The sequence below is a fragment of the Mesorhizobium sp. WSM4822 genome, assembly GCF_055811155.1.
Map to the genome: position 1 here is coordinate 91,744 of NZ_JBVVQM010000016.1, position 49,609 is coordinate 141,352.

42 protein-coding genes (1 of these 42 cut by a window edge) are annotated in these 49,609 nt (G+C 62.6%); 16 read left to right on the forward strand and 26 right to left on the reverse strand.

Translation table 11 applies throughout. The annotated features are described in order from the left end of the window. Positions 1-109: the 5' end (the start) of a diacylglycerol kinase gene (locus tag AC0L3E_RS29795; RefSeq protein WP_023810560.1), read on the reverse strand. 251 nt of this gene lie to the left of the window's left edge; the window shows 109 of its 360 coding nt (coding positions 1-109); its start codon is at positions 107-109; its stop codon lies off the left edge, out of view. A gap of 81 nt (positions 110-190) precedes the next feature. Beyond that, positions 191-607: a GFA family protein gene (locus AC0L3E_RS29800; protein ID WP_027036778.1), complete on the reverse strand. Its 417-nt coding sequence runs from the start codon at positions 605-607 to the stop codon at positions 191-193. Between the two features lie 405 nt (positions 608-1,012). Here AC0L3E_RS29800 and AC0L3E_RS29805 point away from each other — a divergent pair, with 405 nt between their 5' ends. Further along, complete coding sequence (locus AC0L3E_RS29805) at positions 1,013-2,083, forward strand: diguanylate cyclase (RefSeq protein ID WP_127271420.1); 1,071 nt, start codon at positions 1,013-1,015, stop codon at positions 2,081-2,083. Between the two features lie 104 nt (positions 2,084-2,187). On the opposite strand, the gene AC0L3E_RS29810 is transcribed toward AC0L3E_RS29805, so the two are convergent. The 3 genes from AC0L3E_RS29810 to AC0L3E_RS29820 all read right to left on the reverse strand — a co-directional run bounded on the left by AC0L3E_RS29810 (position 2,188) and on the right by AC0L3E_RS29820 (position 7,569). After that, positions 2,188-3,561 carry a class II 3-deoxy-7-phosphoheptulonate synthase gene (locus tag AC0L3E_RS29810; RefSeq protein ID WP_127272015.1) on the reverse strand — a complete coding sequence of 458 codons (1,374 nt, stop codon included), beginning with the start codon at positions 3,559-3,561 and terminating at the stop codon, positions 2,188-2,190. Positions 3,562-3,696: 135 nt separating this feature from the next. After that, complete coding sequence (gene mfd, locus AC0L3E_RS29815) at positions 3,697-7,194, reverse strand: transcription-repair coupling factor (protein ID WP_473606337.1); 3,498 nt, start codon at positions 7,192-7,194, stop codon at positions 3,697-3,699. Positions 7,195-7,281: 87 nt separating this feature from the next. Further along, positions 7,282-7,569, reverse strand: a complete 288-nt coding sequence (locus tag AC0L3E_RS29820) for a succinate dehydrogenase assembly factor 2 (RefSeq protein ID WP_127810537.1) — start codon at positions 7,567-7,569, stop codon at positions 7,282-7,284. 92 nt (positions 7,570-7,661) lie between these two features. Between AC0L3E_RS29820 and recG the strand changes: the two genes are divergently transcribed. Then, positions 7,662-9,770 (forward strand): ATP-dependent DNA helicase RecG, encoded by a 2,109-nt coding sequence (recG, locus tag AC0L3E_RS29825; protein ID WP_473606338.1) that lies wholly within the window; start codon positions 7,662-7,664, stop codon positions 9,768-9,770. Here the strand turns inward: recG and AC0L3E_RS29830 are convergent. The 6 genes from AC0L3E_RS29830 to AC0L3E_RS29855 all read right to left on the reverse strand — a co-directional run bounded on the left by AC0L3E_RS29830 (position 9,722) and on the right by AC0L3E_RS29855 (position 15,566). Further along, positions 9,722-10,477, reverse strand: coding sequence for a DUF502 domain-containing protein (locus tag AC0L3E_RS29830; RefSeq protein WP_027036784.1), 756 nt, complete (start codon positions 10,475-10,477; stop codon positions 9,722-9,724). The two genes, recG and AC0L3E_RS29830, sit on opposite strands and share 49 nt — an antisense overlap. 81 nt (positions 10,478-10,558) lie before the next feature. Further along, positions 10,559-10,858, reverse strand: coding sequence for a HigA family addiction module antitoxin (locus AC0L3E_RS29835; RefSeq protein WP_013531910.1), 300 nt, complete (start codon positions 10,856-10,858; stop codon positions 10,559-10,561). 37 nt (positions 10,859-10,895) lie between these two features. Beyond that, positions 10,896-11,177, reverse strand: a complete 282-nt coding sequence (locus AC0L3E_RS29840; protein ID WP_127327274.1) for a type II toxin-antitoxin system RelE/ParE family toxin — start codon at positions 11,175-11,177, stop codon at positions 10,896-10,898. Positions 11,178-11,290: 113 nt separating this feature from the next. After that, positions 11,291-13,114: a glutamine--fructose-6-phosphate transaminase (isomerizing) gene (gene glmS / locus AC0L3E_RS29845; RefSeq protein ID WP_127327273.1), complete on the reverse strand. Its 1,824-nt coding sequence runs from the start codon at positions 13,112-13,114 to the stop codon at positions 11,291-11,293. 177 nt (positions 13,115-13,291) lie between these two features. Continuing rightward, positions 13,292-14,650: a bifunctional UDP-N-acetylglucosamine diphosphorylase/glucosamine-1-phosphate N-acetyltransferase GlmU gene (gene glmU / locus AC0L3E_RS29850; protein ID WP_128309056.1), complete on the reverse strand. Its 1,359-nt coding sequence runs from the start codon at positions 14,648-14,650 to the stop codon at positions 13,292-13,294. Positions 14,651-14,819: 169 nt separating this feature from the next. Beyond that, positions 14,820-15,566 (reverse strand): cytochrome c biogenesis CcdA family protein, encoded by a 747-nt coding sequence (locus AC0L3E_RS29855; RefSeq protein ID WP_128309055.1) that lies wholly within the window; start codon positions 15,564-15,566, stop codon positions 14,820-14,822. Between the two features lie 173 nt (positions 15,567-15,739). Here AC0L3E_RS29855 and AC0L3E_RS29860 point away from each other — a divergent pair, with 173 nt between their 5' ends. The 9 genes from AC0L3E_RS29860 (at position 15,740) to AC0L3E_RS29900 (ending at position 25,669) form a co-directional block, all read left to right on the forward strand. After that, positions 15,740-16,117, forward strand: coding sequence for a COG4315 family predicted lipoprotein (locus AC0L3E_RS29860; protein ID WP_128309054.1), 378 nt, complete (start codon positions 15,740-15,742; stop codon positions 16,115-16,117). 361 nt (positions 16,118-16,478) lie between these two features. Continuing rightward, positions 16,479-19,115, forward strand: a complete 2,637-nt coding sequence (topA, locus tag AC0L3E_RS29865) for a type I DNA topoisomerase (RefSeq protein WP_128309053.1) — start codon at positions 16,479-16,481, stop codon at positions 19,113-19,115. 6 nt (positions 19,116-19,121) lie between these two features. After that, positions 19,122-21,440 (forward strand): ribonuclease R, encoded by a 2,319-nt coding sequence (gene rnr, locus AC0L3E_RS29870; protein ID WP_473606340.1) that lies wholly within the window; start codon positions 19,122-19,124, stop codon positions 21,438-21,440. Between the two features lie 11 nt (positions 21,441-21,451). After that, entirely contained in the window at positions 21,452-21,886 is a 435-nt protein-coding gene (locus AC0L3E_RS29875; protein WP_174800363.1) for a DUF983 domain-containing protein, read from the forward strand. Between the two features lie 86 nt (positions 21,887-21,972). Beyond that, positions 21,973-22,713: an NUDIX hydrolase gene (locus AC0L3E_RS29880; RefSeq protein WP_127398794.1), complete on the forward strand. Its 741-nt coding sequence runs from the start codon at positions 21,973-21,975 to the stop codon at positions 22,711-22,713. Between the two features lie 89 nt (positions 22,714-22,802). Then, positions 22,803-23,981, forward strand: coding sequence for an MFS transporter (locus AC0L3E_RS29885; RefSeq protein WP_023810543.1), 1,179 nt, complete (start codon positions 22,803-22,805; stop codon positions 23,979-23,981). Positions 23,982-24,091: 110 nt separating this feature from the next. Next, positions 24,092-24,550, forward strand: coding sequence for a YqfO family protein (locus AC0L3E_RS29890; RefSeq protein ID WP_127271458.1), 459 nt, complete (start codon positions 24,092-24,094; stop codon positions 24,548-24,550). A 153-nt stretch (positions 24,551-24,703) separates the two neighbouring features. Then, positions 24,704-24,871 carry a 50S ribosomal protein L33 gene (gene rpmG, locus AC0L3E_RS29895; protein ID WP_006201775.1) on the forward strand — a complete coding sequence of 56 codons (168 nt, stop codon included), beginning with the start codon at positions 24,704-24,706 and terminating at the stop codon, positions 24,869-24,871. Positions 24,872-25,459: 588 nt separating this feature from the next. Continuing rightward, a complete protein-coding gene (locus AC0L3E_RS29900; protein WP_127271560.1) occupies positions 25,460-25,669 on the forward strand; it encodes a hypothetical protein in 210 nt (69 codons plus the stop codon). Between the two features lie 311 nt (positions 25,670-25,980). Here the strand turns inward: AC0L3E_RS29900 and AC0L3E_RS29905 are convergent, their stop codons facing one another. The 9 genes from AC0L3E_RS29905 to AC0L3E_RS29945 form a co-directional block, all read right to left on the reverse strand. Further along, entirely contained in the window at positions 25,981-27,048 is a 1,068-nt protein-coding gene (locus AC0L3E_RS29905; RefSeq protein WP_473603048.1) for an ABC transporter ATP-binding protein, read from the reverse strand. A gap of 4 nt (positions 27,049-27,052) precedes the next feature. Continuing rightward, positions 27,053-27,901, reverse strand: coding sequence for a carbohydrate ABC transporter permease (locus tag AC0L3E_RS29910; protein ID WP_127320353.1), 849 nt, complete (start codon positions 27,899-27,901; stop codon positions 27,053-27,055). After that, positions 27,901-28,824: a carbohydrate ABC transporter permease gene (locus AC0L3E_RS29915; RefSeq protein ID WP_292693003.1), complete on the reverse strand. Its 924-nt coding sequence runs from the start codon at positions 28,822-28,824 to the stop codon at positions 27,901-27,903. Before AC0L3E_RS29915 ends, AC0L3E_RS29910 begins: the two co-directional genes overlap by 1 nt. Before the next feature lie 183 nt (positions 28,825-29,007). Continuing rightward, positions 29,008-30,285, reverse strand: coding sequence for an ABC transporter substrate-binding protein (locus AC0L3E_RS29920; RefSeq protein ID WP_128308006.1), 1,278 nt, complete (start codon positions 30,283-30,285; stop codon positions 29,008-29,010). A gap of 29 nt (positions 30,286-30,314) precedes the next feature. Beyond that, positions 30,315-31,502: a PLP-dependent transferase gene (locus AC0L3E_RS29925; RefSeq protein ID WP_128308005.1), complete on the reverse strand. Its 1,188-nt coding sequence runs from the start codon at positions 31,500-31,502 to the stop codon at positions 30,315-30,317. Further along, a complete protein-coding gene (locus AC0L3E_RS29930) occupies positions 31,499-32,233 on the reverse strand; it encodes a FadR/GntR family transcriptional regulator (RefSeq protein WP_027036801.1) in 735 nt (244 codons plus the stop codon). The genes AC0L3E_RS29925 and AC0L3E_RS29930 overlap by 4 nt, the downstream gene beginning before the upstream one ends. Before the next feature lie 139 nt (positions 32,234-32,372). Beyond that, entirely contained in the window at positions 32,373-33,845 is a 1,473-nt protein-coding gene (locus AC0L3E_RS29935) for an FAD-dependent monooxygenase (RefSeq protein WP_473606341.1), read from the reverse strand. Between the two features lie 521 nt (positions 33,846-34,366). Beyond that, positions 34,367-35,740 carry a PleD family two-component system response regulator gene (locus AC0L3E_RS29940; protein WP_023810534.1) on the reverse strand — a complete coding sequence of 458 codons (1,374 nt, stop codon included), beginning with the start codon at positions 35,738-35,740 and terminating at the stop codon, positions 34,367-34,369. Positions 35,741-35,773: 33 nt separating this feature from the next. Continuing rightward, complete coding sequence (locus AC0L3E_RS29945) at positions 35,774-36,145, reverse strand: response regulator (RefSeq protein WP_013531932.1); 372 nt, start codon at positions 36,143-36,145, stop codon at positions 35,774-35,776. A 246-nt stretch (positions 36,146-36,391) separates the two neighbouring features. Between AC0L3E_RS29945 and AC0L3E_RS29950 the strand changes: the two genes are divergently transcribed. Together AC0L3E_RS29950 and AC0L3E_RS29955 are read left to right on the forward strand one after the other, a co-directional pair. Then, entirely contained in the window at positions 36,392-36,691 is a 300-nt protein-coding gene (locus tag AC0L3E_RS29950; protein WP_024503583.1) for a DUF3572 domain-containing protein, read from the forward strand. Continuing rightward, positions 36,688-37,341 (forward strand): hypothetical protein, encoded by a 654-nt coding sequence (locus AC0L3E_RS29955; RefSeq protein WP_128308003.1) that lies wholly within the window; start codon positions 36,688-36,690, stop codon positions 37,339-37,341. The genes AC0L3E_RS29950 and AC0L3E_RS29955 overlap by 4 nt, the downstream gene beginning before the upstream one ends. A 16-nt stretch (positions 37,342-37,357) precedes the next feature. Here AC0L3E_RS29955 and AC0L3E_RS29960 read toward each other — a convergent pair whose 3' ends face one another. After that, the gene (locus AC0L3E_RS29960; RefSeq protein ID WP_128308002.1) at positions 37,358-38,881 is read right to left on the reverse strand and encodes a hypothetical protein; all 1,524 of its coding nucleotides are present in this window, start codon (positions 38,879-38,881) and stop codon (positions 37,358-37,360) included. Between the two features lie 171 nt (positions 38,882-39,052). Further along, entirely contained in the window at positions 39,053-39,628 is a 576-nt protein-coding gene (locus tag AC0L3E_RS29965) for a GNAT family N-acetyltransferase (protein ID WP_473606342.1), read from the reverse strand. 65 nt (positions 39,629-39,693) lie between these two features. On the opposite strand from AC0L3E_RS29965, the gene AC0L3E_RS29970 reads away from it, so the two are divergent. Beyond that, a complete protein-coding gene (locus AC0L3E_RS29970; RefSeq protein ID WP_128308000.1) occupies positions 39,694-41,022 on the forward strand; it encodes a DNA polymerase IV in 1,329 nt (442 codons plus the stop codon). Here AC0L3E_RS29970 and AC0L3E_RS29975 read toward each other — a convergent pair. Continuing rightward, positions 41,019-41,525, reverse strand: coding sequence for a hypothetical protein (locus tag AC0L3E_RS29975; protein WP_128307999.1), 507 nt, complete (start codon positions 41,523-41,525; stop codon positions 41,019-41,021). The two genes, AC0L3E_RS29970 and AC0L3E_RS29975, sit on opposite strands and share 4 nt — an antisense overlap. Positions 41,526-41,722: 197 nt before the next feature. Between AC0L3E_RS29975 and AC0L3E_RS29980 the strand changes: the two genes are divergently transcribed. Further along, entirely contained in the window at positions 41,723-42,604 is an 882-nt protein-coding gene (locus AC0L3E_RS29980; protein WP_127269138.1) for a DMT family transporter, read from the forward strand. An 11-nt stretch (positions 42,605-42,615) separates the two neighbouring features. On the opposite strand, the gene AC0L3E_RS29985 is transcribed toward AC0L3E_RS29980, so the two are convergent. The 3 genes from AC0L3E_RS29985 to AC0L3E_RS29995 all read right to left on the reverse strand — a co-directional run bounded on the left by AC0L3E_RS29985 (position 42,616) and on the right by AC0L3E_RS29995 (position 49,134). Continuing rightward, positions 42,616-43,419 (reverse strand): potassium channel family protein, encoded by an 804-nt coding sequence (locus AC0L3E_RS29985; protein ID WP_128307998.1) that lies wholly within the window; start codon positions 43,417-43,419, stop codon positions 42,616-42,618. A 67-nt stretch (positions 43,420-43,486) separates the two neighbouring features. Continuing rightward, positions 43,487-47,014 (reverse strand): DNA polymerase III subunit alpha, encoded by a 3,528-nt coding sequence (gene dnaE / locus AC0L3E_RS29990; protein WP_473606343.1) that lies wholly within the window; start codon positions 47,012-47,014, stop codon positions 43,487-43,489. A 107-nt stretch (positions 47,015-47,121) separates the two neighbouring features. Continuing rightward, on the reverse strand, positions 47,122-49,134 hold the full coding sequence (locus AC0L3E_RS29995; RefSeq protein ID WP_128308432.1) for an acetyl-CoA carboxylase biotin carboxylase subunit: 2,013 nt from the start codon (positions 49,132-49,134) through the stop codon (positions 47,122-47,124). Between the two features lie 197 nt (positions 49,135-49,331). Here AC0L3E_RS29995 and AC0L3E_RS30000 point away from each other — a divergent pair. Further along, positions 49,332-49,609, forward strand: a 278-nt coding sequence (locus AC0L3E_RS30000) for an alcohol dehydrogenase catalytic domain-containing protein (RefSeq protein WP_473606345.1), incomplete at its 3' end; no start/stop codon positions are given.

The following is a 49,609-nucleotide window of genomic DNA, read 5'->3' on the forward strand; positions in this document are numbered from 1 at the left end:
GCAAGGCAAGCGCCAGCAGCATCAGCTCCTGCTGGAAAGCCTTCTCGCTGGTGGCCAGCTTGCGAAACGCCCGCACCGAATTGAAATAAGCATCGATCAGCCGCTGCATGCCAAACCCCTTTGCGAATCACCGGCACGGGATAATGCAATGGCTGGCCAGATCAATGGAATAAGGTGACTTGTCCAAGATTCATTCAGCAACCGGTATGGACGGTGTCGACTTTTCAAACTGTGGCAGCCCGTCGTCGATCGAATAATAGTCGCCCTTGTCACCGACGAAGATATGGCATTCCCCCTCAAGACCTGTCGGCTTGTCGAACGATCCCGCCATGACCGAAACGTAGTCCTGGTCTCGCGGCTTCCAGAACAGCACCGACCCGCATGCCTTGCAAAACCCACGCCTGGCGAAGGTGGAGGCTTCGTACCAGGTGATACTTTCCGTGCCCTCGATCACAATGTCGGCGTTGGCAACATTGGTCGCGGCATAGAAATGTCCGCTCTGCTTGCGGCATTGCGAGCAATGGCAATAGACGACGCCACGCAGCGCCCCGTTCGTTCTGAAGCGGACGGCTCCGCACAGACACGATCCCTGGTGACCATCACTCACGTCGATCCTCCTTGAAGAAAAGTGCCGGGCATGGCTTAGGATTCCAGCTTTGCCGCGCAAGCACGCAAGCAAATGCGACATGTGCTGGCGTGGAGAATCCGAAATTCGGTTTCATTTTCAAGAGTGCGATGCGCGAATCGCGAATTCAAGCCGCCGCACCGGCGTTGTTTCCAACTGTTGGACGCACGGACTAAGGCTTTTACAGCCCGCAGACAGAGAAAACCCGCTGAACCTCTGCCAGTTAAGGAAACTTTAGCGACGGCGCATTTATGGTCACCTGCAAGCGAAGGCCGTGGGTGGGGACGCATCCCTTCGCAAGTTGTTCGAAGCGTCGGTCGCATTCCCCAGGGCTCGGCGACAAAGGAAACCGCGAATTCCGCGGAGGATCCGAGGGGAAGAACCAAGATGCAGCCGGCAGCTGTCCCGACCGAACGAAGCACCGACATCGCAGCCACTGTTGTCGCGACAATGCGCCAATTGGGCGTGCTCGGCCTGCCGCGCAATTACGAGATCTTCTATGAGGCCCTGAGCGGCACCAATCGCGAACTCAGCCTGGCCGTCGTTTCGCTGGCCAGCCGGCCGACACAGGATGAACTGGACCAGATCGGGCGCACTTTCTTTGCCCACAACCATGGCCCTGGCATCGTCGAGCATGCCAGAGACGTCATTGCCAGGGAGCTCGAGGAGGTTGCTTCGCTGCTGCGGAGCGAGCGCAGCCACATCGAGAAATACGGCAGGATCCTCGATGAGACATCGAGCGGCCTCAGCGGACGCAGCCTTCTCTCTCAGGATCTCCTGCAGAAGATCGCCAACGCCATGGCGGTTGCCACCAATTCGACGATCGATCACGGCCGGCAGGTGGCCTCGACGCTCAGCGACAAGACGGCCGAACTCGAAAGCGTCAAGTCGAAGCTTGAGGAGTACAAGCGGCTGGCCGACACCGATCCGTTGACGCATATCTGGAATCGGCGCGCCTTCGACAAGGAGATCACCAGGATCTACAACAGCAACAGGGGTATCCTGTTCAACGCCCTGGTTCTTGTCGACATCGACCGCTTCAAGGATATCAACGACCGCTATGGCCACCCGGTCGGCGACAAGATCATCCAGAGCATCGCCGATATTTTCCAGACCAGCATTCGCGGCGACATGTTCGTCGCCCGCACCGGCGGCGAGGAGTTCGCGCTGATCATCGAGGGCGCCAGCGAGGACGCCACCTATGACGTTGCGGAGCGCATTCGCGCCCTGATCGAGCAGACGCCGTTCACCAGCAGCCAGACCGGCACGAATTACGGCACCGTCACCGTCTCGATGGGTATCTGCATGGCTTCCGAAGCCGAAGGACCCGAAGATCTCTACACCAAGGCCGACCGGGCGCTCTATCGCTCCAAGGTCAGCGGCCGCAACCGGGTCACCAAGCACTCGACGATGGCAGGCCGGGCCGGCAAGAGCTGGCTGCTCTACAAGAAGGACTGACAGTCCCTGCCCGCTGGTGCCGGGAACACTGGACTAGCGCAGACATGAAAGGCGCCCGATTTCTCGGACGCCCTTTCGTGGATCTTATTCGGACTGCGCGAAAATCAGCCGTTGACCGCCTGCTTGTGCTGCACCGGGTGGCTCTTCTTCAACAGATCCGAGACCAGGAAGGCCAGTTCGATCGCCTGGTCGGCGTTAAGGCGCGGATCGCAATGGGTGTGGTAGCGGTCCTGCAATTCCTCGGCGGTGATGGCGCGCGCGCCACCGGTGCATTCGGTGACGTTCTTGCCGGTCATTTCGACATGGATGCCGCCCGGATGCGTGCCTTCGGCGCGGTGCACCTCGAAGAAGGTCTGGACCTCCTTGAGAATGCGGTCGAACGGCCGCGTCTTGTAGCCGGCGGCCTCGATCGTGTTGCCGTGCATCGGGTCCGACGACCACACCACGGAGCGGCCTTCCTTCTGCACCGCGCGAACCAGCTTCGGCAGATGGTCGGCGACCTTGTCGGAACCGAAGCGGGCGATCAGCGTCAGCCGGCCGGGCTCGTTCTCGGGATTGAGCAGGTCGATCAGCTCCAGCAAGCCGTCCGGCGTCAGCGACGGACCGCATTTCAGGCCGAGCGGGTTCTTGATGCCACGGCAATATTCGACATGCGCATGGTCGGGCTGGCGGGTGCGGTCGCCGATCCAGATCATATGACCCGAGGTGGCGTACCAGTCGCCGGAGGTCGAGTCGACGCGCGTCAGTGCCTCCTCGTAGCCGAGCAGCAGCGCCTCGTGGCTGGTGTAGAAATCGGTTTCGCGCAGCGCGTAGTTGGTTTCCGAGGTGATGCCGACGGCTTTCATGAAGTCCATCGTCTCGGTGATGCGGTTGGCAAGAGACTCGTATTTCTCGCCCTGCGGACTGTCGGACACGAAGCCGAGCATCCAGCGGTGCACATTCTCCAGGCTGGCATAGCCGCCTTGCGCGAAGGCGCGCAAAAGGTTGAGCGTCGCCGCCGACTGGCGGTACGCCATTTCCTGGCGAGCGGGATCCGGAATGCGCGACTTCGGGTCGAATTCGATGCCGTTGATGATGTCGCCGCGATAGCTGGGCAGCGTCACCTCGCCCTTGGTCTCGTTGTCGGACGAACGCGGCTTGGCGAACTGGCCGGCAACGCGGCCAACCTTCACCACCGGCTGCGCGCCGGCGAAGGTGAGCACCACGGACATCTGCAGGAAGACGCGGAAGAAGTCGCGGATGTTGTCCGCGCCATGCTCGGCGAAGCTCTCGGCGCAATCGCCGCCCTGCAGGAGGAATGCGTCACCGGCGGCGACAGAAGCGAGCTGCTTCTTCAGCTTGCGCGCCTCACCGGCAAAAACCAGCGGCGGAAAGGTTGCGAGCTGGGCCTCCGTGTTCTTCAGCGCGGCAAGGTCCGGATAGGCAGGAACCTGCTTGATCGGCTTTGCTCTCCACGAATTCGGCGACCATTTCGTCATCGCTGCACCCAACGCTCTTTCCGGCAAGCACCCTCGCCTGCCATTCCCGCCCCTATATGGGATGGCGGCTCCATACACGAAGCCGATTTCCTATTCTAGACCGGAATTCAAGCGCTGGCGAATGGCCTGGGCCGGCTACGCCGCCTTCTCCACCAGCCGCGCCAACTGGGTCATGACGACCGCCGAGCCCGCCAATCGCTTCTCGGGGGTTGGCCAATCGCGCACGAAGACGACGCTGTGGTCCGGCCGGATCTTGGCCAGCGAGCCCTGCTCGCCGATGAACCGGACGAGCCCGACCGGGTTGGAGAATTCGCGCTTGCGGAAATGGATGACGACGCCCTTCGGCCCGGCGTCGAGCTTCTCGACATTGGCCTTGCGGCAGAGCGCCTTGATGAAGACGATCTTGAGCAGATGCTTGACCTCGTCCGGCAGCGGGCCGAAGCGGTCGATCAGCTCGGCGCCGAAAGCGTCGATTTCCTCGGTGTTTTCGAGATCGCCAAGCCTGCGGTAGAGCGCCAGCCGGAGCTGCAAATCCGGAACATAGCTTTCCGGGATCATCACCGCCGTGCCGACGGCAATCTGCGGCGACCAGCCGCCATCCTGCACTTCGCCGGAATCCTTCACCTCGGCGACGGCCTCTTCCAGCATCTGCTGGTAGAGCTCGAAGCCGACCTCCTTGATGTGGCCGGACTGCTCTTCGCCAAGAAGATTGCCGGCGCCCCTGATATCGAGGTCGTGGCTGGCGAGCTGGAAGCCGGCGCCCAACGTATCCAGCGATTGCAGCACCTTCAGCCGGCGCTCGGCGGTGTCGGTCAGCTTGCGGTTGGCCGGCAGCGTGAACAGCGCATAGGCGCGCACCTTGGAACGCCCGACGCGGCCGCGCAGCTGATAAAGCTGCGACAGGCCGAACATGTCGGCGCGATGGATGATCAGCGTGTTGGCGGTCGGGATGTCGAGACCTGATTCGACGATGGTCGTCGATAACAGCACGTCGTACTGGCCGTCATAGAAGGCATTCATGATATCGTCGAGTTCGCCCGGCGGCATCTGGCCATGTGCCACCGCCACCTTCAACTCCGGCACGGATTCCTTCAGGAAATCATGGATTTCCGAGAGATCGCTGATGCGCGGCACCACATAGAAGGAATGGCCGCCGCGATAGCGCTCGCGCAGCAGCGTCTCGCGGATGACCAGGGGATCGAACGGCGAGATGAAGGTGCGCACCGCCATTCGGTCGACCGGCGGCGTGGCGATCAGCGACAGCTCGCGCACCCCGGTCAACGCCAGTTGCAGCGTGCGCGGGATCGGTGTCGCCGAGAGCGTCAGCACGTGCACGTCGGTCTTCAAATCCTTCAGCCGCTCCTTGTGCTTGACGCCAAAGTGCTGCTCCTCGTCGATGATCAGCAGGCCAAGGTTCTTGAACGAGATCGCGGAACCAAGCAGCGCGTGCGTGCCGATGACGATGTCGACCTGGCCCTCGGCGATGCCTTTCTTGGTCTCGGCCAGTTCCTTGGCGCCGACCAGCCGCGATGCTTGGCCGACACGGATCGGCAGGCCGGAGAAACGCTGCGAAAAGGTCTTGAAATGCTGGCGCGACAACAATGTCGTCGGCACCACAACTGCCACCTGAAAGCCTTCCATCGCCGCGATGAAGGCGGCACGCAGCGCCACTTCGGTCTTGCCGAAGCCGACATCGCCGCAAATCAGCCGGTCCATCGGCTTGCCGGCAGCAAGATCGTCGCGCACCGAATCGATGGCCGTCTGCTGGTCGTCGGTCTCTTCATAGGGGAAGCGGGCCGCGAACTCGCCATAGAGGCCTTCTGCCGGCACCAGTGGCGGTGCGGAGCGCATCTGCCGTTCGGCGGCGATGCGGATCAGCTGCCCGGCCATGTCGAGCAGGCGCTTCTTCAGTCGCGCCTTGCGCGACTGCCAGGCGCCGCCGCCAAGCTTGTCCAGCGTCGCCTCGGCTGTGTCAGAACCGTAGCGCGACAGAAGCTCGATGTTTTCCACCGGCAGGAACAGCCGGTCGTCACCCGCATAGTGGATTTCAAGGCAGTCATGCGGTGCGCCGACCGCTTCGATGGTACGCAGGCCGATGAAACGGCCAATGCCATGATCGGCATGGACGACAATGTCGCCGGCCGACAGCGCCGAGGCCTCGGCAATGAAGTCCGAGGGACGCTTCTTGCGTTTCGAACGCCGGATCAGCCGGTCGCCCAAAATGTCCTGTTCGGCGACGACGACCAGTTTTTCGGTCTCGAAGCCGGATTCGAGCGGCAGCACGGCCAGGGCCGCCTGACCGGGTTCGAGCTTTTCGGCTTCCGCCAGCGTCGCCACCTGCTTGAGTTTGCCGAGATGGTGTTCGGCTAGGATCTGGCCAAGCCGGTCGAGCGAGCCTTCGGTCCAGCCGGCGATGACGACGCGGCGGCGCGCCGCGCGCTCATCGGCGATGTGTTTGACGACGACATCGAACACATTGGCGTTCGGATCGGCGCGCTCCTCGACGAAGCTGCGGCCGTGGCGTGAGCCGGCGTGATAGACCTTCTTGGCGCCAACTTCGGGCGCGTCGAATGGCGTGAAGTCGATCGCTTCACGCGGCCCGAGCGAGGCAATCAGGTTTTCCGGGGAGAGATAGAGCAGGTCCGGTGCGACCGGCTTGTAGGGCACGGCGTCCTTCAAGGCACCGTCCGCCTGCTTCTTGCGCGCCTCGTAATGGTCGAGGATCAGCGTGTGGCGTTCGGCCAACGCCTCATGCGCCAGATGGTCGAAGATGACAGGCGTGTCAGGCAGATAGTCGAACACCGTCTCCAGCCGCTCATAGAAAAACGGCAGCCAGTGTTCCATTCCGGCAAACCGCCTGCCTTCGCTGACTGCTGCATAGAGCCCGTCATCGCGCTGTGGAGCGCCAAAGGCTTCGATATAGGAGCGGCGGAAACGGCTGATGGTTTCGGGCGTCAGCGCCACTTCGCTCATCGCCTGCAGCGCCATCGACTTGCGCTGGCCGGTGGTGCGCTGCGTGGCGGCGTCGAACACACGGATCGATTCCAGCGTGTCGCCGAAGAAGTCGAGCCTGAGCGCTTCGGTCCACCCAGGCGCGAACAGGTCGAGAATGCCGCCGCGCACTGCGAACTCACCGATGCCGCGCACTGTCGGCACGCGCTCGAAACCGGACGTTTCCAGCCGCGACACCAGTACATTCATGTCGATCTGGTTGCCGGGTCTGGCATGAAAGGTCTGTGCCTCGACGAGATCCGCCGGCGGAATGCGTTGCAGCAGCGCATTGGCGGTGGTGAGGATGACGGCGCGGTGCGGCTTCTTCGCCAGAGCGATCATGGCGGTCAGCGCATCGAGGCGCTTGGCGGCAGCATCCGAACCGGGCGAGACGCGGTCGTAGGGCAGACAATCCCACGCCGGTAGTTGCAGCACCGGCAGGCCGGGGGCAGAAAAAGACAGCGCCTCAACGATCGCCGGCAGGCGCTGACCGTCGCGCGCGACGAACAGAACCGGCTTGTCGGGCGCGATCTCAAGTGCCGCCTGCACCAGCGCAAAGGCTTCATAGCCATCGGCGACGCCGTCGACGATGAACTGGCCGGCGCGGCCTTTCGGCAAACCGATGGTGGGAATGAGGCTCATGAAATCACGGTCTTGTTCTATCGCAACTCCGAACGGAAAACCGCTTCGCACTTTTCCTGGAATTGCTTGTGTTCAGGATGTCGTTGTTCAAAATGTCATGGAGTGGCGGAAAGCCAGGATCTTTTGCAGGACGGCACAATCGATATCGGCCGGAACCGGGCGTTCGCCGGTGACCATGGGCAGGAATTCGGTATCGGGAATGTCGAGGAGCCTCTCATATTGGTCGATTTCCTCGGCCGTCAAGGCGCCGATCTCAGCGTCGGCGAAAGTGCCGAGGATCAGGTCCATCTCGCGCATGCCGCGATGCCAGGAGCGAAACAGAAGCTTGCGGCGGTGCACGTCCAGCCCCTCGCTTGATCTCGTCGTTCCGGTCATCGTGCCGCATCCTTGCTTGCTGCGGCGCATATAGCGTGGATAGAAGGGGCTGTCAGCCTTGCGCTGCCGCCATCGCAACATAAGCTGACATCATGCGCCCGACCATCCTCGATCCCTTGTTTGTCCCGATCACGTCGCTTGCAGGCGTCGGACCGAAAGTCGGCGCGCTGATCGAGAAGGTTGTCCCGGCCGATCTGGGTGACCGCCCCGCCCGCGCGGGCGACCTTCTGTTCATGCTGCCGCACACCGTCATCGACCGGCGCAGCCGCCCGGGCATCGCAGGATCCGCGGAAGGCCAAATCGTGACGCTGGAGGTGCGCATCGACCGCCACCAGCCGCCGCCGCGCGGCAACAGGTCGGTGCCTTACCGCGTCTTCGCCCATGACGACACCGGCGAGATCGCGCTGACCTTCTTCCATGCTCACGCTTCCTATCTCGAAAAGGCGATGCCCGAGGGCGAGCATGTCGTGGTCTCAGGCCGCATGGAATGGTTCAATGGCCGCCCGAGCATGGTCCACCCCGACCATATTGCGCTGGCCAGCGAGGCGGAAAACCTGCCGCTGGTCGAACCGGTCTATCCCCTGACAGCCGGGCTCTCGGGCAAGGTGCTGCGCCGGGCGATCGGCCAGGCGCTGGCGCGTGTGCCTGAATTTCCCGAATGGCAGGACGGCGCCTTCATGCGCCGCCACACGTCTCCCTCCTTTGCCGACGCGCTTGCCCGCATCCACAATCCGGCCGACCCGATCGATGTCTCCATCGATGGCGCTGCCTGGCGGCGCCTGGCCTATGACGAGCTGCTGGCGGGCCAGGTCTCGCTGGCGCTGGTGCGGGCAAAAGTCCGCCGCCTGTCCGGCCGTCCCCTGGTCGGCGACGGCCGCATCGTCGAAAAGCTGCGAGCCGCACTGCCCTATTCGCTGACATCGAGCCAGGAATTTGCGCTGGCCGAAATCAATACCGACCTCGCCGATCCCGAGCGCATGCTGCGGCTTCTGCAGGGCGATGTCGGCTCCGGCAAGACGGTCGTAGCGCTGCTGGCCATGGCACGCGCCGTCGAGGCCGGCGGCCAGGCAGCCTTGATGGCACCGACCGAGATCCTGGCGCGTCAGCATCTGGCGACCATCACGCCGCTTGCCGCCAAGGTTGGGCTGGGCATCGCCATCCTCACCGGCCGCGAGAAGGGCCGCGAACGCGCTGATACGCTGGCCGGCCTGGCAAGCGGCGAGATCGACATCGTCGTCGGTACCCACGCGCTGTTCCAGGAGACGGTCATGTTCCACGATCTGGTCTTCGCCGTGATCGACGAGCAGCACCGTTTCGGCGTCCATCAGCGGCTTGCCATCACCGCCAAGGGCGACGCGCCCGACATGCTGGTGATGACGGCCACTCCCATCCCCCGCACGCTGGTGCTGACCGCTTTCGGCGACATGGACGTGTCGAAACTGACGGAAAAACCGGCCGGCCGCCAGCCGATCCGTACCGTTACACTGCCGCTCGAGCGGCTCGACGAACTGGTCGACCGCATGGTGGACGCCGTCGCCGGCGGCCAGAAGATCTACTGGATCTGTCCGCTGGTCGAGGAATCCGAAGAAATCAAGCTGATGTCGGCCGAGGACCGCTTCGCGTCGCTGAAACCATTGTTCGGCGACCGTATCGGGCTCGTTCACGGCCGCATGAAGGGTGCCGAGAAGGACGAGGCGATGCGTGCGTTCAAGCAGGGCGAGACACGCATCCTGATCGCCACCACCGTCATCGAGGTCGGCGTCGACGTGCCGGACGCCACCGTCATGGTCATCGAGCACGCCGAGCGCTTCGGCCTGGCCCAGCTGCACCAACTGCGCGGCCGGGTCGGGCGTGGCGACAAGCCCTCCTCCTGCGTGCTGCTCTACAAGGACCCGCTCGGCGAGACCGCAAAACGCCGGCTGTCGGTAATGCGCGAGACCGAGGACGGGTTCCTGATCGCCGAGGAAGACCTGAAGCTGCGCGGCGAAGGCGAATTGCTGGGCACCCGCCAGTCCGGCACGCCGGGTTTCCAGGTGGCGCGCATCGAGGCGCATGCCGACCTTCTGGAGGCCGCCCGCGACGATGCCAGGCTGATCCTGTCGCGCGACCCGGAGCTGCAATCGCAGCGTGGCGAGGCGTTGCGCCTGCTGCTTTATTTGTTCGGTCGCGACGAGGCCGTGCGGCTCCTGCGCGCCGGCTGAGCCAGGGCGGCAACCGACGGGTTGGCGAGCATCCCTTCGATCGGCTCGCCATTCACGACAACCATTTGCTTGACCTCGGGCGCCACCAGCCCGGCCGACACAATCAGCTTGGCGCCGTCCTCAATCGTCATGTCGAGCAGCACGATGTCCGACTTCGGCACATACATCAGGAATCCGGTGGTCGGGTTTGGCGTGCACGGCATGAACACGGCAATCAGCGGATCGCCTTCCTGGTCGAGCTTCTGGTTGATCTCGGTTTCCTTCTCGCTGGCGACGAACACCAGCGACCACACACCCTTGCGCGGATATTCGACCAGTCCGACCTGGCGGAACATGTCGCCCTTGTTGGACAGCACGGTCTCGAAAATCTGTTTCAGCGAGCCATAGATGCCGCGCACCAACGGCATGCGGCCAAGCAGGCGCTCGCCGAAATTGACGATGGCGCGGCCGACGATGTTGGCCGTCAGGAAGCCGATCAGCGTGATCAGGATGAGCGCCACGATCAGCCCGAACCCCGGCACAGGAAACGACAAATAGGTGTCAGGGCTGTAGCGGGCCGGAATATAGGGTTTCACCCAGGAATCGACCCAACCGATGAATGACCAGGCGATGTAGGCGGTGATCGCCAGCGGCGCGCAGACGATGAAGCCCGTGAGGAAATAGTTCCTCAGCCGGGTCACGCCGGAAGTCTTGGGAGCGTCGGACATGATTCACCGGAGGCCGCTATTGCGACGCGACATTAGTGAACCGCCGTCCAGTTTGGAACTGCGAAGCTTTTAAAGAGCCGATTATGCCGCTACTTCCAGCGGCTCAATCTTCTCGAGTTCCGGCGCCAGCTTTCTGGCTTCGGTTTCAAGCTCATAGGCCTGTTGAAAATTCATCCAGAATTCGGGCGTGGTGTTGAAAAATCTGGCGAGGCGAAGAGCCGTATCGGGAGTCAGGCCGATCTCTTCCTTGGCAATGCGTTCGATACGGGTGCGCGGAAGGTTGAGCTTTTTCGCCAGCGCGCCTGCACTCATGCCGAGCGGGACGAGATATTCTTCACGCAGGAATTCTCCAGGATGAACTGGACGTGCGAACTTGAGCATAGTTCAGGGTCCTCAAGGGTTCAGGGCAAGTGCCCGCTCAATGGTAATCGACGATCTCCACGTCTTCAGCGCCAGCAGCGGTCCATTTGAAGCAGATGCGCCACTGGTCGTTGATGCGAATTGAATGCTGTCCGGCTCGGCTCCCTTTCAGGGCTTCAAGATGATTTCCGGGCGGCGATCGAAGGTCATTCAGTTGGGCAGCGTTGGCAATTGCGCGAAGGCGGCGTTCGCCACGGGCAACCAAATCCGGCGGAAAGCCCTTTGGCGCCTTCCCTTCGGCAACCGCTTCGACCGCCTTGCCTCTGAACGAAACGATCAATAACGCGCCCTCTAGATTGTATCATACACTGATACATGTCGACGCGCAAGCAAATGTATCATCGGCCGATACAAATTTGCTATCGGTTGATCGGCGGCAAGATTTGACGATACCTATTCCACGGTCACCGATTTCGCCAGATTGCGCGGCTGGTCGACGTCGGTGCCCATGAACACGGCGGTGAAATAGGCGAGCATCTGGATCGGCAGCGCGTAGATGATCGGCGAGATGATTTCCGGCACGTCCGGCAGCACGATCGTCTCCATCGTCTTGACGCTCGTCAGCGCCGCACCCTTGCTGTCGGTGATCAGGATGATCTTGCCGCCGCGCGCCGCCACTTCCTGCATGTTCGAAACGGTCTTTTCGAAAATGTGGTCGTGCGGCGCAATGACGATGACCGGCATGTTCTCGTCGATCAGCGCGATCGGTCCATGCTTCAGCTCGCCGGCGGCATAGCCCTCGGCGTGGATATAGGAGATTTCCTTGAGTTTCAGCGCGCCTTCCATGGCCAGCGGAAAGTTGGTGTCGCGGCCGAGATAGAGCACGTCCTTGTAGCGTGAGAGTTCACGCGCGATCCGTTCGATCTGCTCTTCAAGCTTGAGCACCTGATTGGCATAGCGCGGCGCTTCCGAAAGCGCGCGCACCAGGGTCTTCTCTTGTTCTTTCGAGATTGTCCCGCGCGCCACGCCGGCCCGCACGGCAAGCGATGCCAGCACCGAAAGCTGGCAGGTGAACGCCTTGGTCGAGGCAACGCCGATCTCCGGCCCGGCGAGCGTCGGCAGCACGACATCGGATTCGCGCGCCATGGTCGATTCGCGCACATTGACGATCGCGCCGATCTTCATGCCGGCCTTGCGGCAATAACGCAGCGAGGCCAGCGTGTCGGCAGTCTCACCGGACTGCGAAATGAAGAACGCCGCGTCGTTCTTCGACAATGGCATTTCGCGGTAACGGAATTCGGAGGCGACATCGATGTCGACGGGCAGGCGCGCGTAGCGCTCGAACCAGTATTTGCCGATCAGGCCGGCAAGATAGGCGGTACCGCAGGCCGAAATCGCCAGCCGGTTGATCTCTGCGAAATTGAACGGCAGATCCAGCGGCTTGGAGACGCCGCCGACAAAATCGAGATAATTCGCCAAGGTATGCGAGATCACTTCGGGCTGCTCATGGATCTCCTTCTCCATGAAATGGCGGCGATTGCCCTTATCGACCATGAAGCTGGTCGACAGCGACTGCTGGCGCTTGCGGTCGACCTTTGTGCCGTCGATGTCGAAGATGGTAACGCCGTCGCGGCGCACCACCGCCCAGTCGCCATCTTCGAGATAGGTGATCGAATTGGTGAACGGTGCGAGCGCGATGGCGTCGGAGCCCAAAAACATCTCGCCATCGCCATGGCCGACAGCCAAAGGCGGACCATTGCGCGCGCCGACGATCAGGTCCTCGTCGCCCTTGAACATGATGGCCAGCGCGAAAGCGCCTTCCAGCCGCTTCAGCGCCTGGTGCGCGGCCTCGACCGGCTTCAGCCCTTTGGCGAGTTCGCGCGCCACCAGATGGGCGACGACCTCGGTGTCGGTCTGCGAGGAGAAAGAATAGCCATCGCGGATCAGTTCTTCGCGCAATTCGGCGAAATTCTCGATGATGCCGTTGTGGACGATGGCGACGCCGTCGGAAAAATGCGGATGCGCATTGGTCTCGTTGGGCACGCCGTGTGTCGCCCAGCGCGTGTGACCGATGCCGATCGTACCATCGAGCGGCTCGTCCTTGAGCCGGCGCTCGAGGTTGATCAGCTTGCCTTCGGCGCGGCGGCGAGCAAGCTGGCCGTGCTCGATGGTGGCGACGCCGGCCGAGTCATAGCCGCGATATTCCAACCGCTTCAGCGCATCGACAATGAGCGGCGCAACCTGCGAGTGGCCGACGATTCCAACGATACCGCACATGCAGACAGCCCCCGATTCCCCGTGGAAAACCAGCGCTATTTAGGGATGGCCGGCCTGCCGCGAAAGTCACATTGCATTTCGTCCCGTGTAACGGAACGCTCATTCTTGTCGATGCACCATGACAGACCGCTCTTGCAATCCGGTTACTGCAATCGTTCGGTTTTTTGCGGGCTGGTCTTACTTTTTCTTCGCAGCCGCGGCCGAGGCAAAGCGTTCGCGCAATTCCTTGCCCTTGCCCGGGATCGTCTTCTGGCGAGCACGGCCGAAGGCCAGCGCATCGTCGGGCACGCTTTCCGTGATCACGCTGCCCGAGGCAATGTAGCCGCCCTTGCCGATGGTGACAGGCGCCACCAGCGACGAATTGGAGCCAATGAACGCGCCCTCGCCGATGTCCGTGAAGAATTTCGAATAGCCGTCATAATTGCAGGTGATGGTGCCAGCGCCGATATTGGCGCCCGCGCCGACGCGGGCATCGCCGATATAGGTCAAATGGTTGACCTTGGCGCCCTCTTCGATAACCGCCTGCTTGACCTCGCAGAAATTGCCGACCTTGGCCTTTTGCCGGAGATCCGCACCCGGCCGCAGCCGCGCGTACGGCCCGACATCGCAATTGGACGCAATGGTGGCGCCTTCGATGTGGCTGAAGGCATGTATCTTGGCGCCCGTCGCAATCTTCACGCCCGGACCGAACCAGACATTGGGCTCGACGATCGTGTCAGTGCCGATCTCGGTGTCGTGCGAGAAATACACCGTCTCCGGCGCGATCAGCGTCACGCCCGACAGCATCGCTTCATGCCGCCGGCGCGCCTGCCAGATGCCCTCGGCTTGCGCCAGTTCGGCGCGGTTGTTGATGCCGAGCGCGCTTTCGAAGCTGGCTTCGGTGGCGACGACATCGAGGCCTCGCGCGCCGGCGATCTCGACGATGTCGGTGAGGTAATACTCGCCCTTGGCGTTCTTGTTGCCGACCTGATCGAGCAGTTTCAGCGCGTGGGCACCGGCAACCGCCATCATCCCGGCATTGCAGAAGCCGATCTTCCTCTCCTCCTCGGAGCAATCCTTCTCCTCGCGAATGGCAATCAGCTTGCCGTCCTTCTCGATCAACCGGCCATAGCCGGCCGGACTGGGCGGACGGAAGCCGATCACCACGACGCCAGCACCTTCCGCCAGTTTCAGCCGCGCCACGGTGAGCGCATCCGCGTCGATCAACGGCGTATCGCCAAACATCACCAGGATATCGTCATAACCCTTTGATATCGCATCGCGCGCGGCCAACACGGCGTGCGCGGTGCCAAGGCGCTTTTCCTGCACGAATGTCTCGGCCTTCGGCGCGAATTTTGCCGCTGCCTTGCGCATCTCGTCCGCCCCGTGGCCGATGACCAGCGCCTGACTGCCGGCGCCGGCGGCTTCGGCTGCCTTCACCACATGGGCGACCATCGGCAACCCAGCGATCTGGTGCAGCACCTTCGGCAACACGCTCTTCATGCGCGTGCCTTCGCCGGCGGCGAGGATGACGGACAGGCAGGATCTCTGGCTCATGGAAGGGCAACCATATGAAAAGGGTTGGGAATCAAAGCATGCTAGCAGTGGCGCCATGCTGCACCAATGCGGTTAAATTCCGGTGAGGTGGGACGAGCAACTTACTTTTAATCAGTAGTTCAAACAGCCATTCGAACGCGGAAAATATGTTCGGCATCGGACGAAAAAGTTACCCCAGCCGTCCCAGCACCGGAAAATTCTCCAGCAACCAATACGATACCGCCTGCACGCCGCCGGTGAGGAAAAACACGCCGGCGACGACCAGCAGCGCACCGATCGCCTTTTCGACCCGGCCGAGATGGACGCGGAATCTGCCGAGGAAGCGCATGAAGGCGCCTGAAAACAGCGCTGCGATCAGGAACGGGATGCCCAGCCCGAGCGAATAGGCGGCGAGCAGCAGAGCGCCCTCGCCCACCGTTTCGCGGCCGCCGGCCAGCGTCAGGATCGGACCGAGCACCGGGCCGATGCAGGGCGTCCAGCCGAAGGCGAAGGCCAGCCCCATGACATAGGCCGCGACCGCACTTGCCGGCTTGCCCTGCGACTGGAAGCGCGCCTCGCGCGACAGCAGTGGGATGCGCAGGATGCCGAGGAAATTCAGGCCCATCAGGATGATCAGCACGCCGGCGCCCATCGCCAGCTGCTCCTGCCAGACCCGCAGAAGCCGGCCGATGGTCGAGGCGCCGGCGCCAAGCGCCACGAACACGGTCGAGAAACCGAGCACGAAGGCAATCGAGGAATAGAGCAGCGCACCGCGCGCGCCTTCCCTCGCCGTAGTTCCCGCATTGCCACGGAAATCGTCGACCGAAACGCCTGCCATATAGCAGAGATAGGGCGGCACCAGCGGCAGCACGCAAGGCGACAGGAACGAGATCGCTCCCGCTCCGACCGCGCTGACATAGCCGACGTCCAATGCCATTTCCAAGAACTCCAATGCCGTGCCGCCGATATAGCGATGCGGAGCCTTGTCCACCAATCACCATTGTGTTGGCAAGATCATGCTTGCCGGGGAAGAAACGGCAGCCCACGGGCGTTGATACAGCGAGGCCGCGATTTCCCGCGCGTCTCCGGATATCAGTCAGGGAGATTTCCATGAAAACCATAACCGCAGGGCTGGCAGCGCTTTTGCTCAGCACCGCCGCCTCCTTCGCCGCCGATGCGTGGAAGGAAGCCGAGGTCAATGGCACCAAGATCTACACCGACGCCAACGGCATGACGCTTTATACCTATGACAAGGACGAGATGGGCAAGACCAATTGCTACGACAAATGCGCCACCAACTGGCCGCCGCTGAAGGCCGAGGCCGACGCCAAGGCGGACGGCGAATGGAGCGTTGTCGACCGTACCGACGGCACCAAGATGTGGGCCTATGACGGCAAGCCGGTCTACACCTTCATCAAGGACAAGAAGCCCGGCGATGTGACCGGCGACGGCGTCGGCGAGGTCTGGCACATCGTCAAGGCCGACTAAGCACGCCAATCCCGCCTGCTGGCGGAACAAGGGCCGGTCGCCGAGCATCTCTATGCAGCCGGCGACCGGCATCAACCAGCCTGTTGTAATGTCGCCCGTCACAGTTCGGGGCTGCATTTCCTCGACTCGGTGGAAAAGTGAATCGGGTCGTTTCCGCTGACTCGGAACCGCCATCTCCCTTTCCCAAAATTCTGTGATTTTCTCCATACACTCTTAGAGTGTATTGCGGCGGACAGCCCTGCAATTTGGGCGCTTCCCCTTGACCGGATGCAAAAGCGCGGCCATGTGAGCGACAAAGTGAACGAGATTTCGTCGCGCGCAGCGGAATTCTTCTGCCGCACCACAGCTGATATGAGACCTCATGGACGTCGTCGTCGTCGAATCGCCGGCCAAGGCAAAGACAATCAACAAATACCTCGGCAAGAACTACAAGGTTCTGGCCTCGTTCGGCCATATCCGGGATTTGCCGGCCAAGGATGGCTCGGTGCGTCCGGATGAGGATTTCGCCATGTCCTGGGCGGTCGACACGGCCTCGGGCAAGCGGCTTGCCGACATCGCCAAGGCGGTCAAGGATGCCGACGGCCTGATCCTCGCCACCGATCCGGATCGCGAAGGCGAAGCCATTTCCTGGCACGTTCTTGAAGTGCTGAAGCAGAAGCGCGCGCTGAAGGACAAGCCGGTCAGCCGCGTCGTCTTCAACGCCATCACCAAATCGTCGGTGCTGGAGGCGATGGCCAATCCGCGCCAGATCGATGCGCCGCTGGTCGATGCCTATCTCGCCCGCCGGGCGCTGGATTATCTCGTCGGCTTCACGCTGTCGCCGGTGCTGTGGCGCAAGCTGCCGGGCGCCCGCTCGGCCGGCCGCGTCCAGTCGGTTGCGCTGCGCCTGGTCTGCGATCGCGAATCCGAGATCGAGCGCTTCATCCGCGAGGAATACTGGCAGATCGCTGCACTGCTGGGCACGCCGCGCAACGAGAATTTCGAAGCGCGGCTGACCGCCTTCGATCGCAAGAAGCTGCAAAAGCTCGACATTTCAAACAAGGCACAGGCCGACGACATCAAATCGATGCTTGATGGCGCAACCTTCAAGGCGGTGTCGGTGGAAGCCAAGCCGACCAAGCGCAATCCCGGCCCGCCCTTCACCACGTCGACGCTGCAGCAGGCCGCCTCATCGGGTCTCGGCTTCTCGGCCAGCCGCACCATGCAGGTGGCGCAACGCCTCTATGAAGGCATGGAGATCGGCGGCGAGACCACAGGTCTCATCACCTATATGCGAACCGACGGCGTGCAGATGGCACCCGAGGCGATCGACGCCGCACGCGACGCCATTGCCAAGGAATTCGGCGCAAAATACCTGCCGGAAAAGCCGCGCCAGTATACCGCCAAGGCCAAGAACGCCCAGGAAGCGCACGAAGCGATCCGCCCGACGGATTTCATGCGCACCCCGGCATCCGTCAGGCAATATCTCGATTCCGACCAGATGCGGCTCTATGAGCTGATCTGGAAGCGCGCCATCGCCAGCCAGATGCAGTCGGCCGAGATCGAGCGCACCACCGCCGAGATCGAAGCGGTCAACGGATCGCGCACCGCAGAGCTGCGTGCCATCGGTTCGGTCGTTCGGTTCGACGGTTTCATCGCCGCCTACACCGACCAGAAGGACGACGATGCGGAAGACGAGGAAAACCGCCGCCTGCCTGAAATCCGCGCCGGCGAGCAGCTAGCCCGCCAGGCGATCAATGCCACCCAGCACACCACCGAGCCGCCGCCGCGCTATTCCGAAGCTTCGCTGATCAAGAAGCTGGAAGAACTCGGCATCGGCCGGCCTTCTACCTATACGGCGATCCTGAAGACGCTCGAGGACCGTGACTACGTCACCATCGACAAGCGCCGGCTGGTGCCGCAGGCCAAGGGCCGGCTGCTGTCGGCCTTCCTCGAAAGCTTCTTCAAGCGCTATGTCGAGTACGACTTCACCGCGTCCCTCGAGGAAAAGCTCGACGAGATCTCGGACGGCAAGCTCGCCTGGAAGGACGTGCTGCGCGATTTCTGGAAGGATTTTTCCGGCGCCGTCGCCGACATCAAGGAACTGCGCGTCACCGACGTGCTCGACGCGCTCAATGAAGAACTGGCGCCGCTGGTGTTCCCGACGCGGGAGGACGGCTCCAATCCGCGCATCTGCCCGAAATGCGGCACCGGCAATCTGTCGCTGAAGCTTGGCAAGTTCGGCGCCTTTGTCGGCTGCTCCAACTATCCCGATTGCTCCTTCACCCGCCAGCTCGGCGATGCCGCCAATCCCAATGGCGAGAATGGCGGCGGCGAGGACGGCACCAAGGTGATCGGCAAGGATCCTTACACGTCAGAGGAAATCACGCTGCGCAGCGGTCGCTTCGGCCCCTATCTGCAGCGTGGCGACGGCAAGGAGGCCAAGCGTTCCAGCCTGCCCAAGGGCTGGACGGCCGAGTCGATCGACCACGAAAAGGCGCTGGCGCTGCTGTCGCTGCCGCGCGATGTCGGCCAGCATCCGGAAACCGCCAAGATGATCTCAGCCGGGCTTGGCCGCTACGGCCCATTCGTGCTGCATGACGGCACCTATGCCAATCTCGAAAGCATCGAGGACGTGTTCTCGATCGGCCTCAACCGCGCCGTATCGGTGATCGCCGAGAAGCAGCTGAAGGGCAAGGGCGGCCGCAATGGCGGTACTGCCGCAGCGCTGAAGGAGCTTGGCGACCATCCCGATGGCGGCGGCAAGATCGTCGTGCGCGACGGCAAATACGGGCCTTACGTGAATTTCGGCAAGGTCAATGCTACGCTGCCCAAGGGCAAGGATCCGCAGTCGGTGACGATCGAGGATGCGCTGGCATTGATTGCCGAGAAAGAGGCCAAGGGCGGCGGCGGCAAGAAGCCGTTCCGAAAGGCAGCCGCGGCCAAGGCCCCGGCGACAAAGAAAGTGGCAGCCAAGAAGCCGGCTGCGAAGAAGCCGGCCGCGAAGAAAAAAGGATAGGACAGCGTGGCGCGCAAGATCACCGGCAGAACCCACGGCGATCCGCGCACCGCCGACACCAGGGCCAAGGTCAAGGACGACTACCGGCCCTCGCGTGACGAAATCCTGCGCTACATCGCCGAAAATCCCGATCGCGCCGGCAAACGCGACATCGCCAAGGCGTTCGCACTGCGCGGCGACGACCGCATCTGGCTGAAGGATATTTTGCGCGACTTGCAGGACGAAGGCGTCCTCACCAAGGAGCGCAAGGGGCTGGCTCGCGTCGGTGCCCTGCCCCATGTCACGGTCCTCGATATTTTCGACCGCGATGCCGATGGCGTGCTCTTGGCCCGTCCTACCGAACACACGGCCAATGGGCCGCCGCCCATCGTCTCCATCCGCCTGTCGCGCAGTGGCAGTGGACCGGCGCCCGGCATTGGCGACCGCGTGCTGGCCAAGACCTTTCCGGCCGACGACACGAACGTCGCCCTGGGCGGCCCCGCCTACACCGGGCGGGTGGTGAAGATTTTCGAAAAACGTACCGATGCCGTGCTCGGTGTCTTTCGCATCTTGCAGGACGGCACCTTCCGCATCGAGCCGGTGGAACGGCGCCAGCCCGAACTGATCGTCGACAAGGAATTCCAGAACGGCGCCAAGAACGGTGACCTGGTGGAGGTCGAGCCGGCGCGGGCTTCCCGCTATGGGCTGCCGAGGGCCAAGGTGCTCAACGTGCTGGGCTCTCTGACCAGCGAAAAGGCGGTCTCGATGATCGCCATCCACGCGCACGACATTCCGCATATCTTCCCGGCCGACGTCATCGCAGAATCCGAAGCGGTCAAGCCGGCGACGCTGGATCACCGCGAGGATTGGCGCGACCTGCCGTTGATCACCATCGATCCGGCCGACGCCAAGGACCATGACGACGCCGTCTTCGCCACGCCGGATCTCGACGAGAAGAACCCCGGCGGCGTGGTTGCCACTGTCGCAATCGCCGACGTCGCCGCCTATGTGCGCTACGGCACGGCGCTCGACCGCGAAGCATTGAAGCGCGGCAATTCGGTCTATTTCCCGGATCGCGTCGTGCCGATGCTGCCCGAGCGCATCTCCAACGATCTCTGCTCGCTGCGCGAGGGCCAGGACCGTCCGGCGCTCGCCGTGCGCATGGTTTTTTCAGCCGAGGGCCGCAAGCTCAGGCACTCCTTCCATCGCATCATGATGAAGTCGGCGGCAAAGCTCGCCTACCAACAGGCTCAGGCGGCAATCGACGGCGCGCCGGACGACAAGACAGGTCCGATCCTCAAAACCGTGCTGAAGCCACTGTGGGACGCCTATGCGATCCTCAAGCGTGGCCGCGACGGCCGCCAGCCGCTCGAACTCGATCTGCCGGAGCGCAAGATCGTGCTCAAGCCGGACGGCACCGTCGATCGCGTCATCGTGCCGGAACGGCTCGATGCCCACAAGCTCATCGAAGAATTCATGATCCAGGCCAATGTTGCAGCGGCCGAGACGCTGGAGGCGAAGAAGCAGGAACTGGTCTACCGCGTCCATGACGCGCCATCGCTGGCCAAACAGGAATCGCTGCGCGAGTTCCTGCAGACGCTTGGCCTGTCGCTGGCCCGCGGCGCGCAGATGCAGCCGAGCCAGTTCAACGGCATCCTGGAGCGTGTGCGCGGCGCCGACAATGAAGGCCTGGTCAACGAAGTGGTGCTGCGCTCGCAGAGCCAGGCCGAATACTCGCCCAAGAACATCGGCCATTTCGGTCTCAACCTGAGGCGCTACGCCCATTTCACCTCGCCGATCCGCCGCTATGCCGATTTGATCGTGCATCGTGGACTTATTGCCGCACTCGGATTGGGTCCGGGCGGACTGACGCAGGACGAAGCGGCACGGCTCGAAGATGTCGCCGTGCTGATTTCCGGCACGGAACGCCGCGCAATGGCGGCCGAGCGGGACACGGTCGACCGTCTGATCGCCGCCTACCTTGCCGAACGCGTCGACGACCGGTTCGATGCCCGCATCTCCGGCGTCACCAAGTCAGGACTATTTGTCCAATTGCCGCAGTACGGCGCGGATGGTTTCATCCCGGTGTCAACTCTGGGCGGCGATTACTATATATACGATGAAACGGCCCGCTCCCTGTTCGGAGAACGCTCGGGCAAAGGCTACCAACTCGCGGACCGCGTCGAGGTCCGTCTCATCGAGGTGGCGCCGATGGCCGGGGCGATGCGCTTCGAGATGTTGACCGACCCGAAGCCTCTGCCGGGCTCCAAGCGGTCGTTTCACAAGGCCAAGGGCCGCGCCCGCGCGTCGCAATCGCGACCGGGTTCGCGCGGCAGGAGACGATGATGACAACAGCCATGGAAGAACAGGTTTTCGGCGGAGAACATCACTCGGGCCGGACCGCGCGCCCGCTGTGGACGGCGATGAAGCGCGGCCTGCTCGGCCGCTGCCCGCATTGCGGCGAAGGCAAGCTGTTTCGCGCTTTCACCAAGACCGTCGACACATGCAGTGTCTGCGGCGAGGAATTGCATCACCACCGGGCCGACGACCTGCCCGCCTATCTGGTCATCGTCATCGTCGGCCATGTCGTGCTGGGCGCCTTCATGGGCGTTGAGGCCACGTCGACGCTGTCCACATGGCAGCACATCGCCATCTGGGTTCCGCTGACCATCCTTTTGTCGGTTGCGTTGCTGCAGCCGATCAAGGGTGCCGTCATCGGACTGCAATGGGCCTTCTATATGCACGGCTTCGGCGGCGAGCACGACGTGATCGAGCCGCATCCCGGAGCCTAGGCCGCAGCCAAGAATGCTGCCTGGCGCAACATACCGACCGTGAAAGGCCACTTTCGCTTGCCAGAAGTTTCCGCTAGGTCCTGCGCATGGACGGTATGACCAAGGCGGAAGTCGACAGGATCGAGCGGAGCATGATCGCTCATAGCGACCGGCCAATTCGCCCGCGCGACGCGGCAACCCTCATCCTGCTCGACCGCAAGGACGATGACGTGCTGGTTCTGATGGGTCGCCGTCATGCCGGCCACGCCTTCATGCCGGGCAAGTTCGTCTTTCCCGGCGGCCGCACCGATCCGGCCGACAGCCGCATACCGGTCGTCGCCGCATTGCACCCGGAGCAGGAAGCCAGGCTGATCGCCGGACCGGGCCGCACAAGCGCCGCACGAGCCCGCGCCATCGCCCTGTCCGCCATCCGCGAAACCTATGAGGAAGCCGGGCTGCTGATCGGCCGCAAGGGTGCTTTCGCAACCCCCAGGCCCGATTGGCAAGGCTTTGCCGAACACGGCGTGCAACCCTCTCTCGACATGCTGCGCTTCGTTGCGCGCGCCATCACGCCGCCCAACCGGGTGCGCCGCTTCGACACCCGCTTTTTCAGCGCCTGGCGTGACGACGTCGCGGTCGAACTGCCCGGTGGCGGTCCCACCAACGAGCTCGAAGAGCTGGTCTGGCTGCCGCTCGCCAAGGCCAGGGAAGCCGACATACCCGACATCACCCGAATGATCCTGGACGAGCTGGAAAAGCGCCTCGCCCATGATCCACTGTTGCGTCCAGGCGGACCCGTGCCCTTCTACCGGCTTGTCCGCAGCCGCTTCACCCGCGAACTTCTCTAGAGCAATTCCAGGAAAAGTGTGACGCGGTTTTCCCGGGAAAAGCGCTCAGCACTTTCCTTAGATCAAACAGGCAGAGTATTCAGCATCCCATGACGGTCGATACCCAACCACAGGGCGACGAACGCGTACACTGGCTGCCGATGGTGGCGGCGATCTCGTCGATCAGCGTCGTCGGCATCGCCATCGGCCTCGGCATGCCGCTGCTCAGCGTCATCCTTGAAACGCGCGGCCATTCGGCTTCGATGATCGGCCTCAACACCGCCGTTGCCGGCCTCGCCTCGATCGCCGGTGCGCCTCTGGCGACCCCGCTCGCCATGCGCTTCGGCGTCGCCTGGACGATGATCGCCATGATCGCCGCCGGCGCTCTGGCCTTTGTCGGCTTTCATTTCGCACCCGATTTCTGGATGTGGTTTCCACTGCGCATCGTGCTGCACATCGCGCTGACGGTGCTGTTCATCCTGTCCGAATTCTGGATCAGCACCTCGGCGCCGCCGCACCGACGCGGCCTTGTGCTGGGCATTTACGCCACTGTCCTGTCGCTCGGCTTTGCCGCCGGACCGTGGCTGTTCGCCCATCTCGGCAGTTCCGGCTTCAGGCCGTTCGGCGTCATCATCGCCTTGGTGACGCTGGCGGCGATACCCGTGCTGGCAGCACGCAACGAGAGCCCCTCGATCGCCTCGGATGGCGAAACCAGCAATTTCCTGCGCTACATCTGGCTGGTGCCGTCGGCGACCGCAGCCGTGCTGGTGTTCGGCGCGGTGGAAACCGGCGGCTTTGCGCTCTTCCCGATCTATGGTAGCCGCATCGGCTATTCCGAGGCCGATGCGGCCCTTCTGCTGACCATGATCGGCCTCGGCAATGTGTTGTTGCAGATCCCGATCGGCATGATCAGCGACCGCGTCAGCGATCGCCGCTACCTGCTGATTGCCTGCGCCACGGTCGGTCTTATCGGCACCGTCTTCATGCCCTTCTTCGCCCAGAATTGGCATTTGATGGCCGCGCTTCTGTTCGTCTGGGGCGGCGTCGTCGCTGCCATGTACACGATCGGCCTTGCCCATCTCGGCTCGCAGCTTTCCGGCCATGAACTGGCGTCGGCCAACGCCGCCTTCGTGCTGTGCTACGGTGTCGGCATGGTGCTCGGCCCGCAGGCGATCGGCATCGGCATGGATGCGTTCGGCCCGTCCGGCTTCGGCTGGTCGCTCGGCCTGTTCTTCGCCGCCTATATCGCTTTGGTCGCCGTCAGGTTGGTTCGCAAGATCCTGCTGTAGCGCAACTGCCGCCAGCCCTGCATTTGGCGCGCACGGTGGCAGGCTGCTGACAGAACCGTGTCAGGAGCACAGGGCTAAAAGAGTGTCCCAAAACACTTGAGGACACTTCCATGATCGACAGCGGCTTTGAAACCACATCGCTACGAATGACACTGCTTCTGCTCGTGACCTTCCAGGCTCCGGCCGCCGACGTCGACCGCATCATGGATGCTGTGGTGGCGATTGCGCCGCTGGCCATGGGCAAATATGACCGCAATGCCTATCAGTCGGCGCACGGCATCGAACGCTACAGGCCGCTTGACGGTGCGGCCGCCGGTGCCGAAACCGAATTGCGGCGGCGGCCCGGCACGGTCGAGGTTTCCTTCGAACTGCCGGACGATCAGGTGCTGGCCGCCCGCGTCGTCGAGGCGATTTTCCAGGCCCATTCCTACCAGGAACCGGTGATCCGCATTCAACCGATTCTCGCCAGCCGTTCCAAGGGACTGGACGACCGCGCCAATCCGAATCGCTGGTGGAACACGACCGGAGACTGGAAGAAGGTTGCGTCACCGGCGACAGAAACCGCATGATTTCCGTTCACCAGCAGGCTCAGGCGGGTCGCACCAGGCTTGCCGGGCTTGACTTTCCGGGCGCGTTCTTTATGTGTCGCGCCAAGTTTCCCGCGTCCGGGTGTTTCCCCGTGCTCCAGCGGCCAAAACCTCACGAACAAACGGACTGATATCATGGCCAAAGCCGCAAACATCAAGATCAAGCTTCTGTCGACCGCCGACACCGGTTTCTTCTACGTGACCAGCAAGAACAGCCGCACCAAGACCGACAAGCTGTCGTTCCGCAAGTACGACCCGGTCGCCAAGAAGCACGTCGAATTCAAGGAAACCAAGATCAAGTAATCTGGTTTCCCGCTGCAATGCCGAAACGCCGCCCAATGGGCGGCGTTTTTCGTTTGTAACCAGTTGATTTCGTTGCACGTGAGCAGAGACTGCAGCCAAAAGGATTGACCCTTCGCCAAGGTTGCGGCACCCTTCGCCGTGGGTTGGGTGTCATGAACAAGGCGCCTATGGATGTCGAAGAAGGTGAAAGCTGCAATCATTGCAGCCCTTGTCGCTCTGGTTGCTGGCTTCGCCGTCAGCAACGGGCTGATAAGCCAGCAGACGGCCGATGAGATCAAGGCCAGGACTGACCAGGTTCTGAGTGAGGAAGAGGCCGCACCGCCTGCACCTCAGCCTGACAGTCCCGCCGCGCCTTCCACGGAACCCCCACCGCAGGCTCCGACCCCTCCTCCCGCCGCCGTACCCCCGCAAGGATCACAACAGGGTCAATGAAGGAGCCCCGCCGGTATTGGCTCCTCTCGTGCGATCGTGCCACCTTGAGTGTATCGTTTTAATACAATCGGCGATTGGTAGACTTGCACCACGGATAGGCAGTTAGTTTCAGCGTCAGGCAAAAAGGGGGGAAATGCCTCGCACTGGGAGAAAACGATGTCCGTACAAAAAGGCGACTTTCGAACCAACAGAGCCGACTACGTGATTGCTGCGATGCATGGCGGAGTGACCGCCGACGACAGCGTTCGAGACGAGAACCTGGCAAGGAGAAAGAAGTCCCTGTGGCTGAAGGAGCGGCGATCGGCCAAGTCGGCTGAGAACCCGTTGGACAGTTCGCCGCTGTCCAAAAGAAGCCCTCGCGGTTAGCGGTCTACAATCCTCTTCCGCGATCACACCATATCCGCACACAACCCACTCGCCCATATTGCAGGCGCCGCCGTCGGTGTGACTAACTCCGACGGCGGCCCAATTCGTGGCGAAACGACCTCCGTTCTTTTGAGAAGACGGCGGGACTAAGGTCTTGCGCTGTAGACGCAAAGGTCCGAGTGGTCCTGTTAGGTTCCGGAAATGTCTGTTGGACGTTCCGCTATTTTATCCAATTGAAATGTAGCGTTACCTGTATTTCCCGCCCGACATCGGCGCCTCATACGGCTGCCCGCCGCCCGGCTGAGTCCCCCTCAGCCGATGCGATCACCGCTTTTCGGATCGAACAGATGCAATTGGTCTGGTTCGACAACCAACCTCACCTCGTCGCCTGGCTTCACGCCGGCACGGCCCATGGCAAAGACGCAAAGCTGCTGGCTGGCCAGCTTGACGTAGAACTGCGTCGAAAGCCCGAGCGGCTCGACCACCCCCACCTCGCCCTTCAACGCGCCGTCATCCGCCAACTTGATATGCTCGGGCCGCAGACCGACGGTGATGGCGTCACCGTCCGTCAGCGGCAAGCCTTCCGGCAGGCGCAGCGCCTGGCCATCGGTCAGTACAGCCTCCGGGGTACCACCCTTGCGAACAATCGCCGGCAGGAAATTCATGCCGGGGGAACCGATGAAACCGGCGACGAACATGTTGGCCGGCCGATCATAGAGATCGAGCGGTGCGCCGACCTGCTGGATCAACCCGTCATGCATGACGACGATCCGGTCGGCCATGGTCATCGCCTCGATCTGGTCATGCGTGACATAAACCGATGTCGTCTTCAGCTGCTGGTGCAGCGCCTTGATCTCGGCGCGCATATGGACGCGCAGCTTGGCGTCGAGGTTCGACAGCGGCTCGTCGAACAGGAAAACCTTGGGATCGCGCACGATGGCACGCCCCATGGCGACGCGCTGGCGCTGGCCGCCGGACAGTTGCCGCGGCAGGCGCTGCAGGAACGTGTCGAGCCCGAGCCGCCTGGCGGCGCCGTCCACCCTGGCGTCGATCGTCGTTTTCTCCGCCTTCTTCAGGAGCAGGCTGAAACCCATGTTCTTCGACACGTCCATATGCGGATAGAGCGCGTAGGACTGGAACACCATGGCGATGTCGCGGTCCTTGGGTGCCACGTCGTTGACCAGCCGCTCGCCGATGCGGATCTCGCCACCGGAAGCCTCCTCCAGCCCGGCGATCATGCGCAAAAGCGTGGACTTGCCGCAACCTGACGGCCCAACCAGGACGACGAACTCGCCATCGGCGATTTGAAGGTCGACCGCGTGCAGGACACGGACGGCGCCATAGTCCTTGCGGACCTTTTCGAGCGTAACAGAGGCCATCGATCTATCCTTTGACGGCGCCGGCGGTCAGGCCGGTGACGAGATAGCGTTGCAGGAAGGCGAAGAAGATACAGACCGGGATCAGCGCCAGGATGGACGCCGCCATCATCTGTCCCCAGTCGACGGCGAACTTGCCGATGAAGGTGAGCAAGCCGACGGCAAAGGTCTTCTGGTCGTCGCTGGAAATCAGCATCAGCGCAAACAGAAGCTCGCTCCAGGCGGCGGTGAAGACGAAGCCGAGCGTGGCGCCCATGCCGGGCAGCGTCAGCGGCACGATCACCTTGCGCATGGCCTGCGCGCGGGTGCAGCCGTCGATCATCGCGGCCTCTTCCAAATCCTTGGGGATGCCGTCGAAGAACGACTGCATCAGGAAGGTGGCAAAGGCCGTGTTGAAGGCGGTGTAGATGATGATCAGCCCGGTCAGGCTGTTGATCAGGCCGATCTGCCCCATCACGCGGTAGATCGGCGGAATGACCATCACCAGCGGAAAAGTCTGGGTGAGCAGCAACATCAGCGCCAGGGCTGCCTTGCCGCGAAAGGTGAAGCGCGACATGGCATAGCCGGCGAGCGTGGCGATGATCGTCACCAGTGCCGCCGTCGAGACCGAGACGATGACGCTGTTGAGGAAATAGCGCGGGAAATCGGTCGTCTCGAGCACGGTGACGAAGTTCTGCAGCGTCATGTGCGACGGCCAGAAGGTGATGCCTTCGGAATAGAGCAGCCGCTCCGGCGTGACCGAGATCTTCAGCGTCCAGTAGATCGGGAACAGGGCAAAGATCACATAGGCAGCAATTGCCGCGTAGAGGCCGATGCCGCCGAAGAAGCGCTGCGAGGCCGTGCGTCCTGCGATCATCAGACGTGCCTCACCAACGTGCGGCGGATGCCGATCAGCGCAATCGCATAGGCGATGAGCAGAACGAGCAGCAGCACTGCCACCGCCGAGGCATAGCCCTTGTCCAGCGATTTGAAGGCGCTGACATAGATGTAGACCGGCACCGTGTTGGTCGAGCCGGCCGGTCCGCCCTCCGTCATCACGAAGATCAGGTCGGCGAAGGTGGCGATCCAGATGGTGCGCAACATCACAGTGATGGCGATGGTCGGCGCCAGAAACGGCAGCGTCACCTTGGTGAAGCGCTGCCAGGGCGAGGCTCCATCGATAGCCGCTGCCTCATGCAGTTCCGATGGAATGGATTTCAGTGCCGCCAGGAGCGTGATGGCGAAGAACGGAATGCCGAACCAGATATTGGCGACGATCGGTCCCCACATGGCGGTAGAAGGATCGGACAGCACATTGGTCGGCTCGGCTTTCAGCCCCAACGCAAACAGCCAGTGCGGCAGCGGGCCGATGATCGGATTGAACAGCCAGGCCCAGGTCAGGCCTGACAAGAAGGACGGCACCGCCCAAGGCAGGAAGACCAGGGCTTGTACTGCCTTGCGGCCGCGAAACGGCTTGTCGAGCAGGAGCGCCAGGCCAAGGCCGAGGAAGAACTGGAAGAAAAGGCTGGCGACGGTCCACCACAACGTGTTGACCAGCGCCTGCCCCAGCACCTGATCCGACAGCATCGCCTGGTACTGCCCGAGCCCGACATATTCGGACTTGAACGCCGAGAACTTGCGGAAGGAGTAGCTGATGCCGATGACCAGCGGCACCAAAAGCACCACGACCAGCAGGATGATCGCCGGGCTGAGATAGAGCCATGGCTCGATGGCGGCGTGGGATAGCCGCTTGCGACGCGGCTTGCCGGCGGATCGTATTTCGGACACGGCGTAGGTCATTGGCTGAGGATCGGCTCCCTGGAGCGGCGTCTGGAACAGCGTCCTTTTCCCCGTTCACGGGGAGAAGATGCCGGCAGGCAGATGAGGGGCAGCGCGAATCAATCGAGGCATAGCGCCGCCCCTCATCCGACCCTATCGGGCCACCTTCTCCCCGTAGAACGGGGAGAAGGAAAAAAGAGGCGCTTACTTCTTGTTCTTCGCCAGCCAGTCCTGCTGTTCCTTGGTCAGGAAGGCAGCCCACTGGTCGGCGACGTCCTTGGCCGTCTTCTGGCCAAGCAGCACTTCCTGAAAATTCTTGATCGCCACCTGGTCGACGAAATTGCCGAGGTTCTCCAGATGCGTCGGCGGGGTGACCATTTCATATTTGGAGCTGTCGCTGAGCTCCGTGAACCAGCCTTTGAACTGCTCCGTCTTGAAATGGGGATCCTGGTCCGCACCGTTGTGGATCGGGACGACGCCGACTTCCTTGGCCCATTCCAGATTGTCCTTCGGCGACAGAAGCGTCGCCATCAGCTTCCAGGCGTCGTCCTTGTGCTGCGAGTTGGCAAACATCGCCCAGCCGGCATAGCCCAGCGTCGGATAGGATTTGCCGCTCGGTCCGACCGGCAAAGGCGCCACGGCGAAATCGTCCGCGCTCATCTTGTCGGCGATGCCGAGCAGCGCGTCCGGATCCTGGTTGAGCATGGCACAGGTGCCGGAATAGAAGCCGGTGACCGTTTCGTTGAAACCCCAGCTCACTGCATCCTTCGGCGCCAGTCCGTCCTTGTACATGTCGGCCAGCATCTGCAGGCCCTTGACCGAGCCTTCTTCGTTGATCGTCGAAGTGCCGTCCTCGTTGAAGTAGCCGCCCTTGCCGGCGGCGATGTTCATGAACATGTGCATGCCGTTGAAGGCGCCCGGCCCGCCGCGCAGGCAGTAGCCGTACTTCCCCGGGAGCGCGGAAATCTTCTTGGAATCGGCGATGAAATCGTCGAGCGTCGCCGGTGGGCCGTCGAGGCCGGCCTCCTTGAACAGTTTCTTGTTCCAGAACAGCGCGTTCACATAGTAGCCGTAGGGGATCATGAACTGGGTGTCGTTGACGGTCGAGCCGAACTGCTTGGCGCGGTCGCCCAGCGTCTTGGCGTCATCCCATTTGGCCATATAGGGGCCGAGATCCTCAAGCTGGGCATTGTTGGCGTAGAGGCCCATCCAGCGTTCCGGCATTTCGACGATGTCAGGGGTATCGCCGGCCTGCACCATGGTCAGGAATTTCTCGAACGCCTGGCCCCAGGGCAGCGAGATAAGCTCGACCTTGATGCCCGGATTGGCGGTTTCGAATTCGGCGATCTGCTTCTTCAGGAATTCGGTGCGCGGCGGGCTGGTGATGACTTCGACCATTTTCAGGGTCGAGTCGGCCACGGCATTTCCGGCTGAAATCGCCAGCCCCGCAACGGTGGCCAGCATGACTGTCAGTTTTTTCATGTTCAAGACTCCCATTTTGAACCCGCTTGTTATTTTCTGGCTTTTTCGAAGGCCTGGGCCACGTCGGCCCACAGGTCTTCGACACTCTCCAATCCGACATTGAAGCGGATGGTTCGGGGGCTGACGCCGAAGCGCGCCATCGAATTCAGGCCCGGCGTCTGCTCCAGCGACGCCTTGGCCGGTACGACCAGGCTTTCATGCCCGCCCCAGCTGACGCCGATGCGGAAATATTTCAGCGCGTCGACGAAGACGGGGATGTCGATATCGTCCGTCACCTCGAAGGAGAACAGCCCGGCATAGCCGGCCAGCGTCGCCTTGCCCGGATGGTTCGAATAGACGGGGTGGTTGACCCGCTCGACATCGGCATGCGCCTTCAGCCGTTCGGCGATGGTCAGGCCGCTCTTCATGTGGTGCGGCAGGCGCAGCGGCAGCGTGCGCAGGCCGCGCAGCAACAGCCAGGCCTCGAATGGCGACAGCTTGCCGCCGAGATAGGAATAGGTCTGCTCGTTGATGTGCCTGATATGAGCGGCCGAACCCGCGACGACGCCAGCGACGGTGTCGCTGTGGCCGCCAAGGTATTTCGAGGCCGAATGCAGCACCAGATCGACGCCATGCATGATCGGCTTCTGGAAGACCGGCGTCGCCCAGGAATTGTCGATGGTGGTGACGATGCCCTGCTCCTTGGCCAGCCGTGTCAGATGCACGATGTCCTGCAGCTCGAACATCATCGAGGTCGGGCTTTCCAGATACAGCAGCTTGGCGCCGGGAAGTGCCGCTGCCACCGCATCCGGGTCGGAGCCGTCGACATAATCGACCTTGATGTTGAGCCGCGGCAACAGCCGCTCGAACAAACGGTAGGCATCGCCATAGCAATTGCGCACCGCCACGATGCGCTCGCCTGCCCCAACGAACGCAAGCACCGTGGCGCTGATCGCCGCCATGCCGCTGGAAAAGCCGCGCGCGGCTTCTGCGCCCTCAAGCGCTGCCACGCGCGCCTCGAACTCCATCACCGTGGGATTGTCGCCACGCGAATAGATCGGCTGCTTCCGTTTGCCGGCAAAGGTATCGGCCATCTCGGCATAGCTGGCGAAGGTGAACAGCGAGGTCTGGTAGATCGGCGGCACCACCGCACCGCCGGGGAACGGTTCGTCATGCGCCAAGAGTGTCGCCGCCTCGGCGAGATAGTCGTGATCGAAACCGGATGGATGCTCGTTCATGTCTGGCTCGAAAGTTTGAGTTTGGCGGCACCGCGCTTGAGGTCGTCCTCGACGGTGGCGATCAGCTTGAGCGCCTCGGCGCGGGCGCCCTGCGGGTCGCGCGCGGCAATGCATTCGTAGATGGTGCGGTGGTAGGGAAAGCTGGCGTGGCCGAAGTCGCGCACGCCGAGCGGATGCTCCCAGAAGCGGTGGAACAACTCGTACATGGCGGCGATGATCTGCTCGAACAGCGGATTACCCGAGGCCCGGTAGATCGCCTGGTGGAACTCCCAATCCTCTTCCGACGACATGCCGTCGCGCGTGCGGAACGCCTGCTCCATGATGTCGAGCTTGCGCGCGATCTCGGCGATGTCGGCCTGACTGGCGCGTTCGGCGCAAAGAGCTGCGGCCTCCGCCTCCAGCGCGCGGCGGATCTCCATCGTCTGCATCAGGCTGGTGAAATCATTGCCGCCGGCCAGCGTCAGCGGCATGTGCAGCATATCGTGTGAGACAGCCGCCTTGAGATAGGTGCCGCTGCCCTGCCGGCGCTCGACGAGGCCGAGCCCTTCCCAGCGTGTCAGCGCCTCGCGCACGGTGTTGCGGCTGACCTTCAGCCGCTCGGCCAGAATGCGCTCGGTTGGAAGCCGCTCGCCCGGCTGCAAGGCCTCGGCGCGAACAAAGCCCACCAAGGCCTTCAGCACGGCGTCGTCGCGCGCCGTGGTCTGAATGGGTGGCAGGCTGTTCTGGTCCACAAATCCTCCAAGTGGTCCAATGGTCCAACCAATTTCTGCACAGAAGGAAACTCCTGTCAACCAACTGTCAGGAGCACTGTCGGAGGGAGGAGCGCAATACTCTCAAGGCGATCGCGCGGTCGCACTTCGATCGTGTCTGCTAACCTGCGGTGGCAGGCGGCCCGAACCAGGTGGTCAGCGCGTCCACCAGGCCCTGTTGGGTTCCCGCCCCGGCCCAAGCCACATAACCATCGGGCCGGATCAAGACCGCGTCGGGCGAAACGACCGTCCCGAGAGCCGGGAGGTCCGAGATACCGGCGTAACCGGCGTCGATCTGCCGGACCCGATCAGCCCAGGGCGCGATGTCCAGCCTGCCGGGCTCACCGAGGCTGAGCAGCACGGGCCGCGCGTCGTGCAGCAAGGTGAAGACCCGCAACAGTCCGCCGGCGGTGGCCAGATCAAGATCGGGTATTCGCCGCCCAAGCAGTGGATGCCCCTCGCCAAGGTCGTAATGAACACCCAGACCAGACATCTCCGCGGCGATTTTCTTGCGAGCTTCATCCATGCCGAGCAACTCGGCAACGGTATCGGCCAAGGCCTTGCTGCGGTCATCCGTGCGGCGAAGCGCAACCTGCGCCATCGTGTTGCGCAACACGCGGGCGGCGACCGGATGGCGCTCGGCGTGATAGCTTTCGAGCAGGCTTTGCGGCGATGTCCCCTTGATGATTTGGGCCAGCTTCCATCCAAGGTTCACCGCATCCTGCACGCCGATGTTGAGGCCCTGTCCGCCCATCGGCGGATGGATGTGCGCGGCATCACCCGCCAGCAGCACGCGCCTGTCGCGATATGCGGTGGCCTGGCGCGTCATGTCGGTGAAGCGGGAGAGCCAGGTCGGGCTGTGGACCCCGAAGTCGGTGCCGTAGATCACAGTCAGCGCCTCGCTGAGCTCGCGCAGGGTCGGTTCGCCGCGCGCCTCCAGGCGGGGCTCCGTCAGCACGACGCCAACCTTCTTGCCACCCTCGATCTTACCCAGAGCATGAATTCCGGAGGCGTTGCTGCGGAAGCCCCATGCCGGTTCTTCCGACATTTCGACCTCGGCAATCATCCAGCTCATCGTCGGATCCCATCCGGCGAACTCGATACCGGTCGCCTTGCGAATGGTGCTGCGGCCTCCGTCGCACCCGACCAGATATGCGGCCCTCAGGCGGTGACCGGTGGACAGTTCGACATCGACGCCGCTGTCGTCCTGGGCAAACCCCGCAACCTCGTGTTCACGATAGATCGGCACCTTCAACTCGCCGACCCAGTCGGCCAGGATGCGCTCGATGTGGTTTTGCCGCAGTGCCAGCAGATAATTGTGGCGCGTGGGAAAATCGCTGATGCCTAACCGGATCATGTGGAAGCCCACGGACGGCGATATCTGTCCCTGTGAAAGAAACCGATCCACAATTCCGCGCTGGTCGAGCACCTCAAGAGTGCGCGCATGCAGGCCGCCTGCGCGCAATCCTGCCAGTTTCTGATCCGGTCGCCTTTCGAAAATGGCAACGTCCACGCCTGCCAGCGCCAGTTCGCCTGCCAGCATCAATCCCGTCGGACCACCCCCGGCGATCACAACCGCATGATCTGAAATCATTATCATAACTCCCGTTTTCCGCACCCTGGCTTGGGTCGCGGTTTTACGGGAGGAGCCGGGTCTTGCCGCAAGCCCCTTGTGCGCCATATCTATGAAATGGAAGGGGTGCTCTTCCCCTCATCGTTGGCTGCTCTCACAGCGAAGCTGTGTTGGAACGGCTAGAACGGGTGTTCCGATTCACATGCAAAAACGCAGATTCCTCCGTGCTTTGGCACGGAGTTCTGATGTTCTTTTGGAGAGAAGGGGGCCGGTCGGCGTTTGGCAGCGGTACGAGGAGGCCACTATGTGCCAGCGCCGGCCGGCCGACCCCACGGACCCAGGAGATGCGGCGGACCTGAGCATCATGGGGTATTCCCAGGATCGGAGCCGGTTTTCTATCCTCGTGCCGGCTTCGTCTTGGCCTGCACAGTTGCGCAAGAGCTTATGAAAATCAACAGTTTCTTAACCAAGGCTCGCGAATCGCTTGGATTAAGGTAAACGGGTAACCCTGTCGGGTTGACAGGATAATCGGGGCTGGATCGCTACGCCGCCTTGGCGACGACGCGATTTCGGCCGCCGCTTTTGGCTTCGTAGAGCGCGAGATCGGCACGCTTCATCAGCGCCGCCACCGTGTCCACGCCCTTCAGCACCGACGACACGCCGACGCTGACCGTGACTTCGATCGCCTTGCCGTCCTGCCCGATGGCGAAAGCCGCCTGGGCGATTTCGGCGCGAATGCGCTCGGCTACCTTCTCGGCCACCGCGCCCTCGGTGTCCGGCATCACCACGACGAACTCCTCCCCGCCAAAGCGGCAGGCAAGGTCGATACCCCTGACATTCTTGCGCAGCCGTCGTGCGAATTCCCGCAGAACCTCGTCGCCGCCGTCATGACCGTGCGCATCGTTGATCGCCTTGAAGCGGTCGAGGTCGGTGATCATCACCGACAGCGGCCGGCGCCGCGCCACGGCGCGATCGAACAGCGTCTGCAGGTGGCTGTCCAGATAGCGGCGGTTGTGCAGCCCTGTCAGTCCATCGGTCACCGCCATTTCGATGGTCTGGGTGACGCTGGCGCGCAGCTGGTCGTTGTAACGCTTGCGGCGCACCTGGGTGCGCAGCCGCGCCGTCAACTCCTGCTGGTCGATCGGCCGCATCAGATAATCATTGATGCCGAGTTCGAGGCCGCGGATGATGCGTTCCTCCTCGCCCTCCTCCGCCAACAGGATGATCGGCACGAAACGGGTGCGATCGAGCGAGCGCAACTGCGAACAGAGCCTCAGCGGATCGAAATCGGCGAACGCGGTCGAGATCATCACGCATTCATAGGACGTCTCGGCGGCCTGGAAGAAACCGGCATGCGGATCATGTGTGACGTCGAGATCGGCCCGGTCGCGCAGCATCTTCTGGATGCGCTCGACGGATGATTTGCGTTCGTCGATCAAAAGCACCTTGGGCGTCGTGTCCTCGGATGCGAAATTGCGGCTGAGCAACTCCTCGATGCCGATGTTGCGCGTCGTCGAGGCGCGCAGCCGCAACTCGTCGGTCAGCGACTTCAGGCGAACTAGGCTCTTGACGCGCGTCATAAGCTGCAGGTCGTTGACCGGCTTGGTCAGGAAGTCGTCGGCACCGGCCTCGAGCCCGCGGACGCGGTCGGAGACCTGATCGAGCGCGGTGATCATCACCACCGGAATGTGCGATGTCGCCGGATCGCTCTTCAGCCGCCGACAGACCTCGAAGCCGTCCATGTCCGGCATCATCACGTCGAGCAGCACGACATCGACCTTGCCGTTCTCACAGGTCTCGATCGCATCCGGCCCGTTGGTGGCGGTCAGCACTTCGAAATATTCGGCCAGCAGCCGCACTTCCAGCAGCCGCACATTGGCAGGGATATCGTCGACGACGAGGATCCGCGCAGTCATTTCACAAGGCTCCGGCTCGGCTGAAGGGGCACATCACGCATCGCCCAGATAGGATTTGATGGTTTCGATGAAACGCGGCACCGAGATCGGCTTAGAAATATAAGCCTCGCAGCCGCCCTGGCGGATACGTTCCTCGTCGCCCTTCATGGCGAAGGCGGTCACCGCAATGACCGGGATGACGTGCAGTTCGTCGTCTTCCTTCAGCCATTTGGTCACTTCAAGCCCCGACACTTCAGGCAATTGGATATCCATCAGGATCAGATCCGGCCGGTGCTGGCGCGCCAAATCGAGCGCTTCCAGACCGTTTCGGGTGCGCACGGTCTCGTAACCGCTTGCCTCGATGAGGTCCCGAAAGAGCTTCATATTGAGCTCATTGTCTTCGACGATCATAACCTTCTTCGGCATCGATTTCCCGTCCCGGCTGCCCTTCCGCTTCGAAGGCAACCGTCATGCGCCCATGTCTGAACGCATCAAACCCTGCTTCACTTTACGGCAATATGATTGACGAAACGGAAATCCGCGGCTGGAAAACAGCGCGAATTCCACCTCGTCCCCTGCGCGTCCAAAGGGCGCGCCACGCTCTAATGGCTTGCCGCAAGCAACTCTTGCCATTACTGCGGGAGAGACTCATTCCACACACCGAAGGTAGTGATGGCAAACGCAGCGTCAATGCGCGAAGAAGCGGAATCGATTGCCGTGAAGGCCCTGGGCTTCGTCGCCTCCGATCCGGAGCTTCTGCCGCGCTTTCTGGCAATCACCGGCATAGAGGTCCATTCGATCCGCAAAGCCGCCAGCGAGCCGGGTTTTCTGGCCGGTGTCCTGCAGTTCATCCTCGCCCACGAGCCGACTCTGATGCGCTTTGCCGAGGAAACCGGCACCCCGCCGGCGGCTGTCGGCAAAGCCTTGCGGTCGCTGCCGCTGGGCGACGACAACCACGAGCATTCCATATGAGCGATGATCCGGAAACCGCGCGCCAGATCGAAGAACTGGCAGCCGACGACCGACCCTTGCTTGTCCTCGATGTCGACGATGTCGTGCTCGAATTCATCCGACCGTTTCCGAATTTCCTCAAGGCGCGCGGCTATGGCCTGACGCTGGCCTCGTTCCGGCTGACCGGCAACATCGCAGAGACCGCCAGCGGCCGCCTGATCGAACAGCCCGAAGTCACGGCACTGCTGGCCGATTTCTTTGACGCGCAAGCCGATTGGCAAAACATTACTGACGGCGCGGCAGAAGCCCTGGCAGGGCTTGGCGATCGCGCGGAAATCATCTTGCTGACGGCCATGCCGCACAAACACCGTGCCGTGCGTCGCGTCCATCTCGAGGCGCTTGGGCTGAGTTACCCGCTTCTGACCACTGAAATGGCCAAAGGACCGGCAGTGGCCAAGCTTCGCGGCAAGGCCGGCCGACCGGTGGTCTTCGTCGACGATCAGCCGCACAATCTGGCGTCGGTACGGGAATCGGTCGCCGACGCCGAACTGTTCCACCTGATGGCCGACAATTCGCTGCGCGCATTCCTGCCGCCGGTGACGGACGATGTGGTCGTCGTCCAGGACTGGCACGAGGCAGCGCCCAAGATCGCAAGCGCGCTGGGGCTCTGAACTCCAGCTTCAGGGTTCAGTTCGCACCTGCGCCGCCGCTGTCGTCTCCGCTGTCATCGGCGCCGTCACCATCATCCATGCTGTCGTCCACGGCCGGATCGGCGGGCTTCAGCATGACGCCATTGACGGTGACCGAGCCATCGGCCTTGGCATTGACGATCCATTCCAGCCGGCCATCGGGCAGCGTCTTGCCAAAGCCCTTCGCCATGAGAGCGACTGGCACGTATTGGCCAACCTCCGGTTCCGACTTTGCCGCTTCCTGCAGGCCTTCGACAAGCTTGTCGAAGCCGGCGACATCGACGGTTACGCTTCCTTCGGGCTTTTCGCCTGGGAATGTCATCTCGCCTTCCAGCGCGATCTCCGTGTCCTTGTTCTTTACGGTGCTGTGGCCAAGCACGACCTTCGGCATCTTGGCCAAGAAGTCGACTTTAAGCTGCTCGCCGAATTCGGCCGACAGAGGGGGATTCTTATTGAGATCAAAGGCTTCGATCGCCTTCTTCGCCATGCTGTCGAGATCGATATTGGCGCCGCCAAAGTTCAAATCGACATCGGTGGGCAACAACCCCACGCTCCAGCTCGGCAGAAGCTGGGTCGGCACGGTCAGCCCCGATGCCTTGATGCCGTACGTGATCGTGCCGTTCTGGGCGACGCCATCGGTGCCGAACACGGTGCTGAGCTGGGTGGCGCCGAAATTGCCGACCGGGCTTTCCACCGCAAAATCCTTGAAACCGTAGGTCCCGTCGATACGCTGCCAAAGCGGCAAGGCGGCGAGCAGAAGCGATTTGAGCTGCGCCTGGTTGGCCTTCAGCGTCGCCTCGTCCTCGTTGGCCACCGCAAAGGCCAGGAGATCGAGCAATGGCTTGGTCCGCACGCCCTTGCCGCTGGCTTCGACCGACAGTTCAGGCGACCTGACGGTGACCGGGAATTTCAGCCCGCTCTCGGGGTCATCGAAATTGATCGCTTCGACAAAACTCGACACCTTCTGCGAGGTTGTGAAATCGACGCCCCCGGTCGCCGACTTGGTCGCGGCAACGGTCGCGATGCCGGCGCCCGTGCTGGCTTCCATGTGCTGCTTGGCATCCTTCGATGCCATCGTCATGCCGGCCATCGAGCTGGTGCCGCTGGTGAAGGCCGCCAGATTTGGATCGTAGACGCCCGAACCCTTGCCGTCCTTGATCGAAAACTGAGTGCTTTGCAGCCCCTCGGGTCCGTTGAACTCGAAGGAGGCAGTTTGGGAGAAATCCATGGAGACATCCCAGGACCCGTCGCTGCGCGGCTTGACCATCAGGGCATAGGGCGCGAAGTCGAACTTCAGCAGTTTCTGGTCCGGAAACGATGCCGCAAGTGCCTTGAAATCGAACAGGATCCTGTAGGCGCCACCTTCAAGCGAAACTTTCAAAATGCCTTTGTCGATGGCCTGCTTGCCGACATAGCGGGACAAGTCGTCGGATAATTGCTTCGCACCCTGACTGTCGACGGTCTGACCGAACGCAGGCGCGCTCAACGCAAGGAGGAAAACGAATGGCAGGGCACGGTTCACGCGAATTCTCCGTTTGACCTAATGCATGTCGCCCAAAGTGGGTCCCGGTTTGGGAGAACGACATGCATAAACAAAACCCCAAAGCGCATGCGCTTTAGAAGGGACGTCCGTCTGGTATGAAATTACTGCTGCAACCGCAAGGTGAGATCAACAAGCCACGAGCGGACCTCATCAAAGCACCAGCCGCATCAGCGGGCGGCCCGCCTTGCGTTCCACCAGCCGCTCGAAACCCGCCTTCTCGAAGACCCGTGACGAACCGACGAACAGGCCGATCGAGCGCGAATCGCGAGACAGGTCCATCGGGCACGCCTCGAGCAGCCGGGCTCCATTCTGGCGGGCGAAATCGATGCCGCCTTCGACGAGGCGATGCGTGATGCCCCTGCCGCGGGCCTTGACGCGGATGAAGAAGCAGGAGATCGCCCAGACGCCCGGATCCGCTCCGTCGGCAGGATCGACCGGTGCCGAGCCCCTGCCCTGATTGTTCCATTCGGGCACGTCGGCGCGCGGTCCGATCTGCATCCAGCCGACCGCCTGACCGTCCTCGAATGCCAGCAGTCCGGGCGGCGGGCCGGCCTCGATACGCGCCTTGATGTGGTCCTTGTTGCGTTCCCGGCTGCTCTCGCGCCGCACCGCCGGCGCCAGCCGGAAATGCGTGCACCAGCAGCCGTAGCAGGCGCCTTGCTTGCCGAAGAGATCCTCGAATTCAGCCCAAAGCTCGGGTGCAAGTGGCGCTATGGTCGTGCTCATGCGTTCTCCCCAGGCCAGCCTTGTCGCTGGCCTTGCACTGTCGTACCATTGCATCTGTTCTCTTTATGTTCGCAGCGATGGCGGCCCCTGTCAACAATCCCGATCACGGTTTTTGCCGCGACTGCCTGACGTTTCAGCGCAGCCAGGCGCGCCGCTGCGAGCGCTGCGGCAGCCCGCGGCTTGCGCGCCATCCAGAGCTTTACCGGCTGCATCTGGCCCATATCGATTGCGACGCCTTCTATGCGGCGATCGAAAAGCGCGACAATCCGGCGCTCAAGGACAAGCCGCTGATCATCGGCGGCGGCAAGCGCGGCGTCGTCTCCACCGCATGCTATATCGCCCGCATCCAAGGCGTGCGCTCGGCCATGCCGATGTTCAAGGCGCTCGAAGCCTGCCCGGAGGCGGTGGTCATCAGCCCCAACATGGAAAAATACGTGCGCGTCGGCCGCGAAGTGCGCGCCATGATGCAAGCGCTGACACCGCTGGTCGAGCCGCTGTCGATCGACGAGGCGTTTCTCGACCTCGCCGGCACCGAACGGCTGCACGGCCTGCCGCCCGCTGTGGTGCTGGCGCGCTTCGCGCAGGCCGTCGAGAAGGAGATCGGCATCACCGTTTCGGCCGGCCTGTCCTATTGCAAGTTCCTCGCCAAGATTGCGTCTGACTTTCGCAAGCCGCGCGGTTTCTCGGTCATCGGCGAGGCCGAGGCAGTCGGCTTCCTCTCGGCGCAGCCGGTGACCATGATCTGGGGTGTCGGAAAGGCATTCAACGCCACGCTGGAGCGTGACGGCATCCGCACTATCGGCCAGTTGCAGCAGATGGATCGCGGCGACCTGATGCGCCGCTACGGCACGATGGGCGACCGGCTCTACCACCTTTCGCGCGGCGAGGACGTCCGCCGCGTCGATCCCGACCAGGATGCCAAGAGCGTATCGGCCGAAACCACCTTCGACACCGACATCGCGTCGCTGGAGGAACTGGTCGCGGTTCTCAGGGGTCTTTCGGAAAAGGTCTCGGCACGGCTGAAAAAATCAGGCATTGCCGGGCGCACCGTGGTGCTGAAGCTGAAGACCCAGGATTTCAAGCTGCGCACGCGCAATCGCCAGCTCGGCGATCCGACCCGGCTCGCCGACCGCATCTTTCAGACCGGGGTGGAGCTTCTGCGCAAGGAAACCGACGGCACGAAGTATCGGCTGCTTGGCATCGGCGTCAGCGACCTCTCGGACGACGACAAGGCCGACCCGCCCGATCTGGTCGACATCCAATCGCGCAAGCGCGCCATGGCCGAAGGCGCCATCGACGCCCTGCGCGACAAGTTCGGCCGCAAGGCGGTGGAAACCGGCTACACATTCGGCAAGGGCCGCCACACCCATCCGCCGGAGCCGCTCGAGGATTAGGTGCGCTGCAGATCAATCCTGCTCGTCACCACGCTCTTGCCGGTTTTCGGGTCGGTGTCGATGACGGTCAGCCGCATGCCGTTCTCGCCGCGTTTCTCGACCTTCATCTGCGCCTTTCGGTCGCCATTGACCTCCTTGGCCCAGCGAATGCCCAGGTTGATCGCGTTGCCCGAACGGCTGCCGTTAAGCTGCGCCGGTCCCGTGCGAGAGCCGACATAGGTGCCGCTGTATTTGGCACCGCTGGCCTTCAGGTCCGCGCTGATGGCGCGCGTGACCACGACAAGTCCCCGGCAATTGCCGTCGAGCGACAGGGAGGTCGATGTCGCGTTCGAGCTGAACGTGCAGGACACGTTCACGGTCGGCGCATCGGTGGTGACCTTGACGATACCCTTGCCGGCGAAATTGCCCTTGAACGCCTGGAGAAATTGGGCCTCGTCGGCATGTGCCGCGCCTGCCGCAACCAATAAGCCGCCGGTAAGCGCGAATTGCGCGAAGGATCTCATTGAAGCTCTCCTTGTCGATCTTGAAAAAGGCGGGACGGTCCGCGAGCACGGCTGACCACCGGAACTCAACGCCACTTGCCGTTTCAGGTTCCGCCCGCCACACGACTGTTTTACCACACCCAGCCAGTCGCGACTGGCCCAGAAGAATGCCTTGTGTAGCGATTGCGGCAGAAGCCCTCGCCTGCGACATAGCGCGAATGGCACCCACCCCCTCGATCCCCAAGGCCGCGTTCTGGATGGCACTGTCGATCGCTTCCTTCCTTGGGATGACGGTCGCCGGCCGAGCCACGACAGCGGAGCTCAACGTCTTCCAGGTGCTTGAGTTGCGCTCTGTGATCGGCTTCTTCATCCTTCTGCCGCTGGTGATGATGAGTGGCGGTTTTCGAGCCATGCGCACGCAGCGCCCCATTGCCCATATCGCCCGCAACGTCATCCATTACACGGGCCAGGCGGCCTGGCTCTACGCCCTCACTTTGATCCCGCTGGCGGTGCTGATCTCGATCGAATTCACCACGCCGATCTGGACAGCTATCCTGGCGGTGATTTTTCTGGGCGAAAGGCTGAACCGGCCCAAGCTGGCAGCGATCGGGCTGGGGCTGATCGGCGTGGTGATCATCGTGCGCCCCGGTGTCGGCTCGGTCGACCCTGGACATCTCGTCGTGCTGGGTGCCGCGGCCTGCTTCGGCATCTCGGTGGTCACGATCAAATCGCTGACCCGGACTGACAGCGTCGTGCGCATCATCTGCTGGATGCTGATTATCCAGTCGATGGTCGGTCTCATCCCGGCGCTCTATACGTGGCGCAATCCGCCACTGGAGCTATGGCCGTGGATCGTGCTGATCGCTTTCACCGGCATGTCGTCGCATTTCTGTATGGCCCGCGCGCTTGGCTATGCCGATGCGACCATCGTCTCGCCGATGGATTTTCTGCGCGTGCCGCTATCGGCGCTGATTGGCTGGCTGCTCTATAGCGAGCAGATCGATGCCTTCACCGCCGGCGGCGCGCTGCTGATACTGATGGGCAATCTGCTCAATCTTCAGCGCAGGGCTATAAAGCCGGCCGAAGTGGCGGCGTCGTAGTACGCCGGCCGTCAGTTCCCTTCGTCGGGTATGTTGAGAAGATGACCGCAGGCTTTGCAATGCACGGCGTCCGGCTCGTGCCGCCGCAAGCCGCACTGCGGACAGGGAAACAAAACCTTGGCTGGCCGGAAGATCGCCTGAGCCAGTCTGACAAACAGCGATATTCCGATGATCATGGTGACGATTGCCGTCAGCTTGCCGGCCATGCCCGGCAGCACGATGTCGCCGAAGCCGGTCGTCGTCACCGTGGCGACGGTGAAATAAAGCGCGTCGATATAGTTTTCCAGGCCGGCGCCAGTGCGGAAGAAGAACGTGTAGACGAAGCCGGTGATGACGAACAGGAAGGTCAAAAGGTTGATGACCGCGTGGCTGGCCTCTCGCCACGGCCGCAGGCCGCGCATCTCCAGATGCCGCCAGAGCGAACCGCTGCGCGACAGCGACCACAGCCGAAGGATGCGCAGGAAGGCGAGATTGGCGAACGCCGTCGGCATCAGCAGCGTCAAAAGGATGAAGACATCGACCCACGACGTCGGCTGCTTCATCAGCCGCAGCATGTTTTTGGAGGCAAGCAGCCGGGCGACCAGGTCCGCGGCGACAAGCGCGGCCGCCGAATAGTCGAGCCAGAGGAATGACGGCTTGTCCTGAAGAACCGGCGTCGCGATGAAGAAGGCGATGATGGCGAGGTCGATGACGACGGCCACCAGTTGGAACCGGAAAGCGGCCGGCGTGCGCCCATGATAGAGCCTGCGCAGCCTGTCACGCAGCCGCGCCAAGGCTGAAACCGCCTGCGACCCGTTCCTCTGCGCCGGCTTCATGCTGACTGCGCTGGCGTTCGCGGCAGCGACCACCCGGCTGACTGCCGCGCGCGAGAAAGAGCGGGGGTCACACCAGCTCCACTTCGACCACGCCCGGCACCGCGCGCATCGCCGAGGCGATCTGCGGCGAAATCCGGTAGCGGTTCGGCAGCTCGATCTCGATTTCGCCCTCGCCTTCGTCCTTGATCAGCACGAAGCTGACCTGCCCCTCGCCCCTGACAGTCAGTTGGCCGGCCAGCGTGTTGATCGGCGAGGCGTTGCGCACGAAGATGCGAAGTGCCTTCTGGATACGGCTTGCCTCGTCCTCCAGCGACTGCACCGAGTTGATGCGCAGATTGACGCCTTCCGGCCTGTCCTCGGCGGCAACGGTGATGACCACGGAGCGGCCGGCCTCGAGCAGATCGCGATATTGCGCCAGTCCTTCGGAAAACAGCACGGCTTCGTACTGGCCGGATGTGTCGGAAAAGGCGATAACGCCCATCTTGTTGCCGGTGCGCGTCTTGCGCTCCTGCTTGGACGTCACCGTGCCGGCCAGACGGCCGGCGGCGGCACCGCGTTTGACGGCCGCCGAAAACTCGGCCCACGTCTGAACCCGCATCTTCTGCAGGGCTGCCTTGTACTCGTCGAGCGGGTGCGCCGAGAGATAGAAGCCGACCACCTGGAATTCACGGTGCAGCCGGTCGGCGGCGAGCCATGGCTCCGTCGCCGGCAGATTGAGTGCCTGCGACTGGGCGCCGAGCGAAGCGCCGAAGATGTCGTGCTGGCCGGAAACCGCGTTCTGCTGCGCCAGCGACGCCAGTCCCATCATGCGTTCCACGCCCGCCATCATCGATGCGCGGTCGTGGCCGAAGCAATCGAGCGCGCCGGCCATGATCAGGCTTTCGAAGACGCGCTTGCCGACGATCTTGGGATCGACCCGCTCGCAGAAATCGGCGAGGTTCTTGAACGGCTTTTCGCCACGCTGGGCAACGATGTGCTCGACCGCCGCATCGCCGACGCCCTTGAGCGCTGCCAGCGAATAGTAGATGCGGTTCTCACCGACCTCGAAGGGGCGAAAGCTCGACATCACCGAAGGCGCCAGAACCTCGATGCCAAGGCGCAGCGCGTCCTGGCGGAAATCGGCCAGCTTGTCGGTGTTGCCCATGTCGAGCGTCATCGACGCTGCCAGGAACTCGACCGGATAATGCGCCTTGAGATAGGCGGTCTGGTACGAAACCACCGCATAGGCGGCGGCGTGCGATTTGTTGAAACCATAGTCGGCGAACTTGGCCAGCAGGTCGAAAATGAAATCGGCTTGCGGCTTGCCGACGCCACGCTCGACCGCGCCGGAGACGAAGCGCTCACGCTGCTTGTCCATCTCGGCGCGGATCTTCTTGCCCATGGCGCGGCGCAGCAGATCGGCTTCGCCGAGCGAGTAGCCGGACAGCTCCTGCGCGATCTGCATCACCTGTTCCTGGTAGACGATGACGCCTTGCGTCTCCTTCACCAGATGGTCGATCTTGGGATGGATCGACGCCATCTCCTCCTCGCCATGCTTTCTGGCGTTGTAGGTCGGAATGTTCTCCATCGGACCGGGGCGGTAGAGCGCGACCAGCGCGATGATGTCCTCGATGCAGTCGGGCCGCATGCCGATCAGCGCCTTGCGCATGCCGGCGCTTTCCACCTGGAACACGCCGACCACTTCGCCGCGCGACAGCATAGCGTAAGTCTCGGGATCGTCGAGCGGGATCGTTGCCAGGTCGATCTCGATGCCGCGCCGGCGGATCAGCTTCACAGCCGTTTCCAGCACCGTCAGCGTCTTCAGGCCGAGGAAGTCGAACTTCACCAGCCCGGCCTGCTCAACATATTTCATGTTGAACTGGGTGACGGGCATGTCCGAGCGCGGATCGCGGTACATCGGCACCAGTTCCGACAACGGCCGGTCGCCGATGACGATGCCGGCGGCATGGGTCGAGGCGTGGCGGTAAAGGCCCTCCAGCTTCTGCGCCATGTCGAGCAGCGTCTGGACGATCGGCTCCCTCTCGGCCTCTTCGGCAAAGCGCGGCTCGTTGGCGATGGCGTCGGCGAGCTTGACCGGGTTGGCCGGATTCTGCGGCACCATTTTGGAGAGCTTGTCGACCTGGCCATAGGGCATTTGCAGGACGCGGCCGACGTCGCGCAGCACGGCGCGCGCCTGCAGCGTACCGAAGGTGATGATCTGGCCGACCTGGTCGCGGCCGTATTTCTGCTGGACGTAGCGGATGACCTCCTCGCGCCGATCCTGGCAGAAGTCGATGTCGAAGTCGGGCATCGACACGCGGTCGGGATTGAGGAATCGCTCGAAAAGCAGCGAGAAGCGCAGCGGATCGATGTCGGTGATGGTCGTCGAATAGGCGACCAGCGAGCCTGCGCCCGAACCGCGGCCCGGCCCGACCGGAATGCCCTGCGCCTTGGCCCATTTGATGAAGTCGGCAACGATCAGGAAGTAGCCGGGAAACTTCATCTTGGTGATGATGCCAAGCTCGAAATTCAACCGCTCGCGGTATTGCTCGACCGTGTAGCCCGCAGTCGGGCCATGCATGGCGAGGCGCGCGTCGAGCCCCTCATGCGCCTGGCGGGCCAGTTCGTCGGCTTCCGCCTGCACGGCGGCGTCATTGTCAGCGACATCGCCGCCGGTGAAGCGCGGCAGGATCGGATTGCGGTTTTTGGGATAATAGGAGCAGCGCAGCGCGATCTCGACAGTGTTGTCGATCGCTTCTGGCAGATCGGCAAAGAGCCTGGCCATATCGGCCTGGCTGCGCAGGAAATTGTCCGGCGACAGCCGGCGACGATTGTCGGCGGCGACCACCGATCCTTCGGCGATGGCGATCAGCGCGTCATGTGCGTCATAATCGTCACGAGAGGAAAAGAACGCCTCGTTGGTGGCGACCAGGGGCAGTTCATGGGCGTAGGCCAGATCGATCGAGGACTTTTCAATCACGCGATCATAACCGGAAACCCGGTCCAACTCGACATAGAGCCGGTCGCCGAACATTGCCTTGAGGGTTAAAAGCCGGGCTTCGGCCAGATCGCGGCGATCTTCCTTGAGCGCGGTGCCGATCGGTCCGCGCGGCCCACCGCTGAGGCAGATCAACCCGTCACAAAAGCCTTCCATCATTTCGGTGGTCAGGTGCACGGCTTCGCCTGGCGGCGTTTCGAGGTAGACGCGGCTGACCAGCCTGACCAGATTGGAATAGCCGGCCTCGGTCGCGGCAAGCAGGACGACCGGCCGCATATCGGGACCTTGCCGTCGGCGGTCGCGCTGGCCATCGCTGTTTTCGCCGGAAAAGGCGAGCGCCGTCTGGCAGCCGATAATCGGCTGGATGCCGTCCTTCACCGCCTTCTGCGCGAATTCCAGTGCGCCGAACAGATTGTTGGTGTCGGTGACGGCGATAGCCGGGGCTTCGTCCTTGACCGCATGAGCCACCACCTTGCCGATCTGCAAGGCGCCTTCCAGCAGGGAATAGGCCGAATGCACGCGCAAATGGACGAAGGGCCGCGCCGGGGCCTCCGGCCGCGCCGCAGCAATCGCTGCTTCGCGCTTCAGGGGATCGCGGGGAAGTTTTTCGTCGGCCATGGTGCTGTGTGAAGGTCCTTGAGTCGATGGAGATGTATTGTCCGGGACCGCGCCATGCCAGTCCAGCACAAACCGCTGCTGATCACAGGCTGCCTGCCCGGCCAGCCTTACGCAAACTCCATGATCACCGCGTCGACAGCCAGGCTGTCACCCGGTTTGGCGTTGAGCTTGGAGACGACAAGGTCGCGTTCAGCACGCAGCACGTTTTCCATCTTCATCGCTTCGACCACCGCCAAGGTCTCGCCGGCCTTGACCTCCTGGCCTTCGGCAACGGCAATCGACACGACAAGGCCGGGCATCGGGCAAAGCAGCAGGTTCGACGTGTCCGGCGCCACCTTTTCGGGCATCAGCCTTTCCAGCTCGGCGGTGCGCGGCAGCATGGCGCGCGCGGTCACCGACATGCCTTTCCAGGCTATGCGAAAGCCGTTGGCAACCGGCCTGACCTGAGCCGTAACCTTGCGCTTGCCGACCGTGCCGCGCCAGACCAGGTCGCCCGGCCGCCAGTCTGATGCAACGGTCAACGCCCTGCCGGCCTCGATCGACAGATCGATTTCCATCGGAATGGAAATCATGCCCTCGATAATCGAGGCCGACAGATAGTCATCGCCGATCTTTACCACCCAGTCGCGCTTCAGAGCTCCCGAATGCGGCGCCAGCCGCCCGCCCAGCCGGTCGAGCCGGTCACGGCGCAGCAGTTCCACCGCGGTCGCGATCGACGCCAGCACCGCTTTCTCGTCGTCATTCGGTACGACCGGCCCGAATCCGTCGGGATATTCCTCCGATATGAAAGCGGTCGATATCCGCCCTTCCCGCCAACGCGGATGCTGCATCAAGGCGGCCAGGAACGGAATGTTGTGCTCGATACCGTCGACGACGAAGCTGTCGAGCGCTTCCGACATGGCATCGATGGCCTCCAGACGCGTCGGCGCCCAGGTGCACAGCTTGGCGAGCATCGGATCGTAGAACATCGAGATTTCGGAGCCCTCGGTGACGCCGGTGTCGTTGCGGATGATGACATCGCCGAATTGTCCTTCCTCAGGCGGCCGGTAGCGTGTCAGCCGGCCGATCGACGGCAAGAAGTTGCGGTAGGGATCTTCGGCATAGAGCCGGCTTTCCACTGCCCAGCCGTTCAGCTTGACGTCGCTTTGCTTGATGGCAAGCTTGGCGCCGGCGGCGACGCGGATCATCTGCTCGACCAGATCGATGCCGGTGACGAGCTCCGTCACCGGGTGCTCGACCTGCAATCGTGTATTCATTTCAAGGAAATAGAAGTTCTTGTCCTTGTCGACGATGAATTCGACCGTGCCGGCGCTCTGGTAGTCGACGGCCTTGGCCAGCGCCACCGACTGCTCGCCCATGGCCTTGCGCGTCTCGGCATCCAGGAACGGCGACGGCGCCTCTTCGGCGACCTTCTGGTTGCGTCGCTGGATCGAGCATTCGCGCTCGCCGAGATAGAGCGCATTGCCATGCGCGTCGGCCAGCACCTGAATTTCGATATGGCGCGGATCGACGACGAATTTCTCGATGAAGACACGATCGTCGCCGAACGAACTCTTGGCTTCCGAGCGCGCGCGGTCGAAGCCGTCGCGCACTTCGGCCTCGCTCCAGGCGATGCGCATGCCCTTGCCGCCGCCGCCGGCCGAAGCCTTGATCATCACGGGATAGCCGATTTCGCCGGCAATCTTTTCGGCATGGTCGGCATTCTCGATGACGCCGAGCCAGCCGGGCACGGTGGAAACCTTGGCGGCGTTGGCGAACTTCTTCGATTCGATCTTGTCGCCCATCGCCTTGATGGCCTTGGGCTTCGGGCCGATGAAAATGATGCCTTCCGCTTCCAGCGCTTCGCAGAAGGCCGCCCGCTCTGACAGGAATCCGTAGCCGGGATGCACGGCCTGGGCCCCCGTTTCCTTGCAGGCGGCGATGATCTTTTCCGGGACGAGATAGCTCAGCGCGGCTGGCGAAGGCCCTATATGCACCGCCTCGTCGGCCATCTCGACATGCACGGCATCGCGATCGGCATCGGAATAGACGGCAACCGTGGCGATGCCCATCTTGCGCGCCGTCTTGATGACGCGGCAAGCAATTTCGCCGCGATTGGCGATCAGGATCTTGGTGAACATGCGAAATGTCATCCCTCGGGTCGGCCGTTCCTTTTATGGCCTGTGCTTGCAGGGTCAAGCCGACCATGCAATTCACTGCCTTTCAATCGACTTGCGATTCCAATTCATCGCTGTGGCCCAGTCAGGGAGCCAGCCGCCAGTTGATCGTGTCGGCAAAACCTGAAACCTTGGAAAAAACTCGCATTGGAGGACGTCTGATGAAAACCCGCGCCGCTGTCGCTGTCGCCGCCGGAAAGCCGCTGGAGATCATGGAGGTCGATCTCGACGGCCCACGTGAGGGCGAGGTGCTGGTCGAGATCAAGGCGACCGGCATCTGCCACACCGACGAATTCACGCTGTCGGGCGCCGATCCGGAAGGTCTGTTTCCGGCCATCCTCGGCCATGAGGGCGCCGGCGTCGTCGTCGATATCGGCAAGGGCGTCACCTCGCTCAAGAAGGGCGACCACGTCATCCCGCTCTACACGCCCGAATGCCG

What these genes read in the sequence shown, in the direction of transcription:
- AC0L3E_RS29805 (WP_127271420.1), top strand. Translation starts at nt 1,013, where the DNA reads ATGCAGCCGGCAGCTGTCCCGACCGAACGAAGCACCGACATCGCAGCC.
- AC0L3E_RS29810 (WP_127272015.1), bottom strand. Translation starts at nt 3,561, where the DNA reads ATGACGAAATGGTCGCCGAATTCGTGGAGAGCAAAGCCGATCAAGCAG.
- mfd (WP_473606337.1), bottom strand. Translation starts at nt 7,194, where the DNA reads ATGAGCCTCATTCCCACCATCGGTTTGCCGAAAGGCCGCGCCGGCCAG.
- AC0L3E_RS29820 (WP_127810537.1), bottom strand. Translation starts at nt 7,569, where the DNA reads ATGACCGGAACGACGAGATCAAGCGAGGGGCTGGACGTGCACCGCCGC.
- recG (WP_473606338.1), top strand. Translation starts at nt 7,662, where the DNA reads ATGCGCCCGACCATCCTCGATCCCTTGTTTGTCCCGATCACGTCGCTT.
- AC0L3E_RS29830 (WP_027036784.1), bottom strand. Translation starts at nt 10,477, where the DNA reads ATGTCCGACGCTCCCAAGACTTCCGGCGTGACCCGGCTGAGGAACTAT.
- AC0L3E_RS29835 (WP_013531910.1), bottom strand. Translation starts at nt 10,858, where the DNA reads ATGCTCAAGTTCGCACGTCCAGTTCATCCTGGAGAATTCCTGCGTGAA.
- glmS (WP_127327273.1), bottom strand. Translation starts at nt 13,114, where the DNA reads ATGTGCGGTATCGTTGGAATCGTCGGCCACTCGCAGGTTGCGCCGCTC.
- glmU (WP_128309056.1), bottom strand. Translation starts at nt 14,650, where the DNA reads ATGAGCCAGAGATCCTGCCTGTCCGTCATCCTCGCCGCCGGCGAAGGC.
- AC0L3E_RS29855 (WP_128309055.1), bottom strand. Translation starts at nt 15,566, where the DNA reads ATGGCATTGGACGTCGGCTATGTCAGCGCGGTCGGAGCGGGAGCGATC.
- AC0L3E_RS29860 (WP_128309054.1), top strand. Translation starts at nt 15,740, where the DNA reads ATGAAAACCATAACCGCAGGGCTGGCAGCGCTTTTGCTCAGCACCGCC.
- topA (WP_128309053.1), top strand. Translation starts at nt 16,479, where the DNA reads ATGGACGTCGTCGTCGTCGAATCGCCGGCCAAGGCAAAGACAATCAAC.
- AC0L3E_RS29875 (WP_174800363.1), top strand. Translation starts at nt 21,452, where the DNA reads ATGGAAGAACAGGTTTTCGGCGGAGAACATCACTCGGGCCGGACCGCG.
- AC0L3E_RS29880 (WP_127398794.1), top strand. Translation starts at nt 21,973, where the DNA reads ATGGACGGTATGACCAAGGCGGAAGTCGACAGGATCGAGCGGAGCATG.
- AC0L3E_RS29885 (WP_023810543.1), top strand. Translation starts at nt 22,803, where the DNA reads ATGACGGTCGATACCCAACCACAGGGCGACGAACGCGTACACTGGCTG.
- AC0L3E_RS29890 (WP_127271458.1), top strand. Translation starts at nt 24,092, where the DNA reads ATGATCGACAGCGGCTTTGAAACCACATCGCTACGAATGACACTGCTT.
- rpmG (WP_006201775.1), top strand. Translation starts at nt 24,704, where the DNA reads ATGGCCAAAGCCGCAAACATCAAGATCAAGCTTCTGTCGACCGCCGAC.
- AC0L3E_RS29900 (WP_127271560.1), top strand. Translation starts at nt 25,460, where the DNA reads ATGTCCGTACAAAAAGGCGACTTTCGAACCAACAGAGCCGACTACGTG.
- AC0L3E_RS29905 (WP_473603048.1), bottom strand. Translation starts at nt 27,048, where the DNA reads ATGGCCTCTGTTACGCTCGAAAAGGTCCGCAAGGACTATGGCGCCGTC.
- AC0L3E_RS29910 (WP_127320353.1), bottom strand. Translation starts at nt 27,901, where the DNA reads ATGATCGCAGGACGCACGGCCTCGCAGCGCTTCTTCGGCGGCATCGGC.
- AC0L3E_RS29915 (WP_292693003.1), bottom strand. Translation starts at nt 28,824, where the DNA reads ATGACCTACGCCGTGTCCGAAATACGATCCGCCGGCAAGCCGCGTCGC.
- AC0L3E_RS29920 (WP_128308006.1), bottom strand. Translation starts at nt 30,285, where the DNA reads ATGAAAAAACTGACAGTCATGCTGGCCACCGTTGCGGGGCTGGCGATT.
- AC0L3E_RS29925 (WP_128308005.1), bottom strand. Translation starts at nt 31,502, where the DNA reads ATGAACGAGCATCCATCCGGTTTCGATCACGACTATCTCGCCGAGGCG.
- AC0L3E_RS29935 (WP_473606341.1), bottom strand. Translation starts at nt 33,845, where the DNA reads ATGATTTCAGATCATGCGGTTGTGATCGCCGGGGGTGGTCCGACGGGA.
- AC0L3E_RS29940 (WP_023810534.1), bottom strand. Translation starts at nt 35,740, where the DNA reads ATGACTGCGCGGATCCTCGTCGTCGACGATATCCCTGCCAATGTGCGG.
- AC0L3E_RS29945 (WP_013531932.1), bottom strand. Translation starts at nt 36,145, where the DNA reads ATGCCGAAGAAGGTTATGATCGTCGAAGACAATGAGCTCAATATGAAG.
- AC0L3E_RS29950 (WP_024503583.1), top strand. Translation starts at nt 36,392, where the DNA reads ATGGCAAACGCAGCGTCAATGCGCGAAGAAGCGGAATCGATTGCCGTG.
- AC0L3E_RS29955 (WP_128308003.1), top strand. Translation starts at nt 36,688, where the DNA reads ATGAGCGATGATCCGGAAACCGCGCGCCAGATCGAAGAACTGGCAGCC.
- AC0L3E_RS29965 (WP_473606342.1), bottom strand. Translation starts at nt 39,628, where the DNA reads ATGAGCACGACCATAGCGCCACTTGCACCCGAGCTTTGGGCTGAATTC.
- AC0L3E_RS29970 (WP_128308000.1), top strand. Translation starts at nt 39,694, where the DNA reads ATGTTCGCAGCGATGGCGGCCCCTGTCAACAATCCCGATCACGGTTTT.
- AC0L3E_RS29975 (WP_128307999.1), bottom strand. Translation starts at nt 41,525, where the DNA reads ATGAGATCCTTCGCGCAATTCGCGCTTACCGGCGGCTTATTGGTTGCG.
- AC0L3E_RS29980 (WP_127269138.1), top strand. Translation starts at nt 41,723, where the DNA reads ATGGCACCCACCCCCTCGATCCCCAAGGCCGCGTTCTGGATGGCACTG.
- AC0L3E_RS29985 (WP_128307998.1), bottom strand. Translation starts at nt 43,419, where the DNA reads ATGAAGCCGGCGCAGAGGAACGGGTCGCAGGCGGTTTCAGCCTTGGCG.
- dnaE (WP_473606343.1), bottom strand. Translation starts at nt 47,014, where the DNA reads ATGGCCGACGAAAAACTTCCCCGCGATCCCCTGAAGCGCGAAGCAGCG.
- AC0L3E_RS29995 (WP_128308432.1), bottom strand. Translation starts at nt 49,134, where the DNA reads ATGTTCACCAAGATCCTGATCGCCAATCGCGGCGAAATTGCTTGCCGC.